Below are 57671 nucleotides of genomic sequence, written 5' to 3' on the forward strand. Positions count from 1 at the left end.
ATAAACTAATTACCCAAATCAAAAAAGGAATAATTGCGAGTTTTAAATATTTTTTATTTTGTTTAAAGTCAATGGCTTTTACAAACGATATTGGTGCTAATTCTTTCGATTTTTGGTTGATACTTCCCAAGATTAAATCCGACTCACCGGAATTTTCATTTAACTGTAAAACGTTTAACAACTTGTCTTGTACCTCAGGAAAATGATTTCCAATAATTTTAGATGATTCTTGCAACGAAATACCTTTTCTAAAACCAATTAATTTAGAAACTGGAAAAACTATAAATTTAATCAATAGAAAAACTTCAACACAAACAAATAACCAGAACAAAACAGTTCTTGCCCCAGGTTTTAACCACAAAAAATACTCTAAAAACAAAATGAAAAAAAGATATAAAAACCCTAACGAAAGAAAGAAAATAGTCCCTTTTATTAATTCATTGATGTAATATTTCCTGGTAAATTGATTTAATTTTAAGGCAATATTTTTGTATCCATTCATAATTAACTAATAAAAATAAGGTTTTTGCAGTAACTTGCAGTAAAATATTTGTTAAATCGAATTGTAAGTATTTTCAATTTAAAACAACTAAAAGTTTATAAGATCAATTTCATGAAAAATTTTATTAATATTTGGATAATCTTTATTAGTCTTACTGCTTTTTCTCAAAGTCCTTGGACCAAAGAAAAAGGAGAGTTTTATACACAACTTTCGTTTACAACAATACCTAATTATAATACTTTATTTGGAAATCCTGATAATACTCTAAATGGAGAAATATCTGATAATACTATTCAATTTTATGGTGAATATGGTTTATCTAACACTACTACTTTAATACTAAACTTACCTTATAAATATATTACTCTAAATAATTATTTAAACCCTGCTATAGATTGTATCGGAGATTGTTCTAAAGACGATAATACATTCGCTTTGGGTAATGTAGAAATTGGCATTAAACACAACTTTTCTAAAAAAAAGTGGATTATTTCTGGCCAATTTTCTGTGGAGGCAAATACAGGTGCTTTTGAGGTTGCTTCAGGAATAAGAACTGGTTATGATGCCTTTACTTTTACGCCGCTTTTCTTAGCCGGAAAAAGCTTCAGAAAATCTTATTTACAAACTTTCGTTGGAACTAGAATCCGAACAAATAACTATAGTTCTAACTTTAAAATTGGTGGCGAATATGGAGGTAAAGTGACTAAAAATATTTGGTTAATTGGTTTTTTAGATATTGAAAAATCTTTTAAAAATGGTAGTATTGTTTTACCTCCTTCAAATAGAGCTACAGGGTTGTATGTAAATAATCAAGAATATGGTGTATTTGGTGTTAAAGCAATTGGAGAATTTTCTAATAACTTTGGAATGACGGCAAGTTTACCTGCTGCATTTTTTGGAAATAATGTTGCACAACAAATCGCTTTTTCTTTTGGATTTTATCATAAATTCTGAAGAAACCTGATTGCAACTAATTACTCAAAAGCCTTTTATTAAAGCCTTTTTTTTATGCTTTTAGAAAAGTATCTTTGCAACTTTAAAATCAATAAAAAATGGAATCTAATGTTCGTGTTCGCTTTGCACCAAGTCCCACAGGGCCTTTACATATTGGTGGTGTAAGAACAGCTTTATACAATTATTTATTTGCTAAAAAACACAATGGAACTTTCGTCTTAAGAATAGAAGACACAGACCAAACACGTTATGTAGCAAATGCAGAACAATATATTATAGACTCCTTAGAATGGTGTAAAATCCCATTTGATGAAGGTCCAGGAAAAAATGAAAAATTTGGTCCTTACAGGCAATCTGAACGCAAAGAATTATATAAAAAATATGCCGATATTTTATTAAATTCTGGTTGGGCATATTATGCTTTTGATACTTCAGAAGAATTAGACGCGCACAGAAAAGGACATGAAACAAAAGGAAAAACCTTTATCTATAATTGGCATAACAGAGAAAAAGGACGTTTAGTTAATTCTTTAGTTTTAACAGATGCTGAGGTAAAAGCGAAGATAACTGCTGGAGAAAATTATGTAATCCGTTTTAAAACTCCCCAAGATGAAATTTTACGAATGGAAGATGAAATTCGTGGAAATATTACCATCGACACCAATACTTTAGATGATAAAATTTTATTTAAAAGTGATGGAATGCCAACCTATCATTTAGCTAATATTGTTGATGATCATTTAATGGAAATTAGTCATGTAATTCGTGGTGAAGAGTGGTTGCCGTCAATGCCTTTACATATTTTATTATACCGCGCTTTTGGTTGGAATTCTCCAAAATTTGCTCATTTACCATTGATTTTAAAACCCGTTGGAAAAGGGAAACTAAGCAAAAGAGATGGCGACAAATTAGGATTTCCGGTGTTTCCTTTAGCATACACAAATGAGGGTTCTAATGATGTCTCTCGTGGCTATAAAGAAGATGGTTATTTTGCAGACGGTTTTATAAATATGTTAGCTTTATTAGGATGGAATCCCGGAACAGAACAAGAAATATTCTCTTTAGAAGAATTAGTGCAATCATTTGATTTAAATAGAGTTAGCAAGTCTGGAGCAAAGTTTAATCCTGATAAAACAAATTGGTTTCAACAACAATATATGCAAGCTAAAGAAGATTCAGAAATAGCGGATACATATTGTGCAATTCTTGAAGAAAAAGGAATTTATAAGGACAAATATTTCGTTAAAAAAGTAGTCTCTTCAATTAAGGAAAGAGCAATTTTTGTGACTGATTTTTGGGATTTATCTTCATTCTTTTTTGAAGCTCCGAAAGAATATGACGCAAAAGCTTCAAAGAAAAATTGGAAGGAAGGAACACCTGAGTTAATGAATGAGTTAATCGAAGTTCTTAATAACATTCAAGATTTTTCATCAAAAAATACGGAGACAAAAATTAAAGAATGGATTACCCAAAAAGGTATTGGCTTTGGTAAAGTAATGCAACCTTTAAGATTATCTCTAGTAGGCGCTTTAAAAGGGCCTCACTTGTTTGACATCATAGAAATGATTGGTAAAGAAGCAACTATAAAAAGATTAGAAAACGCAATTTTAAAATTATAATTATGATAAAAAAAATAGTATTACTTTTAATTTTAAGTTTTGCATTTACAGCTAATGCTCAATTTGGAAACGGACAAAGAAATGGACAAAGACAGCAGCGTCAAGGACCAATGACACCATCTGCTCAAAAAGCTCCAAAACCCAATTTTAAAGTAGAAAAATATATTGGAATTGTAGTTTATGACGTCAAAAAAGCAGCAAAAAAATCAAGCATAAAATTATCCTCTAAAGAAGGAAAAGAATTTTCAAAAATATTAACGAAATACAATAAAGATATTAAGGATATTAAAAGAATTAATAGTTTTTTACTCCGAAACACAAAAGAGATGGTTGAAAATTATCAAAAAAAAGCTATGAAAAGCGGTGATTTTTCAAACCAAGTTAAGATTCAAAAACAAATGAACGAAAGTTTAAAACCAATTGGGAATGCAATCAAGGAAGAGGACAAAAAATTGGATAAAAAAATGACCGTTTTACTTTCTGAAAAACAATATAAAAAGTGGATTAAGTACAACAAAAAAAAATACAAGGTTTTTCCTAAAGAAAAAGAAGAATAGCCTTTAAAATAGCATCAAATAAAACCTTTAAAATTTAGATTTTAGAGGTTTTTTTTATAAAAAATGTAACATTTTTAGAAAAATACGTCTAATAAGTAACAGCTAAAGTTCAGTATCTTTACGTAAATCAATTATTAATTTCTAAATAATCAATTATGTTACCTATGACACCTATTATTATTGCACTCCTTGTACTTATTATTTTTGCATCTTTTTTTACGGTTAAACAACAAACAGCCGCTATTATAGAACGCTTTGGTAGATTTAACGCTATTAGACAATCTGGTTTACGTTTAAAAATTCCTTTTGTAGATCGAATTGCAGGAAAATTGAGTTTAAAAATTCAACAATTAGATGTAATCATTGAGACTAAAACTTTGGATGATGTTTTTGTAAAACTAAAAGTTTCTGTGCAATATAAAGTAATTTATGAAAAAGTATATGATGCCTTTTATAAGTTAGATTACCCACATGATCAAATAACTTCTTATGTTTTTGATGTTGTAAGAGCTGAAGTTCCAAAAATGAAATTAGATGATGTTTTTGTAAAGAAAGATGATATTGCAATTGCTGTAAAATCAGAGTTAAATGAAGCAATGATGACCTATGGTTACGATATTATTAAAACCTTAGTAACCGATATTGATCCAGATGGTCAGGTAAAAGAAGCAATGAACAGAATTAATGCTTCTGAAAGAGAAAAAGTTGCTGCCCAATATGAAGGAGATGCTCAACGTATCTTAATTGTGGAGCGTGCAAAAGCAGAAGCAGAAAGTAAGCGCCTACAAGGACAAGGTATTGCCGACCAAAGACGTGAAATTGCACGTGGTTTAGAAGAGTCTGTAGAGGTTTTAAATAAAGTAGGTATCAATAGTCAAGAAGCCTCTGCTTTAATTGTAGTTACGCAACATTATGACACTTTACAGTCTATTGGTCAACAAACAAATAGTAATTTAATCTTATTACCTAACTCACCTCAGGCGGGTAGTACAATGTTAAATGACATGGTTGCAAGTTTTACTGCAAGTAATCAAATTGGTGAAGCAATGAAAAACCAAAAACCTAAAGAGAAAAAATAGGTTTTACATTTGTAATTAAAAATAAGTTTAAACTAAAAAAGCTCAATTTACAATGTAAATTGAGCTTTTTATTTTATGAAAAAATTATTTTTTTTCTTCTAACTTTTCTTCAGACTCTTCTTTAGTAGCCTTCTTAAACTCTTTAATTCCGCCACCTAAACCTTTCATCAGTTCTGGTATTTTTTTACCTCCAAACATTAACAAAACCAACGCAACAATAATTGCTATTTGCCAAGGTCCAACCATCCCTAAATATATTGATAAACTAATCATAAGTTTTAAATTTTAATGATACAAAGATACAAAAAGGATTTTATTAATCTCTTTTTTGAATAATACCTCCAATAACTTTTTTATCCTTTACAACTTTTGGATTTCCTTTATAAAAAATCGAACCACCAAAACTAACTTTTGCATTTAATATTTCGCCAGCTAAAACCTCGGCTTTTGCACCTGTACCCGCTTTAACCATAGAATTTACTTTAGAGTTTAAAGCAAATCCATTGTAAACACCATATAAATCTACATCAACATTCTGATTTTTTGCAGTCCCTGTTAACTTAATAACACCTCCAGAAGAAGCTCTCACCTCCAAATATTCTACTTTTACAACTAAATTTATAAAAGCTCTTTCTTGAGAGTTTACCTCTAAATTATCCTGAGAAATTTCTTTTCCCGTAATGGTAGAACCCTCGTTTGCATCAATGACAGTAATATTATTATTGTGATATAACCTTATTAAAACCTTACCTCCTGCAGCATTATTTTCTGGTTTCAAAGAAAAGGGTAATGATAACTTTAAGGTGTTATTTACATTCTTAACTTTAACTATTTCAGACTTTTCACCTGCAATTTCTAATTTGTGTTCTTTAGACTTTATCAACTCTACTTCTATACCGTTATATACTTTTAACGTAGAATAGTCTCCTAATTTTTTAGTAATTACTTTTTGTGCTAAAGCATTAAAACTAAATAATAATACACATATATAAATTGTTTTCTTCATCATTTTAAAATTTGATTATACTACTTAAATTAATAAGCATATCACTATAAAGATTTTTTTAATCTTTTATTGTGGCAAAAATAATAAAGTTATTAATCTTCAATCAAATTAAAGTCTAAATGTTTCCGTTCTAAATCTGTATGTTTTACTTTTATTTTAACATCATCTCCCAATTGATAAAGGTGTTTGGTAGATTGACCAACAATTGCATATTGTTTTTCATCAAAAATATAATAATCGCTTTTTATATCTCTAATTCTAACCATTCCTTCACATTTATTAGATTTAATTTCTACATAAATTCCCCATTCTGTAACACCTGTAATTACACCTTCAAAAACTTCGTCTTTATGATCTTGCATGTATTTTACTTGCATATACTTAATAGATGATCTTTCTGCTTTCGAAGCTAATTCCTCTCTATTTGATGAATGTTTACACTTTTCTTCGTACGAATTCGCTTTTGGCGCATCTCCGCCGTTTAAATAGTGTTGTAATAATCGATGTGTCATAACATCTGGATAACGTCTTATTGGTGATGTAAAGTGGCTGTAATAATCAAAAGCTAAACCGTAGTGCCCAATATTTTGAGTGGTGTAGACAGCTTTAGACATTGTTCTAATAGTTAAGGTTTCAATCATGTTAGATTCTGCTTTACCGTGAACATCACTTAACAACTGATTTAAAGAGTCTGAAGTAGTTTCTTTTGTATCTGTATTAATTTTATAACCAAATTTACGAATCATATTTTGTAAAGAAGCTAATTTTTCAACGTCAGGCTCGTCATGAACTCTATAAATAAAAGTTTTGTTCGTTGCTTTTCCCTTAGAAAAACCAATAAACTCAGCAACTTTTCTATTTGCCAATAACATAAATTCTTCAATTAATTTATTAGCATCTTTAGACTCTTTAAAGAAGACGCCAACAGGATTAGCTTCTTCATCTAAATTAAACTTTACCTCTACCCTATCAAAAGAAATAGCCCCTTCTTTCATTCTTTTTTTACGAAGAATTTTAGCTAATTCATCCAACTTTAAAGTAGCTTCTACAATTTCTGGAGTAACTTCATATTCTTTATCAATAATAGAAATATCAGAAGGCATAGTATACGACTGAATAGTGTCAGATAATTTGCAGTTCTCTATAATAGATTGTGCTTCCTCATAAGCAAAACGTTGGTCTGAATAGGTTACTGTTCTTCCAAACCATTCGTTTATAATTTGTGCTTTTTCATTTACTTCAAACACAGCAGAAAAAGTTAATTTTTCTTCGTTTGGTCGTAAAGAACAAACCCCGTTACTTAACATTTCTGGTAACATAGGTACCACTCTATCCACTAAATAAACAGATGTTGCTCTTTTATAAGCCTCATCATCTAAAATAGTTTTAGGTTCTAAATAATGTGAAACATCTGCAATATGAATTCCTATTTCATAATTGCCATTTTCTAATTTTGTAAATGACAATGCATCATCAAAATCTTTTGCATCTTTAGGGTCTATTGTAAAGGTTAAATCTTTACGCATGTCTCTACGTTTAGAGATCTCTTGTTTTGTAATTTCTATCGATAAATTTTCTGCTTCCTTTTCTACTTCAGGTTCAAATTCAAAAGGTAAATCATATTCCAACAAAATAGAATGCATTTCTGTATTGTGATCACCAGGTTTTCCTAAGACTTTTGTTATTTTACCAAACGGATTTTTAGAATTCTTAGGCCAATCAGAAATTGTTGCTTGTACTTTATCACCGTCTTCTGCACCATTCATTTTATTTTCTGATATAAAAATATCTGCGTACATTTTATGATTGTCTGGAATTACAAAACCAAAATTTTTATTTTTATTCTTTTGTAAAACGCCTACAAATTCAGTTTTTGCACGTTCTAAAATTTCAACAACCTCTCCTTCTAATTTCTTTCCACTTCGTCTCTTATAGATAAATGCTTTCACTGTATCTTGGTGTAAACCCTTTCCAAGGTTAATATTTGGGATAAAAATATCATCTTCATAATCATCTGTTACAAAATACCCATTTCCATTTGAAGTTACATCTAGTGTGCCAATAGAATATTTTCTATCCACGTTTACTTGAAATTTACCTCTTTCTACTTCTTTTATTTGCTTTGTCGCAGCTAATTCTGCTAATTTCTTGATTATCTGATTTTTCCCATCAGTATCAGAAATTTTTAATTTTGCAGCAATTTGTTTATGGTTGTAAAACTTTTCGCTGTCTTCATTTAAAACTTTAAATATATTTCTAGTCAAATCTTTTACGACATTACCTTTCTTTTTAAATATTCTTTTATTCTTTTTTGTCATTAATTCTTACTTCTTATTATGTGTTACTAAAATACAATTATTTACTGTGATTATATATTAAAAAACAGTTATCAATCTATTATTGTATTTTGGCTTTTTATAAATTATTATTTATGTCTAATCCTTGGTTTATCATTGCGAACCCTATTGCAGGAAATCGGAAATTTTCTATACAGTGGAAGGAAATTCAGCAATTACTTAACAACAAGAATATAGACTATTCTTTTGCTTTTACACAGTTTTCTAAACACGAAATTGAATTGGCACAAAACGCTATTCAACAAGGTTTTAGAAATATTATTTCGGTTGGTGGAGATGGAACGCTACATCATGTAGTTAACGGAATAATGCTGCAAAGATACGTAAAAACTTCTGATATAACTATTGGAGTGATTCCTTTAGGAACTGGAAACGATTGGATTAAAACGTATAACATACCTAACGATGTAGAGAAAGCGATAGAAATCATACATCATAAGAAAACAATTCTACAAGATATTGGTGTTATAAAAACCAAAAATAAAAGTAAAACTTACTTTAATAATGTTGCGGGTTTAGGTTATGACGGATACATTGTTCATAAACTAAAAACACTAAAACATTTTGGCTCTATTGCTTATTTATTAAGCGGATTGGCGGGTTTATTTTTTTATAAAAAAACTGTATTTAAAATTACTTTTAATAATAAATCAATAGAAACTAATTGTTTAATGGCTTTGATTGGAATTTGTAAATTTTCTGGAGGCGGAATGCAATTTACAAAAGATGTAAATACTACTGATGGTTTGTTTGATATTACGATTGCTAAAAATTTAAATATTTTTGACTTAATCTGTAATATTAAAAAATTATATAACGGACATATTGTGTATCATAAAAAAATAGAAACTTATAAAACCAAACTAATAACTGTAATTCCGAAAACTTCAAAAGCTTATATTCAAGCAGATGGGGAATTAATTGGAACTGGTAAAGTTTCTTTTCAAATTATTTCAAGAGCAATAAATTTCGTGATTTATTCAAAATAACGCCTTTATTTATTTATTTTCATAGCAAGAAATTAAAAAAGTGTAATTAAATTGCAGAATATTTAATTTCTTTTTTTGGACACTCTTAAGATTTTATGACACATAAATGTTTAAAAAAAACCTTTTATACTTCCCACTCTTTTTTTCACTTGTATCTTACAGTCAAACAGAAAGAACTATTTCTGGAATTGTAAAAAATAAAGCAAATAATACAGAATTAATACGTCTTTATAATAAGAACACCTAATTATTAAGATGAAACATCTACGTAAAATTATAGCTTTGTTCGCTTTTATATTCCTTACAGGTATTTTAATTACTGTAATTACTAAAAACACTTCTTTAAATAAAAGCGAAATTACAAATGAAACTGTAGAGCTTTAAAAGGACACTATTTACCTTTAAAAAGTAGAAAAGAAAACAGTTTAGTTACTTCTTACTTTACTAAAGTATTTTTATTTCTTTTCTTAAATCTAACGATTACTTTAATTTAAAAAAAACTTAAAATTTTACTGTTACCAACAGTTATCAACATTCTATAGAATAATCATTTTTCTTTTATAAATTTTTAAAAAACAATGATGTTTATAATAGTCTGTGAATAGCTACTATAAAATTTTAGTTTTTTATTTTAATATATCACTTATTAAAAACCATCTACATTTTATAAGGTACTTAAAAGCTTAAAAATCAATTAAAATTTAGAGTTATTAACAATAGTTATAAACAGTAATTAACCTAAAATTCTTAATATTTAATAAACTAATCTATGTAAATAAATTGTAAAATTTATGTTGATAACCTTTTATGAAAAACTCATAAAAAAAGTTGTGTATATGCATCTACTCCTTGTATTGTAATTTATTTTCAATCTACCTAAAAAACTTATAAAACTTTGCATATACTTCTTAACATTTAGATAACATAGCTAAAGAGTTAAAAATTAAATAGTTATTAAAAAACCTATTTTTTTGATTGTTTATAACTGTTGATTAGTGTTAGTTTCTGTATTTTTGTAAAGACAACTAAATTAAAATCAATCTATTATGACAATTGCCATTGGTAACGACCACGCAGGAACTTTATATAAATTCGAAATTATAAAACATTTAGAAGAAAAAGGGTATAAAGTTTTAAATTTTGGAACGGATACAAATGATTCTATGGATTATCCAGATGCGATTCATCCAACTGCAGATGCTGTAGAAACTGGTAAAGCTAAATTAGGTATTATTCTTTGCGGAAGCGGAAACGGTGCGCAAATGACAGCAAACAAACACCAAGGAATAAGAGCTGCACTTTGTTGGAACAACGAATTAGTTGCATTAACAAGACAACATAATAATGCAAATGTTCTAACAATTCCTGCTCGTTTTGTTTCTTTACAACAAGCTATTGGTTTTGTGGATATTTTTCTTTCAACAGAATTTGAAGGTGGAAGACACGGAACAAGAGTTAATAAAATTTCTTGTGCTGGTTAAATTCACTATTCTTAAATAAGTATCTTTAATTGTAATATAAATATAAATCAAACCTGAATTCGGGTACTTTTAATAAATTTTAAAAATGAATTTCGTTACAAAATCCTTTTCAGAATTAACAACAACAGAACTCTATAAAATTCTTCAATTACGTTCTGAAGTTTTTGTAGTTGAGCAAGATTGTGTGTATCAGGATTTAGATTTTAAAGATCAAAAATCTTTACATGTTTTTGGTTTTAAAAATGATAACATTATTGCCTATACAAGAATTTTTAAACCGGGGGACTATTTTGATAATGCAAGTATCGGTAGAGTAGTCGTTGCTGATACTGAACGTAAATTTGGTTACGGTCATGATGTTATAAAAGCTTCTATAAATGCTATAAAAACTCATTTTAATGTTGATAAAATCACTATTTCTGCTCAAAAATATTTAAATTTTTTTTATGAATCTCATAACTTTATTCAAATAGGAGAGGAGTATTTAGAGGACGGCATTCCGCATATAAGAATGGATAGAAATTAATTTTTATTCCTTATGAAGGTTAGATAAAATAGTCAACCTCAAGAACTCCGCCTACTGCTAGGTCATCTAATTTTATTTTATCAATTCTAACACGAATTAAACGTAATGTTGGAAAACCAACAGCAGCAGTCATTTTTCGAACTTGTCTAAATTTTCCTTCTCTAATGATAATAGCAACCCAGCTAGTAGGTCCATGTCTTGCATCTCTAATTTTTTGACTTCTTAACGGAAATTTTGGATTCTTAATTATAGAAGCCTTACCCGGTTTTGTCATATATTTTTTTCCATCAAAACCAATTTCTACACCAGTTTTTAGTTTCTCTATAGCTTCTTGATTTATAAGCCCATCAACTTGTACGTAATATTCTTTTTCATATTTACTACTTCTAATTTCTTCGGAAACTTTACCATCCGTAGTTAAAAAAAGTAGTCCTTCTGATGCAACATCTAAACGACCAATAGCCATAGTTTTTATAGGAAAATCATATAATTCTCCTAATAATTTTTTCTTCCGCTTTGCGGGATTTACAAATTGAGAAATCATTCCCCAAGGTTTGTGAATTATAAAATGGCGGTGTTTTTTTATCAACTTATAAGACTTTAATTTCTATAGAAAATTTATTTTTTCCTTCGGATAAACTCATATTTTCTTCCGAGAATTTTTGATCTGTATAAGAAGTATATTGTGTAATTGGTTCAATACAAAGCATGTTGTTAACCTCTGTCCAAAGCATAAAATTATCAAAACCTTGGGTAGAAATTTCTAAATCCTTTTTATTTTTATTTTTTAATACAATTTTATCAGAATTTATTACTGGAAAAGCATTTGAACCCGCCTTAAAAATATCCTTTAATGTAATTTCTAAATCTTTAGATTCTAAAGTTTCTTTTCCAGAGTTAGAGAGTAAAAAAGCGGGATGGTACCCTAACATAAAAGGCATTCCTTTTTCAGAATTGATTATAAAATCAATTTTTAAAATATTATTTTCCAACCTAAAATTCTTTTCAAAAGAAAAGTCAAAAGGCCAATGTAAATTTTCTTCAGAAGATTTTATTGGAAATTTACTATTTTTAATAGGTGTATTTTTTTTATACTTTTTAATGAAATTAGCACTGTTTTTATTACTAGCTATTAAAGTATAATCGAGTTCACGTAATAAACCATGTTGATCTTGAATTGCATCACCTTTTTTGGTATGAACCCTAAAATTATTTTTAGAAGTTGGCCCAATAATAGGAAACATTTCATCGTCAGAATTTCGCCAACCCTTATTTCCTTTTTGATGAATGTATTCTTGATTTTCTTTTTGAAAACTTACTAGCTCACCCGAATCAATTATAACTTCACTGTTTTTGTTTTTTAAGAAAACTTTAGAAATCATTATTTTATAAATTTCCAGTAAAAATAGGATAAAAATGTAATTTATTTTTTAGGAAAAAGGATTTATATTTTCGTAACTTGTGACACTTATTTAAAAACAAAATTAGGAAGATTTATGGCAGCAGATAAAGAAAAACTAGCAAAACTAAAAGCATTACAACTTACCTTAGATAAGTTAGATAAAACTTACGGAAAAGGTGCTGTAATGAAGCTTGGTGACGTAGTTACTGAAGATATAGATGCAATTTCATCTGGCTCTTTAGGTTTAGATTTAGCATTAGGAGTTGGTGGTTATCCAAGAGGAAGGGTTATCGAAATTTACGGTCCAGAATCTTCTGGTAAAACTACATTAACATTACATGCAATTGCAGAAGCTCAAAAAGCAGGCGGAATTGCTGCTTTTATTGATGCAGAACATGCATTTGATAAATTTTACGCACAAAATTTAGGTGTAGATATAGATAATTTAATTATTTCTCAACCAGATCACGGTGAGCAAGCTTTAGAAATTGCAGAAAACTTAATTCGTTCTGGTGCAATAGATATCGTTGTAATAGATTCTGTGGCAGCTTTAACGCCAAAAGCCGAAATTGAAGGTGAAATGGGAGATTCTAAAATGGGTCTTCACGCACGTTTAATGTCGCAAGCATTGCGTAAATTAACAGGTACTATCTCCAAAACAAAGTGTACTGTTATTTTTATCAATCAATTAAGAGAAAAAATAGGAGTAATGTTTGGGAACCCAGAGACTACAACCGGTGGAAATGCATTAAAATTTTATGCTTCTGTGCGTTTAGATATAAGAAGGAGAACACAAATTAAAGATGGAGACAGAGTTATTGGAAACAGTACGAAAGTTAAAATTGTTAAAAATAAAGTTGCACCACCTTTCCAAATTACAGAATTTGATATTATGTATGGACAAGGAATTTCTAAAGTTGGAGAGATTTTAGATATTGGTGTAGAATTAGGTATCGTAAAGAAAAGTGGCTCTTGGTTTAGTTATGGTGAAACGAAATTAGGCCAAGGTAGAGATGCTGTAAAGGGATTGATTAAAGACAATCCAGAACTAGCAGAAGAATTAGAAGGAAAAATAAAAGAAGCTATTGATAATCAAGATTAAGTTTTAAAAGTTCTAATTATCATTTAAAGCTGCTATAGAAATAATCAATCTATAGCAGCTTTTTAAATTTAAATTATGATTAAAGTAACAGAAAACATACAATTAAAGAAAGTTTTGAATTCAGATGCTGAGACTCTTTTTAAATTGATGAAGGAAATTTACCCTCCAGCTTACAGTCATTTTTGGATTGATAAAGGAGATTGGTACATAAACACTCACTACGCTAAAGAAAATATTTTAAGAGAGTTATTAGAAGAAAACTCAGATAATTATTTTATTATTTTTAAGGACAGTATTATTGGAAATTTTAGAATAATATGGGATGAGAAACTAACTGGTTTAACCCATGAAAAACAAGTAAAATTGCACAGAGTATATCTACACCAAAAAACACAAGGAAAAGGAATTGGTAAAAAACTTATGGCTTGGTTAGAAAATAAAGCAAAACAAAAAAGTTATGAAATTATTTGGTTAGACGCAATGAATGAGCAACAACAATCTTTTCAGTTTTATAAAAAACTAGGTTATAAATATCATTCTCATATTTTTTTACCTTTTGATTTATTACATGAAGCAGTTAGAAAAATGAATCAATTGTATAAAGTAATTTAAACACCGGTACTTCCAAAACCTCCAGAACCACGTTCAGTTTCATTTAAAACCTCAACTTCTTTCCAAGTTACACGTTCATGTTTTGCAATCACTAATTGTGCAACTCTTTCGCCATCATTAACTTCAAATTCTTCATTTGATAAATTAACTAGAATTACCCCAATTTCACCTCTGTAATCAGCATCTACAGTTCCTGGAGAATTTAAAACAGTAATTCCTTTTTTAGCGGCCAAACCACTTCTAGGTCTTACTTGTGCTTCAAAACCAGCAGGTAAAGCTATAAATAAACCTGTTTTTACAATGGTTCTTTCTAAAGGTTTAAGAAGAATAGACTCACTAATATTCGCTCTTAAATCCATTCCAGCGGCCCCATCAGTTTCATAAATAGGAGTTGCGTGTTTAGATTTATTTATAATTTGTACGTTCATGTATGAATAAATTGCTAGATATTTTTTAAAAAATACTTAAAATAGGATTGTATTTGATACAAATATAATAAATCAGTTAAGGTTTCTTTATAAGTTAATTGTTTTCTTACATTTGAAATTTAAATTTTAAGAAATGAGTGAACATCATAAGATTGCAGTATTAGGTGGAGGAAGTTGGGCAACAGCAATTGTTAAAATGTTGATAGAAAATACAGAAACTGTTGGGTGGTATATGAGAAGCGCCCCGGCAATAGCTTATATTAAAGAAAATCATCACAATCCAAAATATTTACGTTCTGCCGAGTTAGATCCAAAACACTTAGATTTATCTAACGACATTAATTATATGATTACTAATTATAGTGTTTTAATTTTTGCAATTCCTTCCGCTTTTTTAATAAGTGAATTAGATAAATTAAACGAATCTTTAGAAAACAAAACTATTTTTTCTGCAATTAAAGGCATCGTTCCGGAAACAGGTTTAATTGTTGGTGAGCACTTTCATAAAAAACACAATATTCCTCTAGAAAATATTGGTGTAATTACAGGTCCTTGTCATGCAGAAGAGGTTGCAATGGAGCGTTTATCATACTTAACAATTGCGTGTCAAGATGAAAATAAAGCCAAAATAATGGCAGACTCTTTAAATAGTTGGTATATAAACACCAAGATTTCTGATGATATTATTGGTACAGAATACGCTGCAGTGTTAAAAAATATTTATGCAATTGCTGCTGGTATTGCTCATGGCTTAGGTTATGGAGATAATTTCCAAGCCGTCTTAATTAGCAATGCAATTCGTGAAATGAAACGCTTTATAAAAAAAGTACATAAAATGAAACGTAACATTAATGATTCTGCTTATTTAGGTGATTTATTAGTAACTGGGTATTCAACATTTAGCAGAAATAGACAGTTTGGAAATATGATTGGTAAAGGATACACGGTTAAATCTGCTCAATTAGAAATGAGTATGATTGCTGAGGGCTATTATGCAACTAAAAGCGCTTTTAATATTAAAGAAGAGAAAGGAACAAAAACACCAATTATAGATGCGGTTTATAATGTTTTATATGCCGAAAGAGATCCTAAAAAAGAATTTAAAAAGTTGACAAATAAGTTGGATTAATTGTTTAATTTTGAACAATTAATTATGTTTTTAAACTTTTACTATGAAAACAATACAAGAGGTTGTAGAAAGTACCATTAGAAAAACACCATTTATTGAAGAAGCTCTAAATGAAAAGTTGATTAATGTCTCTTCTTTAGCAAGAATTATTTTACCAGAAGTTTCACAAACTTTAAAAAAAGACGTTAAAGTTGGAGCGGTAATGATGGCTATCAATAGGCTTTCACCGGCAAGTGAATTACGTATTAGAAAAAATATTAAAAAGTTAGCTTTAGATCTAGGCGATGTAATTGTCCGTTCTGATTTGTGTGATTTCACTTTTAAGAATACTCCTTCGTTATTGCGTGAAATTGCTAAAATATTAACAAAATGTGCAGAAAATTCTGATTATTTTTTAACTGTCTCTCAGGGAATTTTTGAAACAAATATTGTTACTAGTAAAAACTTAAGACCTTTTGTTGAAGAAATATTTGAGCAAGAATATTTAATAAACAGTGTTTTAGAACTAGCATCAATTACGATAAAGTTGCCAAAAGAAAATTTAGAACAATCAGGTATTTACTACTTTATTTTAAAGCAATTAGCTTGGGCAGATATTCCGTTACAAGAAATTATTTCTACTACAAATGAAATGACAATTGTTGTAAAAGAAAAAGATATCAATCAAACCTTTGCTATTTTAATGGATATGAAATTAAATTAAAAAATGGCTAAAAACGATCCGTATGCAGCCTTAAGAATAAAGGAATTTAATATTTTTTTATTGGTGAGATTTCTATTAGTATTTGGTTGGTCTATGCAATTTATTGTAATCGAATGGCAAGTTTATAGCCTCACAAAAGACCCATTATCACTAGGTATCATAGGTTTAATGGAAATTATTCCTGCTTTTTCTATGGCGTTATTTGCAGGTCACATTGTAGATCAAAAAGAAAAAAGAAATTTGTTAGCAATTTGTACTGGTGCTTTTTCATTAATTAGTCTAGGGTTATTTTTATTAACCTCTAAGAACATTGTTGGTAGTTGGTCTACAAATTCAATTCTTTATTCAATTTATGGTTTTGTTTTCTTTGGTGGCTTTTTACGTTCATTTTTTGGGCCTACAATTTTCTCTTTAGTGGCTTTAATTGTGCCTAAAAAAATATACCATAATGCAGCAACATGGAGTACAAGTACATGGAAAACAGCCTCAGTTTCAGGAGCGCTTTTTGGTGGTTTTTTAATTAGTTGGATAGGTGTTGACAAGACCCTATGTTTAGTTTTTATTCTTGTAATTTTATCACTTATTATTCTTTTTCAAATTAAAAAGCAGCCTATTTTAAACACAAAAATTGGTGAGCCAATTATGCAAAGCTTAAAAGTTGGCGTGCAATTTGTATTTCAAAATAAAGCAATTTTAGGAACTTTATCGTTAGATATGATTGCTGTTTTATTTGGAGGAACTGTTGCAATTTTATCAGTATTTGCTCAAGATATTTTAAAAGTTGGCCCTGAAGGTTTCGGTGTTTTAAATGCATCCATTTCTATGGGAAGTATCCTTACTATGTTTTTAACAACTTACATTCCAATTAATAGAAATACAGGGAAAAAGATGCTGATTTCTGTTTTCATTTTTGGAGTAAGTATTATTGCCTTTGGATTGTCATCTATTTTTTGGGTAAGTATTTTAGCGCTATTTATAAGTGGTGCAGCAGACGGAATTTCTATGGTAATTCGTCAAACGATTCTACAATTAAAAACGCCTGATGAAATGAGGGGTAGAGTTTCTTCTGTAAATTCAATGTTTGTTGGTTCTTCTAATGAATTAGGTGCCTTTGAAAGTGGTTTAGCTGCTAAAATATTAGGCCCTGTTTTAGCAGTAGTTTTTGGCGGATCCATGACTTTAATTACGGTAATTGCTACTGGAGCCCTAAGTCCAACGATAAGAAACTTAGATTTAACGGAAGATATTAAAAAACATGAAAAAGAAGAGTAATCTTCAAATTTTGATGCATAGAGAATAAAATATTTCATGAAAAAAATTTGCACCCTTTTTTTTTTAATTTGTTCATCAGTCAGTTTTTCACAAAAAATTAAATTAAAAGTTTTAGATGTTGACACAAATACAGCTATTGAGAGAGCTCATGTTTTTTTTGCAAATAAAACGACATATACAAACGAAAAAGGGGAGTTCTCTATACAACTAAATAAAAAAAAGAGCATTACCTTTTCTGTTTCTCATCTCAAATATGAAACAAAAGAAATTGTTTATAACAAAAACAGTCCGACTTTAATAATTTTTCTAAGGGAAAAACAAGAAACCTTGGCGGGTATAAAAATTAATGTAAACAGGAAACTTAAAAACACAATCCATTTTAGCAAATTACAAGATTTACCGAGGGCCGTTTATTCTTTTGGATCTATTATAATCGATTTTAAAATTTATATTTTTGGAGGAGATGCTTCAAGTCTTTACGAAAAAAACAAAGAGGGATTGAGTCAGATTCAGTTCAGTGATGAAGCAGAAATAATGAAATTCTTAACAAAGCCAAAGCCTATTAGTTTTCATAATTATTCAGGAGACATCCAGTTGTATGATATTAATACAAAAGAATGGCAAATTAAAAAAGCCAAAACGATAAAAAGAGCTTACCATAACGTAATTTGTTACAAGGATACTGTTCTTATAATTGGAGGCAAAAAAATGTCTAAAAATAAGACAAGAGAATTACTTGCAAATCAAATAGAACACCTTTCTTTAAAAGATTTATCGATAAAGAAAGATGAAGTAAACCCTCATCAAGCGGTAGATTTTGGTTCAGTACTTTATGATGATAAAGTATTAGTTTTTGGAGGCTCTATTAAGCAATATGAAAACGGAAAAGTTAAGCTTTCAGATGATATACATTTTTACGATTTAAAAACTGGTTATTGGTATTTACTATCTAAAATGTCTAAAGGAAAAGAAGTTACAGGTATTGTTTTCGATCATAAATTATACCTGTTTGGTGGTTACAATAGAAAAAATTTAACAGAAATTGAATCATTTAATTTAAAAACCGGAAAGTGGAAAAAAGAAGGAGACCTTTTTAGAGGGATGAAAAAACCTGCGATTACAAAAGATGAAGAATTTATTTATCTATATGAAGATGGAAAATTTATAACCTTTAATCCTAAAAAAAGAGTCCTTAAAGAATACAAAATAGATTTAAATTTAGAAGATTTGGGCATGCATTTTCTAAATGAACAAATCTATCTTATTGGAGGTTTTCAAGTAGAAGAATTTAGAAAATTTCCTTCAAATGGTTTTTATAGTTTAAATGTTTTAGAGTTTTTTAATACGAGACCTATTAATGTTAAGAAAATTTAAGTTTGTTAGTCTAATACTTTAAACGTTGAGATAAAAATTTAATTAAAAAAAACCGTTTTTCTATTATGGAAAAACGGTTTTTTAAATGTTATTATTTAGCTAAAGTAAGTTCAATTATATATTTTCCTTTCTTTTTTTCTCCAGTTAAATCTCCATTTTCATCAGTTAACTCTATTTCTATTTCAGACCAAGTAAGTGTAAATTTTTTATCAATTAACTCATCATCGTATAAATTGATATCTATATCTTCTTTAATATCATAAAAAAGAAATATCTTATTGTTATCATCTTCAAATTTAAAATAATCATCAATTGTAAGACCTTTAAAGGTTGCTGTTAAAGTGTTCTCTTTTACATTAATTTTTGAAGTAAAAGATAGGGATGCAGAAATAAATAGCACGAATGCTGTTAAAGAATATAATGTTTTCATAATTTTTAATTTTAAAGTTATTTTTTTACTAAATATAGTAGCATTTCTTTTTCCAAAAAAGAAGATGCTTTTTTGTTGAGGTAATAACGAACTATATTTTCATAAGCCTTAAAATTAATAATTGTTATATCAAATGTAATTTATTTTTTTAATTAAATGATGAAGCTAAACTAATTTTTTCATCCAATTCATTTAAGTGTTTTGCTGCAGTTTTTTCACCCCATTTAAAATGACTTATAAAAGCTGTCATCACCAAGTTTTTATATAAATCTACAGAAGGTTTATCAAAAAATAATCTACCTGTTCTTCGCATAAAAAAATCAGTTGGTGTGCAAGCCATCTCGTAATTTACAGTGAACCAAACCTCAGCTTTTATCATTTTTTCTTGCTGATTTTCATCAGTTAATTCATCGAATTTCTTTAAGATTAAATCTGTTTGTTTTCCATAATGGTAAACTAGATATTCAGCATCTTTTTCAGAGAAATCTACTTCTGCAATTCTATTATAAATTGCATCTGTATAGCTTTTTACTTCGCTAGAATCTTTAAAAGCTCCTCCAGAAAGTACAATTTCTTCTGTTTTAATATCATCAAATTCTTTCTCAAAACGGCGTTTGTGTTTTTTTGTAACCAAATCCACAATACGTTCCGCCATTTTTCTGTAGCCTGTTAATTTTCCGCCAGCAATAGAAATTAATTCAGTATCAGAAACAAAAATTTCATCTTTTCTAGATAATTCTGAAGCTGATTTTCCTTCTTCATGAATTAAAGGTCGCAAACCCGCCCAAGAAGATTGTACATCTTCAAGACTTAAATTAATTTCAGGAAACATATTATTAACTGCTGAAATTAAATACATTGCATCTACTAAAGTTGTGTTTACATGGTTTTTATCTTTCTGATAATTAGTATCTGTAGTGCCAAAATAAGTGACTTTTCCTCGCGGAATTGCAAACATCATTCTTCCATCAGGAACATCAAAATAAACAGATTGTTTTACAGGCAATTTATCATGAGCAACAACCAAATGAACTCCTTTTGTAAGGTGCAAACGTTTCCCAATTTTAGAGTGATTTATCTGACGTAATTCGTCAACCCAAGGACCACAGGCATTTACTACATATTTGGCTTTTATATTAAATTCGTTACCAGAAAGAGTGTCTTTTACTTTTGCGCCAACAACTCTATTATCTTCATAGATAAATTCTTTAGCTACTGTATAGTTGATGATTTTTGCGTTATAATCTAAGGCTGTTTTTAAGACTTCTATGGTTAAACGAGCATCATCAGTTCTGTATTCTGCGTAATAACCTGCACCATTTAAAATATTTTTTGGTAACAAAGGTTCTTTTTCTAAGGCCTCTTTTTTAGTGAGCATTTTTCGTTTGTCTTCTCCTTCTACAGAAGCTAGAATGTCATATACTTTTAAACCTACTGAGGTAAGCCAAGACCCATAAGTTCCGCCATCAATTAAAGGTAAAATCATTTTTTCTGGGATCACTAAATGTGGTGCTAATTTGTGCACAATTGCACGTTCTGTGCCAACTTCTTTTACCAACCAAAAGTCAAATTGTTTTAAATAGCGTAAACCACCATGAATTAGTTTTGTTGATTTACTCGAAGTTCCAGAAGCAAAATCGTTTTTTTCAATCAAAGCGACCTTCATCCCTCTGGAAGCAGCGTCTAAAGCAATTCCACTACCTGTAATTCCACCACCAATTATTAGTAAATCAAATTCTGCAGCTTGTAAATCGTTGGTGATACGTTCTCTATTAAAAAATGAAAATTTTTTCATGTTTTTTATTCTAAAATGTTTGTTGGTAAACCATCAATGCTTGTTTGGTTTTTGTCTTCCCAATATTGTTTTATATTTTCTTCTCCTTGGTTTTCTGCCCAATTATTTAAATCGTTTCGCTCTCCTTTAAATTCATAAAACGGAATCGACATGCCACAAGAAGTTTGTGCAGATTCTATAGTGATATCAAATATTTGACGTGTTCCTGGAGTTTCTGAAAACAAAGAAATTACTTTATTCCAAGTTGCATCATTTGGTTTAATCTCTTTTCCTTTCCCATACAAACGTAAAATATTTGGCACTTTTTCAAAAGAACAAAACATAATAGTAATTCTTTTATTTTCATTTAAATGTGCTGCTGTTTCATTACCACTTCCAGTAACATTTAACCACAAAACTCGATTTTCATTAATCACCCTAAAAGAGTCCATCCCTTTTGGAGATAAATTTATTCTACCAGAATTAGGCGCTGTGGCTATAAAGAAAATCTTTTGTGCTTCAATAAATTTTTGAAGACGTGATGTAATTTTAGTATAAAATTTAGACATAATTATGAAGTAAAATTATCTAAAAAATCTTTTTTAAATTTCTGACCTAAAGGTATTTTATTTGAATTTATTATTACAGTATTTCCTTCAATATAATCCAACTTTTTTTTGTTGATAACAAATGATTTATGCACTTGTTTAAAATTAGATTTCGGAAGTTTTTCAAACATACCTTTTAAGGTTTTATAGGTTATTAAATAACTATTATTTATATGAACTTTTATATAATCTCCAATACTTTCTAAGTACAGTATATCTTCAATTTTAACCTGATGTAATTTTTTATTTGATTTTATAACAATACTTTCTTTAAAATTAGCTTTTAGGTCTTTGGTTTTTGACACAGCTTTAACAAACCTGTCAAAAGAAAAAGGTTTTAATAAATAATCTAAAGCATCTAAGTCAAAACCTTCTATTGCATATTCAGAATAGGCAGTTGTAAAAATTACGTTAGGCGGCTTTTGCAATGACTTATAAAAAGAGATGCCTGAAAGTTGAGGCATATTAATATCTAAAAAAATCAAATCAATCGCATGGTTTTTTAAATATTCTAAGGCTTCTAACGCATCATTACAAACTTGTTTTAACTCTAGGTAATCAATTTTATTGATAAAAGATATTAAGACGTTTTGAGAAGATGGTTCATCATCAATTATGATACAACTTATTTTCATTTTTTTAATTCTAGAGTTAGTTTTACACTAAAAACACCATCATTAATCTCAGTTTTAAATGTATGATTATTAGGATATATTAAAGTTAAATTTTCCTGAATATTTTTTAAGCCAATACCATTGTAGTTTCCGTTTTCTAAAGTGTTCTTTTGCTTAAAATTATTTGATAATTTAAATGTTAGTCGATTATTGTTTTCATGTAAATCAATATTAATAAAAGGGTTTTTTACCCCGCTTTTTAAACCATGCTTAAAACTGTTTTCAATTATTGGTAACAATAACATTGGGTAAACTTCTAATTGTTCATTTACGTTGTATGTAAAACTGATTTTAGAGTTTTTTATATGTCTGTTTTTTTCAAAAGCAATGTAGTTTTTAATCAAATCAATTTCCTTGTTTAGAGGAATTTTGTCGGTTTCAACATCATATATAACATATCTTAAAATATCTGATAATTGTAAAATAGCATTGGTGATTTCTTCTTTTTTATCGATGGCTAAAGAGTACAATACATTTAAGGAATTGAATAAAAAATGCGGGTTTATTTGTCCTTTTAAATAATACAATTGATTTTCAATTTCTTGCTTTTGGGCTTTCAAAGCCTTGTTTTCAACCTGATTTAGATAAACCCATTCTTCTGCTAATTTTGATAAGCTAGAAAGTGTGAAAAAGATAAAAAAGATGAAATAGATTTCAACTGTATTATGATAACTGATAAAATAATAATCTTTAAAAAAAGTATTTACTATTAATTCGAAAAATAACGGATTTAATTCTGAAAAAACGATTAGATTAAGTATAAAAAATACAGAGAAAGTAATGTTTTTTTCTTTTTTGAGATAGGTTGGAATTAAAAAATAGAGGTTGATAGAAACAGGGATTATTAGAGTAATTACAAAGCAAATGGTATAGATATAATCAATTTTCTCTGGAGTTATTCTTCCAGAAAATAAGAATAATAGTATGATAAAGGAACAAACCCATAATATAGTATTAAAAACTACTTTATTATGAGAGTGTGTTCTTTCTAAGCTTGATTTATTCAGCATCACTTGTTTTCGTTAAAGTGTATTTTGTTGAGGTATCCCATTTATTATCATCTTTAGATTTTGTGTATTTTTCTATAAATTTATTTAATTCTTTAGAAGACGCAGTTAGTAAAAAATTTTCTTTTAAAACACCAATCTTTTTGTGTTCAATTTTTATTTTCTTATTTTTAAAAAGAGATTCAACTTTTTTCTCGTCTAACCATTTTATCTCTATTTCTCCGCTTTGAGAAACATCATATTTCACTAGACTATGCGTATATATTAAATGTTTTTGTAGAAGATTGTTAATATCGTCTTGATATTCTAATGGGTAAAAGTCTAAAAATGTTTGATTGTTTACATTAAAAGGAGTTGCTATAAATAAAGCTTCTTCACCTTTGAACTCTCGTTGAATATAATAACTGTTTTTATATTCTTTGTACAATTGTAAATCTTCCATTTTCATCTTTTCAATTGGGTTGTCTTTCGTGATTTCATCTTTAAATGGAATTACAGTCCAAACACCTTTTTTCGAATCTGTCCATTTACCAATAAAACGCTTATCAAAAGAAATCGATTTTTTAGTGTAAAAAGGATTTAAAGACTTTACGACACAAGAACTTAATAAAAGAATACCTGCAATGACTAAAATTGTGTTTCTAATTTTCATGATTATCAAATTTAAAATTATTTGATACAAATGAAGTATAGATTCAAATCTTTTAAAAAGAATTTAGATAAATACTATTTTTTTCTCGATGAAAGTTAGTTTTGATGTTAATCTATCCAATTTTTAGAGCGCTCAATTGCTTTTAGCCATTTTTTATATAAACGCTCTCTTTTTTCAGGAGACATATTTGGAGTAAATTTTTTATCTACTTTCTTGTCTGTTTCAATATCTTGCTGGCTCCATAAACCCACACAAATTCCTGCTAAATAAACGGCTCCCATTATTGTGGTTTCAGTATTTTTTGGACGCTCTACAACAGTATTTAAAATATCAGCTTGAAATTGCATTAATAAATTATTTGCGCAAGCGCCACCATCTACCTTTAAAGAAGTTAACGGAGTTTCTGCATCATTTTGCATGGCAATTAGCAAATCTTTAGTTTGATACGCTAGAGACTGTAAAGTTGCTTTTATTAAGTGATTTTTTCCTGTATCACGTGTTAAACCAAAAATAGCTCCTCGTGCATACATATCCCAATAAGGAGCTCCTAAACCAGCAAAAGCAGGAACAACAATAACGGGGTTTTCTTCTTCAACTTCTTGCGCAAATAACTCACTTTCTTCTGCGGAATTTATAATTTCTAATCCGTCTCTTAACCATTGAATTGCGGCACCCGCAACAAAAACACTTCCCTCTAAAGCATAATATACTTTACCATCAATTCCCCAAGCAATTGTGGTGAGCAAACCATTTTTAGAAAATTGTAGTTCAGTTCCTGTGTTCATTAATAAAAAGCAACCAGTTCCGTATGTGTTTTTTGCTTCACCTTTATTGAAACACGCTTGTCCAAAAAGAGCAGCTTGTTGATCTCCAGCAATTCCTGCAATAGGAATTGTATGACCATCTAAAATAAAATCTCCAAAATGAAAAGAAGATGGTTTTACTTCCGGTAACATCGATTTTGGAATATTTAGTGCTGATAATAATTTTTCATCCCAACATAAATTCTTGATATCAAAAATTAAGGTTCTTGATGCATTGCTATAATCTGTTGCGTGGACTTTTTTATCCGTTAAATTCCACAACAACCAAGAATCTATAGTTCCAAAAAGGAGGTTTCCTTTCTCTGCTTCTTCTCTAGCATTTTCTACATTTTCTAATATCCAATGAATTTTTGTTCCAGAAAAATAAGCATCAACAACCAAACCTGTTGTTTGTTTTATATGATTTTCTAATCCTTTTTTCTTTAAATCCTCACAAATACCTGCGGTTCTTTTATCTTGCCAAACAATGGCATTATAAATAGGTTTTCCTGTATTTTTATCCCAGACAAGGGTAGTTTCTCTTTGGTTTGTAATCCCTAATCCAACAATATCTATAGGATTAATATTCGCTTTTTGTATTACCTTTTTTAAGGTGGATAACTGCGTTTCTAGAATGACTAAAGCATCGTGTTCTACCCAACCCGATTTTGGAAATATTTGAGGAAACTCTTGTTGGCTCATAGCGATAATAGTTCCTTTTTCATCAACAATTACTGAGCGTGAACTTGTAGTTCCTTGATCTAACGCTAAAATATATTTTTTGGACATCGATAATTAAAAATAGGATTTACAATTTACGAAATAACATGTATATAAATTATTACCTTTAACAAAATAAAAACTCTTTTTATGGAATATGGATTTTTGTCGGTAATACCACCAATTCTGGCTATTATTTTAGCACTAAGAACCAAACAAGTTTATATTGCTTTGTTATTTGGAATTTGGTTTTCTTGGTTGATTATTGAAAACTGGAACCCATTAACAGGAAGTTTAGCAATGATTGAAGGCATGGTAAATGTCTTTCAATCTGAAGGAAACACAAGAACAATTATGTTTAGTGCCTTAGTAGGTGCTTTGTTAATTTTTATTCAATACTCTAGAGGAGTAGAAGGGTTTATCAATATTTTAAACAGGCAACTAGTAAAGTTAGAAGGTAAAAAAACAGGTTATAGTAGAGTAATGGTTCAAGTATTAGCAACCGTAACAGGGTTGTTATTGTTTGTTGAAACAAGTATTAGCTCTTTAACGGTAGGAACTTTATACAGACCAATTTTTGACAAGCTTAAAATACCAAGAGAAAAGTTGGCATATATAGCAGATTCAAGCTCTGCGCCTTCGTCTATTTTAATTCCTTTTAATGCTTGGGGAGCTTTTATTATGGGACTTCTATTAACACAAGGAATAGAAAAACCATTTTCAGTGATGATGGCTTCTATTAAATATAACTTTTATCCTCTTTTAGCAATTACAACTGTTTTTATTGTAATCCTTACAAAGAAAGATTGGGGGCCAATGAAAAAAGCCGAGAAAAGAACTAAAGAAACAGGTGAATTGATGAATGCAAACTCTAAGCCAATGGTTTCTGATACCGTTACTTCATTTCCGCCAAAAGAAGGAATAGAGGCAAAAGCGTATAACATGATTGTTCCGCTCTTAGTAATGGTCTTGATGATGCCAATCAACTTAATATATACAGGTTGGGATGCTGTAAAAACAGCTACTTCATTTTTAGATCATGCGTCACTTGCAATTGGAGAAGGCTCTGGTTCCTCATCTGTTTTATACGCAGTAATCACATCCCTTTTGGTAGCTATGATTATGTATTTTATACAGGGAATTATGAGACCAAAAGAAGCTGTAAATTTAACTTTAAAAGGAATTAGCGAGTTAATGCCATTAGCTTTATTAATGTTGTTGGCATTTGCAATTGGTGATGCTTGTAAAGAATTAGAGACAGGTATTTATGTTGCCAACGCTACAAAAGAATGGTTGTCGCCAGAATTATTACCAGCAGTTGTTTTTATAATTAGTTCGTTTATTGCATTTTCTACAGGAACATCTTGGGGAACATTTGCAATTATGTTAGCAATCTCAATTCCGATGGCAAATATTCACGGAGCAGATGCAACAATTGTGGTTGCAGCCACTTTAGGAGGAGGAATTTTTGGAGACCATTGTTCACCAATTTCGGATACTTCTATAATCTCTTCTATGGCTTCTGCAAGTGATCATATAGACCATGTAAAAACACAATTACCTTATGCCTTAATCGGTGGAATAATTACTACAATTTTGTATTTGATTATTGGTTTTTTTGGGTGATAGATATACTGTCATTCCAAAGAAGAATTAGGAGTTAATATTAAACCGCTAAAATACCCCGTTTTTTAATTTCAGGAATCATACGTAGCGTGCCTTCTTTAATTGTATTTTCTTTAAAAAGGAAGGTCTTTTCATACAAGGTATTTCCTTCGAAGAATGTAACCTGAAAACGATTGTTGAGTTTAAATAAGTCAGGCTGTATTAATTCAATTTTAGCAAAAGAATTTGCAGGAAGTTTGTCTAGTTTTTTACGTAATAAAGAAGTGGTTTTTGTCTCAGAAAAACCTTGAGAAACAATCACCATCATTTCTACAGCAATATTTTTATTATTGATGATATATACATTCCAATCATCTGTTTTATAAATATCATTGTATTCATAAACGACTGCAACTTCTATATCTGAAACAACAGGAATATGTATATCTTTTTTCATGTGTTTTGAATTGATTTCGGGGTCTATATAATTACCAAACTTTATAGAAACCTTCTTTAGAGATGACTTCACCATCACAGTCGTCAATAGTGAGTTTCTGATCACTTAAACTACCAAATTTGTCGCTAAGTTTTTCGGTGCTATATTTTAAAATTTTTTCGTTACTGTAAACAGTGATTTGTTTAAGAATTACGTCAGACTCATTCGTTTCAAAAAGCCAAGTGGAAGTTCCCCAGCTTGCATATTCATCCTCCCTATTTTCATCCCAAAACTGTGAAAAATAGTTCATTATATCACAGATTTAAATTGCTCTAAGAAACGCTTATCGTTTTCATAAAACATTCTAATATCCGGAATTTGGTATAGCAACATGGCAATACGTTCTATGCCCATTCCAAAAGCATAACCAGAATACTTTGCAGGATCTATATTTGCATTTTTTAGGACATTAGGATCGACCATACCACAACCCATAATTTCTAACCAGCCAGTACCTTTTGTAATTCTATAATCTGTTTCAGTTTCTAACCCCCAATAAATATCTACTTCTGCACTTGGTTCTGTAAATGGAAAATAGGAGGGGCGTAAACGTATTTTAGACTTTCCAAACATCTCTTTTGTAAAGTATAAAAGTGTTTGTTTTAAATCAGCAAAAGAAACATCAGTATCTATATATAATCCTTCCACTTGGTGAAAAATACAATGGGCTCTTGCGGAAATGTCTTCGTTTCTAAAAACTCTACCTGGAGAAATTGTTCGAATAGGCGGTTGATTTTCTTCCATGTAACGGACTTGTACAGAAGAAGTGTGTGTTCTTAATAAAGTATCAGGATTTTTATCAATAAAAAAAGTGTCTTGCATGTCTCTTGCAGGATGATATTCTGGAAGGTTTAAGGCTGTAAAGTTGTGCCAGTCATCTTCAATTTCTGGACCTTCAGAAACGGTAAAGCCAATTCTATTAAAAACCTCAATAATTTGATTCTTTACCAAAGAAATAGGATGACGTGAGCCTAACTCAATAGGTTCTGAAGGACGCGTTAAATCTCCATAAACACCTTTTTGTTCCCCAGCAGTTTCTAACGCATCATTTAATTCAGCAACTTTTACTTCTGCCGACTTTTTCAAGCTATTTAATGCTTGCCCAAAATCTTTACGCAATTCAGCATCCACATTTTTAAATTCAGAAAATAAATCTTTTAGCAAACCTTTGCTTCCTAGGTATTTAATTCTGAAGGCTTCAACTTCTTCTTTAGTCGTTGCATTAAATGATTTTACATCACCAATAAGTTCTTTTACTTTATCTAACATTTTAAACTTAATTAGAATGCAAATTTAATCTTTTTTAAATAGTTTTAGATTGTATTTATTGAGAAAACAGTAACTGTAAACGAAATCGATTGAAATAAGGGTATTCACAAAAATTATTTTAATTAATTTAATTATGAGATATTGAAAATTACCTATATTTGCGCAGTTAAATTTTTATTAATATTACAAAAAAACATGGATAAAAATATCAAATCTAAAATTGATGGATTCATGGAGTTGGTTATGAAGAGAAATAACCATGAGCCAGAATTTTTACAAGCTGTACAGGAAGTTGCAGAAACGGTAATTCCTTATATCATTAATCATGATATTTATCTTGGTAAGAACATTCTTTTAAGAATGGTGGAACCAGAAAGATTAATCTCGTTTCGAGTTTCTTGGGTAGATGATAGTGGAGAGATTCAAGTGAATAGAGGGTATAGGGTTCAAATGAATTCTGCAATAGGGCCATATAAAGGAGGTTTGCGTTTTCACCCAACGGTAAATGCAAGTATTTTAAAGTTTTTAGCTTTTGAACAAGTGTTTAAAAATTCTTTAACAACTTTACCTATGGGTGGAGGAAAAGGAGGTTCTGATTTTGATCCAAAAGGAAAATCTGATAATGAAATTATGCGTTTTTGTCATTCTTTTATGACAGAACTGTATAGGCATATTGGTCATAATACAGATGTTCCTGCAGGAGATATTGGCGTTGGAGCAAGAGAAATTGGCTATATGTTTGGAATGTATAAAAAATTAAATAATACATTTACTGGAGTTCTTACTGGTAAAGGTGCTTCTTGGGGAGGGTCCTTAATCAGACCAGAAGCAACTGGGTACGGTACTGTATATTTTGCACAAAATATGTTATTGCGACGATCTGATTCGTTTGAGGGGAAAAAAGTAGTTATTTCTGGTTCTGGAAATGTAGCACAGTATGCTGCTGAAAAGGCAATAGAATTAGGTGCAAAAGTAGTTACTCTTTCGGATTCTGCGGGATATATTCATGATGAAGACGGAATAAATATAGAAAAATTAAAACACGTAATGTTTCTTAAAAACGAAAAACGTGGAAGAATAAGTGAGTATTTAGAAAAATATCCAAACGCCAAATTTATTGCAGGAAAAAGACCTTGGTCTGTTGCTTGTGATATTGCTTTGCCTTGTGCCACTCAGAATGAGTTAGATGGAGAAGAAGCAAAAGAACTGGTTAAAAATGGATGTATGTGTGTTTCTGAAGGTGCAAATATGCCTTCAACTCCAGAAGCAATTCATGAGTTTCAAAAAGCTAAAATATTATTTGCTCCCGGAAAAGCAAGTAATGCAGGAGGTGTAGCTACTTCTGGTTTAGAAATGAGCCAGAATTCATTGCGTTTAAGCTGGACCCGTAAAGAGGTTGACGATAAATTACAAGTTATTATGGAAGATATTCATGATTCATGTGTGCAATATGGAGAAAATGAAGATGGTTCCATAGACTATATAAAAGGAGCAAATATTGCTGGTTTTGTTAAAGTTGCAGATGCAATGTTAGCACAAGGGGTCGTATAAAAATATTGTAGTAAATTTAAATCCAAAAGACGCATCAATTTATTTGATGCGTTTTTTTGTACAACTTAGTTTAAAAACTAATCTTTACGATTAGAAATTTTGCATATATGATCATGTTCTCTAATTTTCTTTTTGGATTTTTTTTCTCTTTTGTAGGCTCTATAACACCAAGTATGTTAAATATAACCGCCTTAAAAATCAGGCTAGAGAAAGGTAAGACAGCAACGAATAAATATGCAATAGGGGTTTCAATAGTTGTTATTTTACAGGTTTATATTGCGGTTCTTTTAACCGAATATATTGCAGAAAACCCAGCGGTTATAGAAACCTTAGAAAAAGCAGGAATTATTATTTTTCTCTTGTTATCGTATTATTTTTATAAAGAATCTAAAAAAAGTAAAATTCATATTGAAACAAATAAAGCAAAAAGTGAGAATCCATTATTAACAGGTCTTACTCTTTCTATTTTAAACATGTTTGCAATTCCTTTTTTTAGTGGAACAATAATAACTTTAGAAACTTTTAATCTTTTTAGTTTTAATTTCATTCCTGTTTTATTTTTTACTTTAGGGTCTGTAATAGGCACTTTTTTCATCCTCTTTTTATATGGCGCTTTTGCGAAATTTATTCAGAAAAAAACAGGAAAATTAACAAAAGACATTAATATAATTTTATCTATTTTAACCGGATTAGTTGCTGTTTTTGCAGTAATAAAACTCTTTTTTTAAAGAAGAAATGAAAAATATAAAGAACCTAAAAATTCAAGGAAACCATAATAAGCCAATTTTAATAGATGTTTTTTTTAAGGAAACCAAGCAACCAAAACCAATCATTATTTTTTGTCATGGTTACAAGGGTTTTAAAGATTGGGGAGCCTGGCACTTAATGGCAGAAGTTTTTGCGAAAGCAGGATTCTTTTTTGTGAAGTTTAATTTTTCACATAATGGAGGAACTGCTGAACAACCGATAGATTTTCCGGATTTAGAAGCTTTTGGTAATAATAATTACACAAAAGAACTAGACGATTTAGAATCTGTAATTAATTGGATTTCCAATAATACTGATTTTAGAAATGAAGCAAAAAAAGAAGATATTTCTTTAATTGGTCATAGTAGAGGTGGCGGAATTGTGATTTTAAAATCGAAAGAAGATGCTCGCGTAAAACAGGTAATCACATTGGCTAGTGTTTGTGATTTTGAGAAAAGAACAGCAACAATTGGAGATTTAAAGGAGTGGAAAAAGGAAGGTGTTAAATATGTTGTAAACGGAAGAACAAAGCAAAATATGCCTCACTTTTATCAGTTTTACGAAAATTTCATCCAAAATAAAGAACGATTAGATATTAAAAAAGCGACTGAAAACTTAGAGATTCCGTATTTAATAATTCATGGAAATAAAGATACTTCTGTTTTGATTGAAGAAGCAAAAAATCTAAAAAAATGGAATCCAGATAGTGAATTTCGAATTATTGATAATGCAAACCATGTCTTTAATGTTTTTCACCCTTGGAAAGAAAATTCACTTTCTGAAGAATTAAAAAGCACCACTCAGATTTGTATTGATTTTTTGAAATAAAAGCACGTTGAAATTCCGTATTTTCGAAAGATGGATTTAGAACCTCCTTTTCGAAAAATTATTCATGTAGATATGGATGCATATTATGCATCTGTAGCACAATTGGATAACCCTGAATTAAAGGGGAAAGCAATTGCGGTTGGGGGAGGAGGAATCAGAGGTGTCATTTCTGCTGCGAGTTACGAAGCAAGAAAATACGGTGTAAAATCGGCCATGAGTGGTGTTTTAGCAAAACAAAAATGTCCAAATTTAATTTTTGTAAAAACAGATTTTGAACGTTATAAAGAAATCTCCGCCAAAATCCGACAAATTTTTTACGAATATACAGACTTGGTTGAGCCGCTTTCTTTAGACGAAGCGTATCTAGATGTTACCGAAAACAAGAAAGGAAATCCGTCTGCGAATGCAATTGCACGAGAAATTAGACAGCGTATTTTTGAAGAAACAGGTTTGCGAGCTTCTGCCGGAATTTCAATTAATAAATTTATTGCTAAAGTAGCTTCAGATATCAATAAACCAAATGGACAGAAAACGGTTCATCCCGAGGAGGTTATTCCTTTTTTAGAAGCGTTAGCGGTCAATAAATTTTATGGAGTTGGTAAAGTGACAGCTGCAAAAATGTATAATTTAGGAATTTTTGTTGGAAATGATTTAAAGAAAAAATCATTAGAAGAGTTGGTGAAACTTTTTGGTAAAGCGGGAACTCATTATTATAATATTGTTCGCGGAATTCATAACAGCCGAGTAAAACCAAATAGAATTCGTAAATCCATAGCAGCTGAAAGGACTTTTAATGAGAATATTTCTTCAGAAATATTTATGTTAGAAAGACTGCAGATTATTGCAGAGGAACTCGAAAGACGAATGAAAAAATCAGACACAAAAGGGAAAACGATTACTCTAAAGATTAAGTATTCTGATTTTACACAACAAACAAGAAGTAAAACGAAAGCATCTTTTATGCAGACTAAAAAGGAATTTTTGCCAGTTGTAAAAGAATTATTATATCAAGAAAAATTAAAGAATTCAGTTCGTTTATTAGGAATTTCTTTCGGAAATTTAAACACCATAAAAAAAGATCCGGTTTGGGTGCAATTACAGTTTGAATTTTAACACACAATCTTATTACGATAAAGAACGAAGAAGCCTTTGGTTAATTAACCTTACTGTAGATTTTACCATGACAAAAAAGAGTAAATGAAAATAAAAAAAGTAAGAACAAATTCTAAAAATGAAGATTTCATTAAATTAGTAAAAAAATTAGATGCATATCTAAAAACTACTGATGGAGATGAACATGATTTTTACAATCAGTTTAATCATATTGATGTTTTAAAAGATATTGTGGTAATTTATTTTAATGACATCGCAGTAGGTTGCGGAGCCATTAAAAAATTTGATGATACTTCTGTTGAATTAAAAAGAATGTTTGTTTCATCAGAAAATAGAGGTTCGGGTATTGCACAAAAAATACTTCAAGAATTAGAAACGTGGGCAAAAGAATTAGGATATCAAGAATGTATTTTAGAAACAGGAGTAAGACAGGTAGGTGCTGTGAAGTTTTATAAAAAGTGTAATTATAAAATCATTCCAAATTATGGGCAATATAAAAATATGGAAAATAGCATTTGTTTTAAAAAACGACTATAAATGAATTACAGTTACTGGGAATTAAAAGAGTGGTTTACAAACATTGATTTTACTATTGTTGGTAGTGGAATTGTAGGTTTAAATTGCGCTTTAGGACTGAAAAAAAAGCATCCTAAAGCGAAAATTCTAATTCTAGAAAAAGGGATGTTGCCACAAGGCGCAAGTACTAAAAATGCTGGCTTTGCTTGTTTTGGGAGTTTATCGGAATTAATAGACGATTTAAACTCTCATACGGAAGAAGATGTTTTTAACTTAGTGGATAAGCGCTGGAAAGGGTTACAGTTATTGCGTAAAAACTTAGGGGATAGCAATATCGATTTTCAGCAAAATAAAGGATTTGAACTGTGTGAAGATCAAGCTTTTTTTACGGAATGTATTTCTCGTAAAAATCAAATTAATGCGTTATTAAAACCGATTTTTAAGACCGATGTTTTTTCAGTTTCTGAAAACACTTTTGGTTTTAAAAAAGTGCATCAGCAATATATTGTAAATAATTTTGAAGGTCAAATTGATACAGGTAAAATGGCGTTTGAATTGCTGCATAAGGTTCAAAATTTAGGTGTTAAAATTTTAAATAATATTAGTGTTGAGCAGTTTATAGAAAATCAAAGTAAAATACACGTAAAAACCAACAGGTTAGATTTTTACACTAAAAAAATATTTATTGCAACGAATGGTTTTACTTCGAAAATTTTGAAAGAAAACGTACAGCCAGCAAGAGCACAAGTTCTAATTACAAAGCCAATTAAAAACTTACATATAAAAGGAACTTTTCATTTAGAAAAAGGGTATTATTACTTTAGGAATATAGATAATAGAGTGCTCTTTGGAGGAGGTAGAAATCTCGATTTTAAAACGGAAGAAACGACTGCATTCGGTCAGACAGAGATCATTCAAAACCAATTAGAAAAGATATTAAAAGAAACAATTTTACCAAATACAGACTTTGAAATTGAACACAAATGGAGTGGAATTATGGGTGTTGGAAATCAGAAAAAAGCAATTGTTAAACAGCTTTCTGAGAACGTTTTTTGTGGAGTTCGTCTAGGGGGAATGGGCATCGCAATTGGTAGTTTAGTTGGCAAAGAGTTGGCGGATTTACTGAATTAGAGATATGAAAGAAAACCTCAAAAATTTTGATATTATTATAATTGGAGGCGGTTTGGCGGGTTTGTGCAACGCAATTCACTTATCTAAATTTGATAAAAAAGTGCTATTAATTGAGAAAAACAACTATCCAAAACATAAAGTATGTGGTGAATACATTTCTAATGAAGTCTTGCCATATTTAGAGTTTCTTGATATTAATCCTTTTAATTTCGGTGCGGTAAAGATTGATAGGTTCGAGCTTTCGACAACTAAAGGTAATTTGATTTCAGCAAAATTACCTCTGGGAGGCTTCGGAATTTCTCGTTACAAGCTCGATTTCGAGTTGTCAAAAAAAGCAATAAAAAATGGCGTAACCATATTAAAAGACATTGTTCTTAATGTTGATTTCTCCAATGATTCTTTTCTAGTACAAACGAAAGAAAATAAAAAATATACATCAAAAATTACAATTGGAGCATTCGGTAAAAGAAGTGTCTTAGATGTAAAAATGAACCGTAATTTTATTCAAAAAAAATCACCTTATTTAGGGGTGAAAATTCATGTAAAAGGAAATTTTCCAGAAGATTTAGTAGCGCTTCATAATTTTAAAGGAGGATATTGTGGTGTTTCTAAAGTAGAAAATAACGCGATTAATTTGTGTTATATCACCAACTTTTTATCGTTTAAAAAATATAAAAACATTGATGATTTCCAACAAAAAGTTGTTTTTCAAAATCATTTTTTAAAAGAGATATTCAATGGCTCTGAAGCTATTTTTGAAAAACCATTAACGATAAGTCAGATTTCTTTTGTAACTAAAAATCCAGTAGAAAATCATATTTTAATGTGTGGTGATTCTGCAGGAATGATTCACCCTTTGTGTGGAAACGGAATGAGCATGGCAATTCAATCTGCGCAAATGGCGTCTAAATTGATTCTAAATTACTTTAATGGGGAGTTGAATTCGAGAAATGAACTTGAAAAGCAATATATTAGAGATTGGAACAGAAAATTTAGTTTTCGTTTAAAAACAGGTCATTTTATTGCAATGTTGTTTAGAAAAGATAAGATTGCAGCTGTTTTGCTACAAGTTTTAAAGAAATTACCTTTTTTGTTGCCAATAATTATAAAACAGACACACGGAAAATTAATGAAAATTTAATGGATTTCTTTATAAATACAAAATACAGAACAGATAAAGAGGAGTTAATGGATGATTTTTCTATCGGTGGAGATTTGTTAAGAGATACATTAGATAAATTAGAAAATATAAACCGTTGGTTAGGCGGTAATCTAGTAACCTTAAATTCATTGAAGAAAATTTTAAAAAACCATCCAAAAGAACAGGAGTTAAAAATTGTAGATATTGGTTGTGGTCATGGAGATATTTTGCGAGACGTAGCTAAGTTTGGCAGAAAAAATGGTTACAATATGAAGTTGTTAGGAATCGATGCAAACCCAACTGCGATAGAATATGCAGATGAATTATCGACCGAATTTCATGAATTAAGCTTTACAACCGAAGATATTTTTTCTATGGAATTTAAAAAAAGGAAATTTGATGTTGTTTTAGCAACACTATTTCTGCATCATTTTAAAGAAGAGGAGCTGTTTTCTTTTTTGGGAAACACATTAAAACAAACGAAAATAGGAATTGTAGTTAACGATTTACACAGACATAAATTAGCGTATTATCTATTTATGATATTATCCCTTTTTATTAAAAATAAAATGATTATTGAAGACGGTTTAACCTCTGTTTTAAGAGGATTTAAGCGAAAAGATTTGGTTAAAATTTCTGAACAATTAAGTATAAAACCACAAATTTCATGGAAATGGGCTTTCCGTTATCAGTGGACACTAATAAGAACAAAGTTTTGATTTAGACATTTAAAAAAGATTAAAACTTTTGAATTTCAAAGGAGAAAATAATTGTGACAAAAAAATAATATGAAAGTAAAAATAACATCAGTTGCATTACAGCTGCCAAAATATTTTAGAGAAACAAAAGATATCATTCCGTTTGTAAAACACTGGATGCAAAATCAAGAGACTCGTTTTCAGCGAAAAGTAATTAAACTTTTTGAAGGAGCTGGCGTTGATAAGCGCTATTCAATTATGGATCCTGAAGAAGTTTTTATAGCAACTTCTTTTGAGGAAAAAAACAATATTTATGCACGAGAGGTTGTAAAATTAGGAGAACAATCGTTAAAAAAAGCATTGGAAAAAGCAAACTTAAAAGCTATTGATTTGGATTTTATTATTACAGTAAGTTGCACGGGGATTATGATTCCTTCGATGGATGCATATTTAATAAATTCCTTAGAAATGAAGCAAGATATTGTGCGTTTACCAGTCACAGAAATGGGTTGTGCAGCAGGGGTCTCTGGCATTATTTATGCAAAGAATTTTTTAAAATCAAACCCAAATAAAAGAGCCGTTGTTGTTGCGGTTGAAGCACCAACGGCAACGTTTCAATTAGACGATTATTCAATGACAAATATTGTAAGTGCTGCCATTTTTGGTGATGGCGCTTCTAGTGTGATTTTGTCTTCATATGAAGAGGATAAAGGGCCAGAAATAATAGACGAAGCTATGTATCATTTTTACGATGCTACAGAAATGATGGGTTTTAATCTTGTAAATACCGGTTTGCAGATGATTTTAGATAAGGAGGTTCCACAGAAAATATCAGATCACTTCCCGGCCATTGTGCACCCTTTTTTAGAAAGAAATAACCTAACAATTGAGAATATCAATCATTTGATTTTTCACCCTGGAGGGAAAAAAATAGTGCAAACCGTAGAAGACTTATTTGGAGTTCTAGGTAAAAATATAGATGACACAAAAGAAGTGCTTCGTTTGTATGGAAACATGTCTAGCGCAACTGTTTTGTATGTTTTAGAGCGGTTTATGGATAGAGATCCAGCAAAAGGAGAAAGAGGTTTAATGTTGAGCTTTGGTCCAGGTTTTTCTGCACAAAGAATTTTGTTAGAATGGTAAGAGAATTTCAAAATAAAAATTATTGGGCACTAATTTTAGGTGGATCAAGTGGCTTGGGTCTGGCAACTGCAAAAAAGTTAGCCAAACACGGTATGAATATTTGTGTTATCCATAGAAACTCAAGAGCTCAAAAACAAGAGATTGAAAAACATTTTAATGAAATTCGAAGTGAAAATATTGAATTTATTTCTCACAATTTTGACGCTTTAAATGTTGAAAAAAGAGAGGGATTTATACTAGAATTTATAGAAAAATTAAGAGGAAAGGGCACAATAAAAACCCTGGTTCACTCTATTGCAAAAGGCAACTTAAAACCTATGTTTTCTGAAGAAAAACAGGTTTTAAAAAATGACGATTTCCAAATTACTATTAATGCAATGGCTATTAGTTTGTATGATTGGTTTCAGGCAATATTTGATAAAAAATTATTTGCAGATGACGCAAGGATTATCAGCTTTACGAGCGAAGGAAATTCGAAACCTTGGAAAAATTATGCAGCAGTTTCTGCGGCAAAAGTTACGTTAGAAGCTATATCTAGAAATATTGCTATAGAATTTGCTCAATTCGGAGTTAGAGCAAATTGTATTCAAGCTGGCGTAACAGATACAGCTTCTTTAAATATGATACCTAATAGCGAAACGATAAAACAGCACACATTGAAAAGAAATCCTTTTCGGAAACGAACAACCCCGGAAGATGTTGCAAATGTGGTATATTTATTAAGTAAAGACGAAGCTTCGTGGATTAATGGAACGATTATAAAAGTTGATGGAGGGGAAAGTTTAAATTAGAAATGGACAAAAAAAAGATTATACAGTATTTACCTTATACGAAGCCTTTTTTGTTTGTCGATGAAATTATGCATGTTTCAGAAAATGGAGTTTCCGGAAATTACACATTTAAAGAAAAAGAGTTTTTTTACGAAGGTCATTTTAAACACAACCCAGTAACACCAGGTGTAATTTTAACAGAGACGATGGCGCAAATTGGTTTAGTGTGTTTAGGTGTTTTTTTATTAAAAGAGGAGATTTCATTAGAGGTAAAACCTCAAATAGCATTAACTTCAAATCAAATTGATTTCTTTTTACCTGTATACCCCAATGAAAAAGTAAAGGTTGTTTCAGAAAAAGAATATTTTAGATTTAATAAATTAAAATGTGTAGTTAAAATGTACAATGAAAAGGACGAATTGGTTTGTAGAGGAACTATTTCAGGAATGGTTGTAGCAAAAGAAATACTCAAGTAAATTCATAAAAAGATACTGAAATGAATTCAGCGCAAAAGAAAAATAGAGTTGTTATTTCGGGTTTAGGAGTTGTCGCTCCGAATGGAGTTGGTATAGAAGCGTTTACAAAAGCCATAAAATCTGGAACCTCTGGAATTTCGTTTCATCAAGAATTAAAAGACAAAGGTTTTTCCTGCTGTATTGGTGGAATTCCGGAAGTGTCAGAAGAAAAAAAGTTAGAATATTTAACACCTTTGCAGTTAAGAGGTTTTAATAGTACCAGTATTTTATATGGCTGTATGGCTGGGATTGATGCCTGGAAAGATGCTGGTTTTTCAATAGATGAAAACTCAATTTTAGATTACGATTCAGGATTAATTTTTGGTACAGGAACCTCAGGAATCGAGAAGTTTAGAGAATCGATCTATAAAATTGATGAGCAAAAAGTGAGGCGCTTAGGAAGTACATCTGTCGTGCAAACCATGGCTAGTGGGATTTCAGCCTATTTAGGCGGAATTTTAGGTTTTGGCAATCAGGTGACTACAAATTCATCAGCCTGTACAACCGGAACAGAAGCGTTATTATTGGGTTTTGAACGCATAAAAAATGGGAAAGCGAAACGAATGTTAGTGGGTAGCTCTAGTGACAGTAGTTTATACACTTGGGGTGGTTTTGATGCGATGCGGGTAACGACGTATAAGCACAATGAAACTCCTGAGAAAGGTTCTAGGCCTATGAGCGAAACAGCATCAGGATTTGTACCCGGAAGTGGGGCAGGAGCTCTAGTCTTAGAGTCTTTAGAAAGTGCTTTAGAAAGAAAAGCCACTATTTATGCAGAAGTTTTAGGAGGAAATATCAATTCTGGGGGACAAAGAAAAGGCGGAACGTTAACGGCCCCAAATTCAGAAGCTGTTCAGAAATGCATTACAGATGCATTGCTCGACTCAGGAATATCTTCAACAGAAATAGATGTGATAAACGGTCATTTAACCGCTACATCAAAAGATGCCTTAGAAATAGAAAACTGGAGTAATGCGCTACAAAGAAAAGGATCGGATTTTCCTTATATAAATTCCTTAAAGTCAATGGTTGGTCATTGTTTGGCAGGTGCAGGAGCTATTGAATCTGTCGCTTCTGTTTTGCAGATTAAAGAACAGTTTATATTTCCAAATATTAATTGTGAAGACATTCATTCTGAAATATCTGAATTGATCGACGCTCAAAAGATTCCGATGAAAATGATAGAAAAAGATATTCATATTGTTGCAAAAGCAAGTTTTGGTTTTGGTGATGTAAATGCTTGTGTTATCTTTAAAAAATATATTTAGAAAAAATGATAAAGGAAGAATTAATTATAAAATTAAAAGCGATTGTAAAACCCTATATTCAAGAAGAAGAAGCTTTTAAAAACTTAACAGAGGAAACAGATTTTATTAGTGATTTAAAAATAAATTCAGCTAATTTGGTAGATGTTGTTTTAGATGTAGAAGATGAATTTAATATAGAAATAGATAATGATTCTATGGAGAAAATGCTTTCTGTAAAAGCGGCTATAGAAATTATAGAACAAAAGTTGTCAGCGTAATGATTGGTAATGATATTGTTGATCTAAAATTAGCAAAAAATCAAAGTAATTGGCAACGTAAAGGATTTTTAGAAAAACAGTTTACTGAAGAAGAGCAAAAAACTATCTTGAACTCTAATGATCCATTTTCTCAAGTTTGGTTGTTTTGGAGCATGAAGGAGGCTGCTTATAAATGTTATACTCAACGGTATAAAAAACGATTTTTTGCGCCTAAAAAATTCATTTGTAAAATGATTTCAAAAACTTTAGGATATATTTCAATTGATCGAGAAGTTTACTTTTCAACGACAATAATTACAGAAAACTATATACATACAATTGCGTCGGAAAGGAAAGAAGTTAGTTTTGATTTTAGCTTCATCACCTTTGATCATAAAACCGATCAAACAACATTTTTAAACAATAGTATACTAGCCTTTTTTTCTGGAGCAGATACTGTTCAAAAAGATAAATTTGGAATTCCGTTCTTATATAATCAACAAAGAAAAATCCCTGTTTCTCTTTCAACATCTCATCACGGAAATTTTGGAGGGTTTGTAATTTTAAAAAACCAATGGACATAAAACATGAACTTTTTAAACATTGTAAATCGTTTGTGAATAAGCGTGCACAAACAGTTGAAGAAATCATTTCATCTAACCAAAAAGCATTGCATTCAGAAACGAAGAGTTCGGCAGGAGATAAGCACGAAACGGGAAGAGCAATGTTGCAGTTAGAAATGGAAAAAGCCAGTCAACAGTTAGAAGGTATTTCTCAAATGAATGAAATTTTATCTAAAATTGACTTCTCAGAAGAATCAAAAAAGGCACATTTAGGGAGTCTTATTTTTACAGAGAAAGCCAATTATTTTTTGAGTATTTCTGCTGGACAAATAATAGTTGATCGTCAAAAATATTTTGCAGTTTCCGTTTCTTCACCAATAGGAAAACTACTGTTAGGAAAAAGTGAAAATGAACTGATTTCTTTTAACGGTGTGGACCAGAATATTTTAAAAATTTTTTAAGACAACTTTTCTTATTGCGAAATTATATTACCAGTTTTACTCAATGAGCAAACAAATTTTTTTACCAGTTTTTATCTTTGAGAAATAATTTAGAAACACTTTTTGATTTTCAAATTCAGCTTCAATCAACCAGTAAGAACCTTTAAAATATGAATTTATAACGGTTGCTTTTTTTTCAGATTTTTCAACTATTTTTATTTGATGTGGATATCGTAAAACACTTTGACGACCAACAGTAACTTCATTAACGTCATCAAATAGAGCGGCAACATATTTTTCTTTTGGATCTTTATAGATCTCTAAAGGATGGTTATTCACAAGTATTTTATTGTTTCTGATAATGATTAATTTATCAGCAAAGGAAAGTGCATCATTTTTATCATGAGTAGCAACAATACAGGTAATGTTTTTATTTTTTAAATAGGAAAATAAATTTCTTCGTAAAGAGTTTTTTTTAAAGTTGTCTATTTGTCCAAAAGGTTCATCTAATAATAATAATTCAGGCTCTTTTGCTAAGGCCCTAGCAATCGCGACTCTTTGTTTTTGACCACCACTTAAGTTTTTTACTTTGGTATTTTCAAAAGCTTTCATTTCTATTACTTCTAGCAATTCTTGCGTACGTTTTTCACTTTCTTCAGGATAAAAACGAGATAAGAATTTTTTTATATTTTCAGAGACAGAAATGTAAGGCATCAAATCAAAATCTTGTGCAACATATTTAAAGAAATTCATTCCTGGAACCAAATGAAATTTAGGGCCTAAAACTTCATTTTCTTTCCAAAAGATATTCCCACTGTTTAAATTTAATAAACCATAAATTGCTTTTAAAAGAGTAGATTTTCCGCAACCACTTTCACCCATTACACAAAGATGTTCTCCTTCTTTTAAGGTGAAGCTAAACTTTTTTAAAACAATTTTATTTTTTGAGTACCCAAAAGAGATGTTGTTTACGACAAGCATAGATGTTTATAAGTAACGGTTATACCAACTATCTTCAATGGCAATTTCCCAGTAATTTTCTAAGTCTTCTTTGTTGTTTATCAAATTGTCAAAAATGATGGTTTTTGCAGTAACAGCTTTGTTTTTAACTAGCTTCTTAAAGTCTTTTAATTCTTTGTATTGTACATATTCACCCTGTTTAAAGCAAACGTTCATTTTGTCTAAAAGATTAACTTTGTACGTTTCTTGAAGTTGTAAAATAAAAGAAACAGAAGTATCAATATCTGCATTTGTTAAAGTTGTTTCCGAATCATCTGCAACTAAAATGATGAATCTATTGTATAAAAAGCGGTAAGAAACTTTGAAGTTTTCATCCTCTAATTTCCAGTTTTCTGCAAATTTTTTTATTTTCTTTTCTATTTCATCAATTTCTGTGGAGTAAAATTTTCTATCAGAAGGATAAACCCAAACTTTAGCATCATTAGAAATTGATGTATAATCTACAAACATATTACAACTTTTAGTTGTGCAAATATACAGAAAGAAAAACCGCAAACTTGAAATCAAATTTGCAGTTTTAAAAAGTATTTTTAAAATTTCACAACTCTTTTGCCAACGTGTTTTTAAGTAAATTCACAAAATCTTCCTGGGTGCTTTTCCCTTTATTTTTATTATACCAAACTTGTAAATCTTGCTTAAAATCAGCATCTAAACTTCCGTGTTCAGCTTTATAGGCTGCTACCATATTTGTTGCCACAGTTGGTCTTGGCCCCCAAGTATTTATGACATTACTCTCTTTATCTAAAACAATTAATTTAGGGATTGCGCTACCACCATTTGTTAAAAATAAATTCATTAACGCTAAGTTTTCATCACGTAAAACCAATTTTAAATCAATCTGATCATTTAACTCAGCCATTTTATTGATTACGGGTAAATTCTGAGCCGCATCTCCGCACCAACCTTCAGTAATAACTAACCAAGTTTGGGGCTCTTTTACTTTTTGAATTTCTTCAATAATTTCCTCAGCAATTTTAATCGTTTTATCTAAACGTTTCATCCTTCTATCGTTTAACAAACTATAGTTTGTTAAATCTTCCGATTGATTTGGTCCTGTAGATTTATTTTCTGCTAATAAATTTTTTACTAAATCTTTATATTCTTTGTAAGAAATAGCATTTTCTAAACTTTTTTCAACGATTTTCTTCATAACTTTTAAACTAAAATCTCTAAATTAGACGGGAAAAAAAATAAAACTTACACGGTATTATTTTTAACTAATTCTAAAATTTATTCTACCCATTAAATTACGTATTTTTACAAGATTAATTTTTTACAATTTGAAATATTTTTTATTTTTTTTAATGTTTGTTGTCTTTTTTTCTTGTAATGGAAAGAAAAAACAGAATCTGCAGAAACAAGATGTAAAACCCCTTTTAAGTGTTGTTAAAGAATATGGTGTTGCCGAAAAAGTAGATACACTATTTCTAAAAGAGGTGGAAGATTGGGCAGAATTAAAAGCAGTTGATAATTTTTTATTAAGGTTTAAAAAAGTTTCACCAAATGAGGTTTTAAGCAATGCTCTTGAATTAGAAGGTTTGGTAAAGTCTTTAAAAGATAGCGTAAAACCAGTATTATTTGATGTGCCTTCTTTTATTGTAAGGGTTCATATTTTACATAATGAAACTTTAAGACTGTCAGATATGACATTTATTCCTGCAATTAATGCCGCAGAAGTGAATTTACAAACAGAGAAAATTATTAGCGCTTTTTCTGGAGTAAATTCTAAAGTGAATACAATTTTGTCAAAAAAACGTTTTGAAGACGCAATTGATGTCGATGTAAATTTTATTGGTTTAGATTCCACAAAAATTGATAGTATTTCTAAAAAAGCCATTAATTTAAAATTAAAAGAGAACTTACAAAATCAATTAGTAAAAAGACTAAAATGAAAAATATAATAGTATTATTATTGATAGTTTTAATTTCTGTTTCATGTCAAAATGAATCAAAACAAATTTCTAATTTAGAACTCGATTCAATAAAAAAAGAAACAAATAAAATAGTAAATAGTTGGCATAAAGCTGCCGCAGAAGCTAATTTTGAAGGTTATTTTGGTTTAATGGATAGTGTTTCTGTATTTATAGGGACGGATGCTTCAGAAAACTGGAATAAAAACAAATTTCAAGCTTTTAGTAAACCTTATTTTGATAAAGGAAAAGCATGGGATTTTGAAACTTTAGAACGCAATATCTATGTAAATTCTTCTGGGGAATTTGTTTGGTTTGATGAACTTTTAAGGACTTGGATGGGAACTTGCAGAGGTTCAGGTGTTTTAGAAAAAATAGAAAATAGCTGGAAAATTAAACATTATGTTTTATCAGTTTCAATACCAAATGAGGATATTAATAGGGTGATTACGATTAAGAAAAAAAATGATTCTATATTTTTAAAGAAGTTTAATTAAGAAAGAATCTCATTTACAGTTTTGAAAATTAAATCATTTTCAAAACCTTTTCTCATTAAAAAATCTATTAATTTTTTCTTTCTCTTGTAAACATTTGGCTCAGAAATCACTTCATTTCTGTTTTCGGTAATGCTGTATAATGTTTTTAAGTATTCTGTTTCATCAATTTCTTTAAGAGCTGTTTTGATATTGTAAGCAGAAATATCTCTAAATTTTAATTCTCTAACAATCCGTTGTTTTCCCCAGTTTTTTATTCTGAATTTTCCGCGAGCATAACTTTTAGAAAAGCGTTCTTCATTTAAAAAATCATCTTTCATTAAACTTAATAAGATGAGTTCTTTAGCTTCTGGAATTAAATTAAATTCCCACATTTTTTGCTCCACTTCTTTGTGACATCGATCTTGATAAGCGCAGTAATGTTCTAGCTTTCGCTTTATTTCATCAACTGTAAAGTATTTTTTCTCTTTTTTAAACATTATTTCGAAAATACAAAAAGGGTTGAAATTATTAAGATTTCAACCCTTTTTATTATAGACTTAATTTGTTTTGCTTACTGAATTTGTTCATCCAATTTCAAAGAAAGTCGATCATTAGTTTTTAATTGTCCTTTAACTCTCATTTTTAACTTCGTAATTAAAAAGAATAAAATTGGAACTACAATTAGCGTTAGGAACGTGGCAATGAACAAACCATAAATAACTGTCTTTGCTAACGGGCCCCAAAACACAACGTTATCTCCTCCCATGTAAATATTGGCATCAAAATCACTAAACAGGGTAAAGAAGTTAACATTTAAACCAATTGCTAATGGAATTAATCCTAAAATAGTGGTAATTGCTGTCAATAAAACCGGCCGTAAACGAGCTTTTCCCGCCTTTACAACCGTTTCAAATAAGCTTTCTAGCGGTAAATAGTCAGCATCAGAAATACCGTCTTGTATTTTTCTTCTGTCAATTAATAGCTGTGCATAATCTAGCAATACTACTCCGTTATTTACTACAATTCCGGCTAGAGAAATAATACCAACCATGGTCATCATAATTACAAATGGTGCACCTGTAATTACTAACCCACCAAAAACCCCAATGAAACTTAAAAATATGGCCAACATAATAATCCCTGGTTTTGAAACGGAATTAAATTGGAAAATCAGGATAAAGAAAATCAATAGTAAACCAGTAAAGAAAGCACCCATTAAGAAAGTCATTTGTTTATTTTGCTCTTCAATTTGACCTGTATAATCAATTTTAATTCCTTTCGGTAAATCTTTAAAACTTTTCATTGAATTTTGAATTCTAGCGACAACTGCACCAGCATCTGTTTCTCCTGGTGAAAGGGCAGAATAAACAGTCACAACTCTTTTCACGTTTTTGTGTTTTATAGCACTAAAACTAGAGCTGTTAGTTTGAGAAGCAACTGCAGAAACGGGAATTTCTTTAATTTTACCAGAAGCTTGATCTCTAAACGTTATTTTTTGATTGAAAACAGCACTCTTATTGTATCGATCCTCTTTATTAAATCGGACATAAATATCATAATCTTCACCGTTTTCTTTATATACTCCAGCTTTATTTCCAAAAATAGAGGCTCTTAATTGTTGTCCAACTTGCCCCGTGCTAACACCTAATTCTCCCGCTTTTTTTCTATCAACTAAAACTTGCATTCCAGGTTTCGATTTATTTACATCGATCTTTAATTCATCAACTCCGGAAATACTTTGCGTATTCAAATAATCACGCATTCTCTCTGCTGTAAAAATTAATTCTTCATAATTTTCACCATTTAATTCGATGTTGATTGGCGATCCTGCTGGTGGCCCATTTGCATCTTTTTCAACTGAAATTAAAACTCCTGGATAAATACCAACCAAAGCCGCTTGAACTTTTTGGCGTAAAACTTCACTGTCTTCTCCTCGTCTATATTTATACTCGCGCATGGAAGCAGTAATTTTTCCTTTGTGAGGCATTTCTGCAGAAGAACCGCCATCTGTTTGTGGATTCCCAGCGCCTTCACCAACTTGAGAAACAGTACTTTCTACCATGAAATTATACCCATTATCTGTGTACATTTTTTGATTTAAAACACCATCTACTTTTTGTTCTATCTCTTTGGTTATTTGATTTGTTTTCTCAATATCTGTTCCCTGAGGATACTCGATATATACAATAATCTGATTAGGTTTGTTGTCCGGAAAAAACTCAATTTTAGTTCTTTGCTCTCCGATAGACCATCCAAAACCAGCAAAAGCAAAAAATAATAAAATAAAGGTTCCCGTAACTAAAACGTAAGGTGTTCGGCCAGATAGAGCTTTTTTTAGTTGTTTTCCATACCAGTTTTCTAATGACACTAAAGTATTTTTTTGGAAATAATTTGCTGCTTTTCTCAAAATTAATCTGTACACCCAAAACATAATTGCGGTGAATATAATTAAGCTTCCTAGAGCATTATATTCGCCACCAAAGAAGAAAATTAACAAACCAATAACTAACATAATACTAGTTAACTTGATAATGTTTTTAAGTGGCATATCGTTATCCTCAATACTCATAAACTGAGAAACCAATACCGAGTTAAAGAAGATAGCAACGAATAAAGAAGAGCCTAAAACAATAGACAACGTAATTGGTAAAATTACCATAAACTGGCCCATAATTCCTGGCCAAAGACCTAATGGAATAAATGCTGCTACCGTTGTTGCTGTTGAAATAATAATAGGGAATGCAATTTCTCCAATTCCTTTTTTAGCAGCTTCAATTCTAGTCATTCCTTCTTCATCCATTAAACGATATACGTTTTCAACTACTACAATTCCATTATCAACGAGCATCCCAAGTCCCATAATTAAACCAAAAAGAACCATGGTATTTAAAGTGTAACCTAATGCACCCAAAATCATTAAAGACATAAACATTGACATTGGAATGGCGAAACCAACAAAAATTGCATTTTTAAATCCGAGGAAAAACATTAAAACAATCACTACTAAAATGACTCCGAAAATAATATTGTTTACCAGATCATCTACTTGACCAATTGTTTTAGGAGATTGATCATTTGCAATCGTTACTTTTAAATCTGAAGGGAAAGTATTCTTTTTAGTTTCTTTTACAATCTTGCCAATTTTATCTGCGGCAGCAACCATATTTTCACCAGATCTCTTCTTTACATCTAACATAACAACAGCATCACCATTTTCTCTGGCGTATGTTGTTTTATCTTTATCTTTAAAGAAAATTTCTGCAACATCTTTTAAATAAATTGGGTTTCCCTTTTCTGCTTTAATAACAAAATCCCCTAAATCTGATGGTGTCTCTATTTCACCAATAATTCGGATTGTTCTTCTTTGCTGACTTGTAATAAAGTTACCAGCAGACATGGTTACATTTCCACGATTGATAGCATTTGTAATATCATCGAAACTAACTTTTGCTGCCATCATTTTGAAAATATCTACAGCAACTTCTACTTCTTTATCTTGTGCTCCACGAATATCTACTTTCTTAATTTCTGCTAAATCTTCAATTTCATTTTGTAAGATTTCTCCAAATTCTTTCAATTTTGCAACCGGATAGTTACCAGAAATATTAATGTTTAGAATTGGCACTTCTTCAGAAATGCTCAGTTCGAAAACATTTGGGGTTACCTTTGCACCGTTAAATGTTGGCCAATCTTCGCCGGCAGTCTCTTCGTCTATTTCATCTTTTACTTTCTGTTTTGCTTTGTCTCCAGCAATTTTTTCATCAAATTCTACGGTAATTATAGAGTAATCTTCTTGAGAGGTTGAGGTAATCTTTACAACATTACTAATAGATTTTAGCTTGTCCTCTAAAGGGTTGGTAATTAGTTTTTCAATATCTTCTGCAGTATTTCCCGGGTATACAGAACTGATGTAAATCTTAGTTTCATTTATTTCAGGAAAATTTTCTCTAGGCATTGTAAAATACGCGGAAATTCCTAAATAAAGAATCAGAAACATCAGAACATAAATAGTAGTTTTATTATTTATTGCCCAAGAAGAAAGTTTAAATTCTTTATCTACTTGTTTGTTTTTTTTAGCCATTTTTTTACTATTTATTAATCACTTTTACAACTTGACCATTATTTACGCTTCTTGCACCTTCCATGATAACCTCTGCATTTTCGGAAAGATTTTTAGTAACTTCAATCATGTCTCCTTGTGTTTTTCCTGTTTCAATAATTAGTCTTGCTGCAACAGCTTCATTGTTCGGTTTTTTATCCTTTAGAACATAAATAAATTGCTCTCCTTTTGCGTTTTCTGAAATTATGCTTTGCGGAATTAATATAGCTTTCATTTTTGTATAGTCATTAATTTGAAGTTTTGCCGTCAAGTTTGGTTTTACATTTCCACTTTTATTTGCAACGCTAACTTCAATTTTAAATGACCTATTATTAGGATTGATAAAACTACCTACTTGTTTTATTTGACTAATGAGTGTTTCTCCTAAAACAGGAAATGCTACTTTAACCTCTTTATTTTTAGTGATGCTAGCAATGTATTTTTCAGGCACTTCAGCTTCAACATACATGTTTTTGAGATTCACAATTCTAAAAACTTCAGAGCCTTGACCTGGAGCGATAACGGTTCCTGGTTCTTTTAAAACATCATCAATCACTCCAGAAAAAGGTGCCCTTATCGATGCTTTCGATTGCTGACTTTTTAGTTGTTGTAGAGAGTTTCTTTGAGCCTCGTAATTTGTTTTTGTTTGTAAAAACTGAATTTCAGAACCAATTTTTTCTTCCCACAAACGCTTTTGACGCTCGAAAGTTGTTTTTGCTAATTGCGTCGTTGCCTCTAATTGTGCAACCTGATTGCTTAATCCACCATCATCAATCACTGCTAGCAATTGTCCTTTAGAAACCCTTTGACCTTCTTTTACTAATATTTTTCGTAAAATTCCAGGTATTTCTGGATACACCAAAATATTCTGTTTTGTTTTAACGTTTCCTTGTATTTCTAAATAGTGGTTAAAAACTTCGGTTTTTGTAGTAAAAGTTGTTATTAAAGGAAGTTTTTTAACCGTATCTTTTTTAGAAATTGCTCTATTTATAGCTTCTAAATCTTTATTTATAGTCTCTAAATTAGATGCTATTTCTTTCTTTTTTTCTTTTAGCTCGGTTAAAGTTCCTGAAGAAACTAAACTCTCTATAGAGATTATTTTTTTCTCCCCACAAGAGATTAAAAAAACTGTTATTATTAATAATGAATATACTTTTCTCATTGCCTGATAATTATTTAATTGGTAAGTTTAATGCGTTTTCTAATGTTGCTTTTTTAGCAATTACATCCAACATAGATTGTATGTAGGTTTGTTGTTGATTGTATAATTGGTTTTGTGCTTGTAACAAATCGAAACTAGACGATATTCCTTCAAAGAATTTAATACGTTGTTTCTTCTCTATTCTTTCTGCTAAACCAACATTTCTCTTTGAAGTGTTATAATTTTCTATACTTAGTTGATATTCACTTTTTGCTTTTTCTGCCATTAAACTTAAACGTTGCTTTGTCTCTTTTAATCGAATATCAGAATTTTCTAATGCAATTTTTGCTTGTGCTGTTTTAGATTTTCGTGAGAAACTGCTAAAAACAGGAATATTTAAACTTACACCTAAAAGAGAGGAGCCGAACCATTGCTGATTATTATTGAAAAATGAAAAAGAATCTGAAAATGCTTGTCTACCGTAATTAACAAAGGCACTTAAACTTGGTAAAGCTTTGCTTTGTTCTAACTTCATCATTAATCTTTTTGTTTCTCTGTCATTCTCAGAAATTTTAAAATCTATGTGATTAGAGAAGTTAAATTCTGAATTAATTAAATCTAAATTGATATTATTTTCTGCTAAACCATCTAAAGAATCAGTTAAAATTAGTTTTGTGTTTATAGGACTTCCTAAAGAAAGGTTTAACATTTGATAAGCGATGTCTTTCATCCTTTTGACACTATTCAGCTGACTTTTTATATTCCCTAAAGTAATTTCTAATTGCTCTACGTCTTCTTCTTCATTAAATCCGTTTTCATATATTTTTTTAGCATCTTCATAATTTTTTTGAAGAATTTTAATGTTACTTTCTAAAATAGAAATACTGTTTTCGGTCACTAATACATTTCCGTATGCATTAACAACAGCCTCTCTTGTAAGAAGAGCTGTTTTTTCATTGGCTTGTTTAGAAACTTTTAAAAATGTTCTTGAAGCTTGCAAGCCTACTAAGTAAGACCCATCAAAGATTAATTGCGTTAAAGTAACGGAGGCATTCAAGTTTTGTTTTGTGCCAAAAACGACAGGTATAAACCCATCAGGGGCTTCTGGACTGGTTTGTCTCGTAATATCAAAGAAATCTTCTACAGTTTCTACTACGGACTCTCTGTTATCAAATGCAGCAGCGGGTAATAAAGAAACGGGTTGTTTTAAAAAGTTTTGGTAATCTACTTTTGCATTGATCTGCGGTAAACCAATAGCCGTTGTTTCCCAAACAATTTCTTTAGCAGATTTAATGTCGTTTTTTGCTGCTTTTGCATTGTAACTATTTTTAAGAGCAAAATTAATAGCTTCTTGTAGAGATAGTTGCATCGTTTTTTCTTGTGCGCTGGTTGCTAAGAAAAAACAAGTACTTAAGCATATTAAAATTAATTTTTTCATTCTGTTTTATTTCAGTTTTAATTGATTTTCTAGTATTTTAACTCCTTTGTCTGTAATAATTCCTCTTAAATGGTATTCTAAATAAAGACTGGTTAACGTATTCATAGAATATTTTTTTAATGGAAATATCTGTTGATCTTTAATACCAAGTATTCCACTAAAATAAATTCTACTAATAAAATCAACATCAATAGAGCTTCTAAATAAGCCCAATTGTACCCCTCTTTCTAAATTATCCTGAATAGTGGTTCGCATTATTAGAAGTTGTTTTTGTTTTAAAGAGGTATATATTTCTGGATAATATTTTTGAAGTTGATATAAAGGTGATGATTTTTCGTCCTTTAAATGTTCTGTTACCACACGTTTAATATGAAACAATTCGTCAATCGGGTTTAATTCTTGAGCACATATAGTATCTATACTACAACAAATAGTGTTAAACATATATTCGGTAACTGCATCAATTAAAGCCGTTTTATTGCTAAAATACTTGTAAAGCGTCTTTTTAGAAACACCAAGAGAACTTGCAATTTCATCCATTGTAACACTCTTAAAGCCAAGGTTTAAGAATAGTTCATTTGATTTTTCTAATATTTTGTTTCTCATAAATTAGATGCAAATATAGCCATGGAAACTGTGAGTACAAAAATAGTTTCCATAGTTTTAATGATTTTTTAACATTTAGATTAAAAAGAAATTTCTTTACAGTATTTTTACAAAAAACTTTAGACTTGGACATTTTACATTATCAACAAGAATTTTTAAACTACTTACAATCTAAAAAATGGATTAAAGATCCTAAAAATTTATACGAGCCAATAGATTATATTTTGCATTTAGGCGGTAAAAGAATGCGCCCTATTTTAACCTTAATGGCTGCAGATATTTTTTCTTCTAATTATAAAAAAGCACTACCCGCAGCTTTGGCAGTCGAGGTATTTCATAATTTTACTTTGGTACATGACGATATTATGGATGATGCGCCTCTTAGAAGAGGAAAAGCAACCGTTCATGAAAAATGGGATATTAGCACAGGAATACTCTCTGGTGATGCAATGCTTATTTTAGCATATCAATATTTTGAAAATTATGAGCCTATAATTTTTCAGAAATTAGCAAAGTTATTTAGTAAAACTGCATTAGAGGTTTGTGATGGACAGCAATTAGATGTTGATTTTGAAACAAGAAAAGATGTTACTATTGATGAATATATAAATATGATTCGTTTAAAAACATCAGTTTTGGTTGCTGCTGCATTAAAAATGGGTGCAATTGTAGCAGAAACAAATGAACTAGATGCTAATTTAATTTATGATTTTGGATTGAATTTAGGCTTGGCTTTTCAGTTACAAGATGATTATTTAGATACTTTTGGAGATGCAGCAACTTTTGGAAAGCAAATAGGAGGTGATATTATTGAGAATAAAAAAACATATCTATACCTCAAAGCATTAGAAGTGGCTAATAAAGAAGATAAACAAAAACTGTTGTTTTTTTATCAGCAGAAATTAGAAGATAATTCTATTAAAATTGCAGAAGTAACTCGAATTTTCGAGTTAAATGATATGCCCGTTTTAATCAAAGATAAAATAGAAAATTATACAGAAAAGGCATTTAATACCTTATCAAAAATGTCTATTAGCCAAGAAAACAAAGAAAACCTTAAGAACTTTGGTTTGTGGCTAATGAATAGAACCGTGTAATTATTATTTAATTTTATTTGCAAATAATTTAAAATTAATGTTACATTTGCACCCTAAATTATAGGTCCTATAGCTCAGTTGGTTAGAGCACCTGACTCATAATCAGGTGGTCCGAGGTTCGAGTCCTCGTGGGACCACATTAAAACAAAGGGTTTGCAGCATTTCAGCTTCAGGTCCTTTTTTTATTTACATAAAATTTGCATTTTATCTCTTATAAATGTAATTCCCTTTCTGTTTTTTTTGAAAAAGTATAATTCTCTCTTATAGGCTATTCACAAGGCTTTTAATGTCTAGTGATTTAAGCCAATACCCCAACTTTTTTTCTTAAAGCTGGTAGAAGATTTGAGAAACATTTGATTTATTTGTTCTATAAAAATAAATTTTTTGTAGACTGTAATTCTGCGGAATCCCGCAATTTAAACTGCGGGATTCCGCTCATTTAGAATTGTAAATTTATTTAGGTTAGCGCCTATGAAAGACGATTTATTAAAAATTCTAGAAGAAACAAATCAAAATAGAATAGATGTTAAAGCAGCACTAAAGCAAGTAATTGATTTATTAATTCATAGCGGCATTAATTGTTGTAAAAAATGTAAAAACCCAATAGCGATAGGACATAGGTTTTGTAATGGAGAATGCAGACAATCTTATTACCGCTATCTCGGAAATAAATCCGAACCTAAATAATTGTTAGTTACAACTTTGTCAGTCCAGGTTTTAAATTGAAAGTTTCTTTTCAAGATATTCTTGAAACAAACAATCTTAGTAATTATACTCAATTGGGTCTTCCCATTTATTAAGGTTAATAATTATTCTATTGGTGCTTGAAATCTGTATTTGCGTTAAATTAAATGATAGTTTAAGTTCTATTCCAGCTTCACAATTATCTTTATCATCAAATGCCAACCTAATATTTTTCTGAGTAGGATTGGTTTCCAAATAATCAGTCCCAGTTACTAAATCATAATATATAGTGCCGCATCCGCCTCCATATCCAATGGTTATATTTAGATTGTTATCAGCTATTGAGGCCATAATTATTTCGAAGTCATCATTAGGTGCATTTGAAAATAAATCGTCCTCTACTCGAATTCTATCAGAATTCTCCAAAGAATTTCTTAAGTTGTTGTTATCATTGTCGCAGTTTATCACAATGAAAGTAATAAATATTAGAAATGGGATTTTAAATTTCATTTGTGTATTATATTTTCCTTTATTGATTTTTAGTTAAGGTTGTTGTGAATTTTTTTAAAGATGATACTTTCGTCCCATTAAATAAATATAATAAGTAAAGGTATTAACTTTTAATTTTATTTTTTGGTGGATTTGTTAATTGGTCAAATCCCATATTAAACAAAGTAAATCCGAAAATATCGGCATATTGTTCGATAGTTTTTGTAACAGGTGTGCCTGCTCCATGACCAGCATTGGTTTCTATTCTAATTAAAACAGGACTTTCTCCAGCTTGTTTTTCTTGTAATTCTGCAGCAAATTTAAAACTGTGTGCTGGTACAACTCGATCATCATGATCTCCGGTGGTAACTAATGTGGCAGGATAAGATGTTCCCTCTTTTACATTATGTACAGGAGAATATCCCTTTAAATAGTTAAACATTTCTTTGCTTTGTTCTGCTGTTCCGTAATCATAAGCCCATCCTGCACCCGCAGTAAATGTGTGATAACGCAACATGTCTAAAACGCCAACCGCGGGTAGCGCAACTTTCATTAATTCTGGTCTTTGTGTCATGGTTGCCCCTACTAATAATCCTCCATTTGAACCTCCACGAATTGCTAAATATTCTGATGAAGTATATTTTTCGGCAATTAAATATTCTGCAGCAGCAATAAAATCATCAAATACATTTTGTTTTTTTAGTTGCGTTCCGGCATCGTGCCATTTTTTACCATATTCGCCACCGCCTCTTAAATTAGGAACAGCATAAATACCTCCTTGCTCCATCCAAACGGCATTTGCAATACTAAAACTTGGCGTTAAGCTGATGTTAAAACCTCCGTAACCGTATAAAACCGTTGGGTTTTTACCATTCAATTCTAGGCCTTTTTTATGAGTGATAATCATAGGAACTTTGGTTCCGTCTTTTGAGATGTAAAACACTTGATGACTTTCATAATGGTCAGCATTAAAATCGATGGACGGTTTCCAGTAAGACGTATATGTACCTTCTTTTGGATTAAATTTATAAGAGGAGTTTGGCGTGTTGTAATTGGTAAAAGAAAAATATAATTCGGCTGCCTCTTTTTTGCCGCTAAAACCACCCGCAGAACCCACTCCAGGTAGTTTTATTTCTCGAATTAAATTTCCGTCAAAGTCATATTGTATCACTTTAGAAACGGCATCTACCATATATTCTGCGAAGAAATAACCTGCACCAGAAGTTAAGTTTAAAACATTTTCTGTTTCTGGAATAAAATCTTTCCAATGCTCTTGCGATGGGTTTTTTGCATCTACGGTGACAACTTTTTTATTGGCGGCATTTAAATTAGTGACCAAGTATAACTTACTTTGGTTATTTTCTATCACAGAAGTATCACTATCAAAATTATCGATAACCGTTATTAACTCAGAATTTTCTGCAGATAAATCTTTTATAAATAATTTGTTCCCAGAGGTTGATGTGGAAGCCGAAATAATTAAATAGGTATGATCTTCAGTTAAGTAACCACTCACATACCGGTATTTTTCAGAAGCTTTTTCTCCAAATATAACGACATCATTTTTTTGTGAGGTTCCTAATTTATGATAATATAATTTGTGCTGATCTGTTTTTGCAGAAAGCTCACTTCCTTTCGGTTTATCATAACTAGAATAATAGAAACCTTCGTTTTTATACCAAGAAATTCCAGAGAATTTTACATCAACAATCGTGTCTTCTTTAATTATTTTAGAGTCAGTATCCATAATAATTATTTTACGCCAATCAGAACCACCTTCAGAAATAGAATATGCAACCGTTTTTCCATCTTTAGAAAAACTTAAAGCACCTAAAGAAGTTGTAGCGTCTTCTGAAAAAGTATTGGGATCTAAAAAAACCTCTTCTTTGTCGTCTTTTTTTCTATACACTACGTATTGATTTTGTAAACCATTATTTTTATAAAAATAGACGTAATCACCTTCTTTAAAAGGGGTTCCTACTTTTTCGTAATTCCATAATGCTGTTAACCGAGATTTAAGTTGTTCTCGATACGGAATTTTATTTAAATAATTAAAAGTAACCGCATTTTCTGCTTTTACCCAAGCTTCTGTTTCCTTGCTTCGATCATCTTCTAACCATCTGTAATTATCAACTACTTTTGTATCAAAAATAGTGTCTATAATGGCCTTTTTAATTGTTTCTGGGTAGTTCACCTCTATATTTCTTTGTTTAACTTCTTCTTTGCAAGAAACAAAAATTGCACTTGCAAACAATATGGGAATGATTAATTTATTCTTCATAAGTTCTAAAATTTGACATCTTATCAAAATTAGAAGTTATTGAACAGATTGTTAGTTATTTAACATTTTTTAACGTTTGAGGTTTCAGAGACTGACTACTTTGTAATGAGAGCAGTATAAAAACGACTACTTTTGTATAAAAAAAGAATTTAGAATGACAGAAAACTTAACGAAAGAAACCTTTTTAAAAAAGGTCTTTAATTTTGAAGAAAACAAAGAGTGGAAATTTGAAGGAAATAAACCTGTTTTAATCGATTTTTACGCAGATTGGTGTGGCCCTTGTAAAACGTTAGCGCCAATTTTAGAGCAATTATCGGATGAGTACGAGGGTAAGGTTGATATTTATAAAATAGATACAGAAGCAGAGCAAGAGTTAGCGGCGGCTTTCGGCATTAGAAGTATTCCTTCGATGTTATTTTGTCCGATGGAAGGGCAACCAGAAATGGCAAATGGAGCGTTACCAAAAGCAGAGTTAGAACGTATTATGGCGGATGTTTTAAAAATAACAAAATAAAAAGACATCATTGCGAGGAAGGAAGGAATTTGCTTCATAATTAAGCAAGAACATATTTAAAAAATCCTGATAATTAATTTTTTCAGGATTTTTTATATCAAAAAAACAATACATAAGATTTAGATG

61 protein-coding genes and 1 tRNA gene (1 of these 62 only partly in view) are annotated in these 57671 nt (G+C 30.2%); 35 read left to right on the forward strand and 27 right to left on the reverse strand.

The genetic code is table 11. The features are described 5' to 3' along the window. Nucleotides 1-502, reverse strand: partial view of a DUF4175 family protein gene (locus tag ATE90_RS12690; protein ID WP_036784548.1) — the 5' portion only. It extends 2879 nt beyond the left edge of the window; 502 of the gene's 3381 nt are visible here — the first part of the coding sequence; its start codon is at nt 500-502; the stop codon falls past the left edge of the window. A gap of 111 nt (nt 503-613) precedes the next feature. Between ATE90_RS12690 and ATE90_RS12695 the strand changes: the two genes are divergently transcribed. From ATE90_RS12695 to ATE90_RS12710, 4 genes are all read left to right on the forward strand, one after another. Next, nucleotides 614-1456: a hypothetical protein gene (locus tag ATE90_RS12695; RefSeq protein ID WP_036784550.1), complete on the forward strand. Its 843-nt coding sequence runs from the start codon at nt 614-616 to the stop codon at nt 1454-1456. A 98-nt stretch (nt 1457-1554) separates the two neighbouring features. Continuing rightward, nucleotides 1555-3075 (forward strand): glutamate--tRNA ligase, encoded by a 1521-nt coding sequence (gene gltX / locus ATE90_RS12700; RefSeq protein ID WP_101451473.1) that lies wholly within the window; start codon nt 1555-1557, stop codon nt 3073-3075. 2 nt (nt 3076-3077) lie between these two features. Continuing rightward, on the forward strand, nt 3078-3632 hold the full coding sequence (locus ATE90_RS12705; RefSeq protein ID WP_231960028.1) for a hypothetical protein: 555 nt from the start codon (nt 3078-3080) through the stop codon (nt 3630-3632). Between the two features lie 155 nt (nt 3633-3787). Beyond that, nucleotides 3788-4711, forward strand: a complete 924-nt coding sequence (locus ATE90_RS12710; protein ID WP_036784556.1) for an SPFH domain-containing protein — start codon at nt 3788-3790, stop codon at nt 4709-4711. Nucleotides 4712-4795: 84 nt separating this feature from the next. On the opposite strand, the gene ATE90_RS12715 is transcribed toward ATE90_RS12710, so the two are convergent. The 3 genes from ATE90_RS12715 to rnr all read right to left on the reverse strand — a co-directional run bounded on the left by ATE90_RS12715 (nt 4796) and on the right by rnr (nt 8035). Next, nucleotides 4796-4984, reverse strand: coding sequence for a Sec-independent protein translocase subunit TatA/TatB (locus tag ATE90_RS12715; protein WP_091952333.1), 189 nt, complete (start codon nt 4982-4984; stop codon nt 4796-4798). Between the two features lie 43 nt (nt 4985-5027). Then, nucleotides 5028-5717, reverse strand: a complete 690-nt coding sequence (locus ATE90_RS12720) for a head GIN domain-containing protein (protein WP_036784560.1) — start codon at nt 5715-5717, stop codon at nt 5028-5030. 92 nt (nt 5718-5809) lie between these two features. Then, complete coding sequence (gene rnr / locus ATE90_RS12725; protein ID WP_036784563.1) at nt 5810-8035, reverse strand: ribonuclease R; 2226 nt, start codon at nt 8033-8035, stop codon at nt 5810-5812. 113 nt (nt 8036-8148) lie between these two features. Between rnr and ATE90_RS12730 the strand changes: the two genes are divergently transcribed. From ATE90_RS12730 to ATE90_RS12740, 3 genes are all read left to right on the forward strand, one after another. Beyond that, on the forward strand, nt 8149-9063 hold the full coding sequence (locus ATE90_RS12730) for a diacylglycerol/lipid kinase family protein (RefSeq protein WP_036784566.1): 915 nt from the start codon (nt 8149-8151) through the stop codon (nt 9061-9063). A 1046-nt stretch (nt 9064-10109) separates the two neighbouring features. Next, nucleotides 10110-10544, forward strand: a complete 435-nt coding sequence (gene rpiB / locus ATE90_RS12735) for a ribose 5-phosphate isomerase B (protein ID WP_036784569.1) — start codon at nt 10110-10112, stop codon at nt 10542-10544. A gap of 85 nt (nt 10545-10629) precedes the next feature. Then, a complete protein-coding gene (locus tag ATE90_RS12740) occupies nt 10630-11070 on the forward strand; it encodes a GNAT family N-acetyltransferase (protein ID WP_036784572.1) in 441 nt (146 codons plus the stop codon). Nucleotides 11071-11089: 19 nt separating this feature from the next. On the opposite strand, the gene ATE90_RS12745 is transcribed toward ATE90_RS12740, so the two are convergent. After that, nucleotides 11090-11656, reverse strand: coding sequence for a pseudouridine synthase (locus tag ATE90_RS12745; RefSeq protein WP_297798695.1), 567 nt, complete (start codon nt 11654-11656; stop codon nt 11090-11092). A 4-nt stretch (nt 11657-11660) separates the two neighbouring features. After that, complete coding sequence (locus ATE90_RS12750; RefSeq protein ID WP_036784575.1) at nt 11661-12452, reverse strand: aldose 1-epimerase; 792 nt, start codon at nt 12450-12452, stop codon at nt 11661-11663. 114 nt (nt 12453-12566) lie between these two features. Here ATE90_RS12750 and recA point away from each other — a divergent pair, with 114 nt between their 5' ends. Together recA and ATE90_RS12760 are read left to right on the forward strand one after the other, a co-directional pair. Next, the gene (gene recA / locus ATE90_RS12755) at nt 12567-13574 is read left to right on the forward strand and encodes a recombinase RecA (RefSeq protein ID WP_036784578.1); all 1008 of its coding nucleotides are present in this window, start codon (nt 12567-12569) and stop codon (nt 13572-13574) included. A gap of 75 nt (nt 13575-13649) precedes the next feature. Beyond that, nucleotides 13650-14186: a GNAT family N-acetyltransferase gene (locus tag ATE90_RS12760; RefSeq protein ID WP_036784582.1), complete on the forward strand. Its 537-nt coding sequence runs from the start codon at nt 13650-13652 to the stop codon at nt 14184-14186. Here the strand turns inward: ATE90_RS12760 and dut are convergent. Further along, nucleotides 14183-14614: a dUTP diphosphatase gene (gene dut, locus ATE90_RS12765; RefSeq protein WP_036784584.1), complete on the reverse strand. Its 432-nt coding sequence runs from the start codon at nt 14612-14614 to the stop codon at nt 14183-14185. The genes ATE90_RS12760 and dut overlap by 4 nt on opposite strands. A gap of 133 nt (nt 14615-14747) precedes the next feature. Here dut and ATE90_RS12770 point away from each other — a divergent pair, with 133 nt between their 5' ends. Genes ATE90_RS12770 through ATE90_RS12785 form a run of 4 tightly spaced genes read left to right on the forward strand, consistent with a single transcriptional unit; the run spans nt 14748 to nt 19092 of the window. Further along, nucleotides 14748-15743, forward strand: a complete 996-nt coding sequence (locus tag ATE90_RS12770) for an NAD(P)H-dependent glycerol-3-phosphate dehydrogenase (RefSeq protein WP_036784587.1) — start codon at nt 14748-14750, stop codon at nt 15741-15743. Between the two features lie 43 nt (nt 15744-15786). Next, a complete protein-coding gene (locus ATE90_RS12775) occupies nt 15787-16446 on the forward strand; it encodes a hypothetical protein (RefSeq protein WP_036784590.1) in 660 nt (219 codons plus the stop codon). 3 nt (nt 16447-16449) lie between these two features. Then, on the forward strand, nt 16450-17718 hold the full coding sequence (locus ATE90_RS12780) for an MFS transporter (protein WP_036784593.1): 1269 nt from the start codon (nt 16450-16452) through the stop codon (nt 17716-17718). 36 nt (nt 17719-17754) lie between these two features. After that, the gene (locus tag ATE90_RS12785) at nt 17755-19092 is read left to right on the forward strand and encodes a Kelch repeat-containing protein (protein WP_101451474.1); all 1338 of its coding nucleotides are present in this window, start codon (nt 17755-17757) and stop codon (nt 19090-19092) included. Nucleotides 19093-19183: 91 nt separating this feature from the next. On the opposite strand, the gene ATE90_RS12790 is transcribed toward ATE90_RS12785, so the two are convergent. The 7 genes from ATE90_RS12790 to glpK all read right to left on the reverse strand — a co-directional run bounded on the left by ATE90_RS12790 (nt 19184) and on the right by glpK (nt 25829). After that, nucleotides 19184-19522, reverse strand: a complete 339-nt coding sequence (locus ATE90_RS12790; RefSeq protein ID WP_036784598.1) for a hypothetical protein — start codon at nt 19520-19522, stop codon at nt 19184-19186. 148 nt (nt 19523-19670) lie between these two features. Next, nucleotides 19671-21317, reverse strand: coding sequence for a glycerol-3-phosphate dehydrogenase/oxidase (locus ATE90_RS12795; protein WP_036784600.1), 1647 nt, complete (start codon nt 21315-21317; stop codon nt 19671-19673). A 5-nt stretch (nt 21318-21322) separates the two neighbouring features. After that, a complete protein-coding gene (locus tag ATE90_RS12800) occupies nt 21323-21865 on the reverse strand; it encodes a pyridoxamine 5'-phosphate oxidase family protein (RefSeq protein ID WP_036784602.1) in 543 nt (180 codons plus the stop codon). Nucleotides 21866-21867: 2 nt separating this feature from the next. Further along, a complete protein-coding gene (locus ATE90_RS12805; RefSeq protein ID WP_036784605.1) occupies nt 21868-22539 on the reverse strand; it encodes a LytR/AlgR family response regulator transcription factor in 672 nt (223 codons plus the stop codon). After that, entirely contained in the window at nt 22536-23588 is a 1053-nt protein-coding gene (locus tag ATE90_RS12810) for a sensor histidine kinase (RefSeq protein ID WP_052107506.1), read from the reverse strand. Before ATE90_RS12810 ends, ATE90_RS12805 begins: the two co-directional genes overlap by 4 nt. Continuing rightward, nucleotides 23578-24237 (reverse strand): hypothetical protein, encoded by a 660-nt coding sequence (locus ATE90_RS12815; RefSeq protein ID WP_036784608.1) that lies wholly within the window; start codon nt 24235-24237, stop codon nt 23578-23580. Before ATE90_RS12815 ends, ATE90_RS12810 begins: the two co-directional genes overlap by 11 nt. A gap of 107 nt (nt 24238-24344) precedes the next feature. Continuing rightward, nucleotides 24345-25829, reverse strand: coding sequence for a glycerol kinase GlpK (gene glpK / locus ATE90_RS12820; protein ID WP_036784610.1), 1485 nt, complete (start codon nt 25827-25829; stop codon nt 24345-24347). Between the two features lie 81 nt (nt 25830-25910). On the opposite strand from glpK, the gene ATE90_RS12825 reads away from it, so the two are divergent. After that, nucleotides 25911-27386 (forward strand): Na+/H+ antiporter NhaC family protein, encoded by a 1476-nt coding sequence (locus tag ATE90_RS12825; RefSeq protein WP_036784613.1) that lies wholly within the window; start codon nt 25911-25913, stop codon nt 27384-27386. 40 nt (nt 27387-27426) lie between these two features. Here ATE90_RS12825 and ATE90_RS12830 read toward each other — a convergent pair whose 3' ends face one another. From ATE90_RS12830 to pheS, 3 genes are read right to left on the reverse strand one after another with little or no spacing between them, the layout of a single operon-like run. Continuing rightward, nucleotides 27427-27822: a hypothetical protein gene (locus ATE90_RS12830; protein WP_036784616.1), complete on the reverse strand. Its 396-nt coding sequence runs from the start codon at nt 27820-27822 to the stop codon at nt 27427-27429. Between the two features lie 31 nt (nt 27823-27853). Further along, the gene (locus ATE90_RS12835) at nt 27854-28111 is read right to left on the reverse strand and encodes a hypothetical protein (RefSeq protein ID WP_036784618.1); all 258 of its coding nucleotides are present in this window, start codon (nt 28109-28111) and stop codon (nt 27854-27856) included. Next, nucleotides 28111-29130, reverse strand: coding sequence for a phenylalanine--tRNA ligase subunit alpha (pheS, locus tag ATE90_RS12840; protein WP_036784620.1), 1020 nt, complete (start codon nt 29128-29130; stop codon nt 28111-28113). The genes ATE90_RS12835 and pheS overlap by 1 nt, the downstream gene beginning before the upstream one ends. 195 nt (nt 29131-29325) lie before the next feature. On the opposite strand from pheS, the gene gdhA reads away from it, so the two are divergent. The 15 genes from gdhA to ATE90_RS12915 all read left to right on the forward strand — a co-directional run bounded on the left by gdhA (nt 29326) and on the right by ATE90_RS12915 (nt 41811). Continuing rightward, nucleotides 29326-30681, forward strand: a complete 1356-nt coding sequence (gene gdhA, locus ATE90_RS12845; RefSeq protein WP_254712325.1) for an NADP-specific glutamate dehydrogenase — start codon at nt 29326-29328, stop codon at nt 30679-30681. Nucleotides 30682-30854: 173 nt separating this feature from the next. Next, the gene (locus tag ATE90_RS12850; protein WP_254712326.1) at nt 30855-31409 is read left to right on the forward strand and encodes a LysE family transporter; all 555 of its coding nucleotides are present in this window, start codon (nt 30855-30857) and stop codon (nt 31407-31409) included. A gap of 7 nt (nt 31410-31416) precedes the next feature. Beyond that, a complete protein-coding gene (locus ATE90_RS12855; RefSeq protein ID WP_101451476.1) occupies nt 31417-32256 on the forward strand; it encodes an alpha/beta hydrolase family protein in 840 nt (279 codons plus the stop codon). A 30-nt stretch (nt 32257-32286) separates the two neighbouring features. Continuing rightward, the gene (gene dinB, locus ATE90_RS12860; RefSeq protein ID WP_101451477.1) at nt 32287-33369 is read left to right on the forward strand and encodes a DNA polymerase IV; all 1083 of its coding nucleotides are present in this window, start codon (nt 32287-32289) and stop codon (nt 33367-33369) included. Nucleotides 33370-33453: 84 nt separating this feature from the next. Continuing rightward, on the forward strand, nt 33454-33906 hold the full coding sequence (locus ATE90_RS12865; protein WP_036784633.1) for a GNAT family N-acetyltransferase: 453 nt from the start codon (nt 33454-33456) through the stop codon (nt 33904-33906). Further along, on the forward strand, nt 33907-35016 hold the full coding sequence (locus tag ATE90_RS12870; RefSeq protein ID WP_036784636.1) for an NAD(P)/FAD-dependent oxidoreductase: 1110 nt from the start codon (nt 33907-33909) through the stop codon (nt 35014-35016). Between the two features lie 4 nt (nt 35017-35020). After that, nucleotides 35021-36157 carry an NAD(P)/FAD-dependent oxidoreductase gene (locus ATE90_RS12875; protein ID WP_091952290.1) on the forward strand — a complete coding sequence of 379 codons (1137 nt, stop codon included), beginning with the start codon at nt 35021-35023 and terminating at the stop codon, nt 36155-36157. Then, a complete protein-coding gene (locus ATE90_RS12880) occupies nt 36157-36876 on the forward strand; it encodes a methyltransferase domain-containing protein (RefSeq protein ID WP_101451478.1) in 720 nt (239 codons plus the stop codon). The genes ATE90_RS12875 and ATE90_RS12880 overlap by 1 nt, the downstream gene beginning before the upstream one ends. A gap of 69 nt (nt 36877-36945) precedes the next feature. Then, complete coding sequence (locus ATE90_RS12885) at nt 36946-37998, forward strand: type III polyketide synthase (protein WP_101451479.1); 1053 nt, start codon at nt 36946-36948, stop codon at nt 37996-37998. Then, entirely contained in the window at nt 37992-38789 is a 798-nt protein-coding gene (locus ATE90_RS12890; protein ID WP_036784645.1) for an SDR family oxidoreductase, read from the forward strand. The genes ATE90_RS12885 and ATE90_RS12890 overlap by 7 nt, the downstream gene beginning before the upstream one ends. A gap of 2 nt (nt 38790-38791) precedes the next feature. Next, on the forward strand, nt 38792-39244 hold the full coding sequence (locus ATE90_RS12895) for a 3-hydroxyacyl-ACP dehydratase FabZ family protein (RefSeq protein ID WP_036784648.1): 453 nt from the start codon (nt 38792-38794) through the stop codon (nt 39242-39244). Between the two features lie 20 nt (nt 39245-39264). Continuing rightward, on the forward strand, nt 39265-40551 hold the full coding sequence (locus tag ATE90_RS12900; RefSeq protein WP_036784650.1) for a beta-ketoacyl-[acyl-carrier-protein] synthase family protein: 1287 nt from the start codon (nt 39265-39267) through the stop codon (nt 40549-40551). 5 nt (nt 40552-40556) lie between these two features. Continuing rightward, nucleotides 40557-40808: a phosphopantetheine-binding protein gene (locus ATE90_RS12905; protein WP_036784653.1), complete on the forward strand. Its 252-nt coding sequence runs from the start codon at nt 40557-40559 to the stop codon at nt 40806-40808. Further along, a complete protein-coding gene (locus tag ATE90_RS12910; RefSeq protein WP_036784655.1) occupies nt 40808-41371 on the forward strand; it encodes a 4'-phosphopantetheinyl transferase family protein in 564 nt (187 codons plus the stop codon). The genes ATE90_RS12905 and ATE90_RS12910 overlap by 1 nt, the downstream gene beginning before the upstream one ends. Further along, complete coding sequence (locus ATE90_RS12915; protein ID WP_036784657.1) at nt 41362-41811, forward strand: 3-oxoacyl-ACP synthase; 450 nt, start codon at nt 41362-41364, stop codon at nt 41809-41811. The genes ATE90_RS12910 and ATE90_RS12915 overlap by 10 nt, the downstream gene beginning before the upstream one ends. 36 nt (nt 41812-41847) lie before the next feature. On the opposite strand, the gene ATE90_RS12920 is transcribed toward ATE90_RS12915, so the two are convergent. From ATE90_RS12920 to ATE90_RS12930, 3 genes are all read right to left on the reverse strand, one after another. Further along, nucleotides 41848-42771: an ABC transporter ATP-binding protein gene (locus ATE90_RS12920; protein ID WP_036784659.1), complete on the reverse strand. Its 924-nt coding sequence runs from the start codon at nt 42769-42771 to the stop codon at nt 41848-41850. A 6-nt stretch (nt 42772-42777) separates the two neighbouring features. After that, nucleotides 42778-43260, reverse strand: coding sequence for a hypothetical protein (locus ATE90_RS12925; protein WP_036784661.1), 483 nt, complete (start codon nt 43258-43260; stop codon nt 42778-42780). Nucleotides 43261-43348: 88 nt separating this feature from the next. Beyond that, nucleotides 43349-43960, reverse strand: a complete 612-nt coding sequence (locus tag ATE90_RS12930; RefSeq protein WP_036784664.1) for a thioredoxin family protein — start codon at nt 43958-43960, stop codon at nt 43349-43351. Nucleotides 43961-44090: 130 nt separating this feature from the next. On the opposite strand from ATE90_RS12930, the gene ATE90_RS12935 reads away from it, so the two are divergent. Both ATE90_RS12935 and ATE90_RS12940 read left to right on the forward strand, forming a co-directional pair. Next, on the forward strand, nt 44091-44702 hold the full coding sequence (locus tag ATE90_RS12935; protein ID WP_143741124.1) for a hypothetical protein: 612 nt from the start codon (nt 44091-44093) through the stop codon (nt 44700-44702). Further along, nucleotides 44699-45217 carry a nuclear transport factor 2 family protein gene (locus ATE90_RS12940; RefSeq protein WP_036784666.1) on the forward strand — a complete coding sequence of 173 codons (519 nt, stop codon included), beginning with the start codon at nt 44699-44701 and terminating at the stop codon, nt 45215-45217. Before ATE90_RS12935 ends, ATE90_RS12940 begins: the two co-directional genes overlap by 4 nt. On the opposite strand, the gene ATE90_RS12945 is transcribed toward ATE90_RS12940, so the two are convergent. From ATE90_RS12945 to ATE90_RS12965, 5 genes are all read right to left on the reverse strand, one after another. Continuing rightward, nucleotides 45214-45693, reverse strand: coding sequence for a regulatory protein RecX (locus ATE90_RS12945; RefSeq protein WP_036784668.1), 480 nt, complete (start codon nt 45691-45693; stop codon nt 45214-45216). The genes ATE90_RS12940 and ATE90_RS12945 overlap by 4 nt on opposite strands. A 74-nt stretch (nt 45694-45767) precedes the next feature. After that, nucleotides 45768-49277, reverse strand: a complete 3510-nt coding sequence (locus ATE90_RS12950) for an efflux RND transporter permease subunit (protein ID WP_036784670.1) — start codon at nt 49275-49277, stop codon at nt 45768-45770. Nucleotides 49278-49284: 7 nt separating this feature from the next. Continuing rightward, a complete protein-coding gene (locus ATE90_RS12955; RefSeq protein WP_036784672.1) occupies nt 49285-50457 on the reverse strand; it encodes an efflux RND transporter periplasmic adaptor subunit in 1173 nt (390 codons plus the stop codon). Nucleotides 50458-50467: 10 nt separating this feature from the next. Further along, nucleotides 50468-51874, reverse strand: a complete 1407-nt coding sequence (locus ATE90_RS12960) for a TolC family protein (protein WP_101451480.1) — start codon at nt 51872-51874, stop codon at nt 50468-50470. 6 nt (nt 51875-51880) lie between these two features. Further along, nucleotides 51881-52480 carry a TetR/AcrR family transcriptional regulator gene (locus tag ATE90_RS12965; protein ID WP_036784676.1) on the reverse strand — a complete coding sequence of 200 codons (600 nt, stop codon included), beginning with the start codon at nt 52478-52480 and terminating at the stop codon, nt 51881-51883. A gap of 125 nt (nt 52481-52605) precedes the next feature. Between ATE90_RS12965 and ATE90_RS12970 the strand changes: the two genes are divergently transcribed. The 3 genes from ATE90_RS12970 (at nt 52606) to ATE90_RS12980 (ending at nt 54264) form a co-directional block, all read left to right on the forward strand. Beyond that, nucleotides 52606-53577: a polyprenyl synthetase family protein gene (locus ATE90_RS12970; RefSeq protein WP_036784678.1), complete on the forward strand. Its 972-nt coding sequence runs from the start codon at nt 52606-52608 to the stop codon at nt 53575-53577. Nucleotides 53578-53640: 63 nt separating this feature from the next. Further along, a tRNA-Ile gene (locus tag ATE90_RS12975) sits at nt 53641-53714 on the forward strand. 334 nt (nt 53715-54048) lie between these two features. Further along, a complete protein-coding gene (locus ATE90_RS12980; RefSeq protein ID WP_036784680.1) occupies nt 54049-54264 on the forward strand; it encodes a hypothetical protein in 216 nt (71 codons plus the stop codon). Nucleotides 54265-54339: 75 nt separating this feature from the next. Here the strand turns inward: ATE90_RS12980 and ATE90_RS12985 are convergent, their stop codons facing one another. Both ATE90_RS12985 and ATE90_RS12990 read right to left on the reverse strand, forming a co-directional pair. Beyond that, nucleotides 54340-54771: a hypothetical protein gene (locus tag ATE90_RS12985; RefSeq protein ID WP_036784682.1), complete on the reverse strand. Its 432-nt coding sequence runs from the start codon at nt 54769-54771 to the stop codon at nt 54340-54342. A gap of 103 nt (nt 54772-54874) precedes the next feature. Then, the gene (locus ATE90_RS12990; RefSeq protein ID WP_036784684.1) at nt 54875-57031 is read right to left on the reverse strand and encodes a prolyl oligopeptidase family serine peptidase; all 2157 of its coding nucleotides are present in this window, start codon (nt 57029-57031) and stop codon (nt 54875-54877) included. A gap of 154 nt (nt 57032-57185) precedes the next feature. Here ATE90_RS12990 and trxA point away from each other — a divergent pair, with 154 nt between their 5' ends. Beyond that, a complete protein-coding gene (trxA, locus tag ATE90_RS12995; RefSeq protein ID WP_101451481.1) occupies nt 57186-57545 on the forward strand; it encodes a thioredoxin in 360 nt (119 codons plus the stop codon). The last annotated feature ends 126 nt before the right edge of the window (nt 57546-57671 follow it).

It is taken from the genome of Polaribacter sp. Hel1_33_96, from assembly GCF_002846595.1.
Lineage (GTDB): Bacteria > Bacteroidota > Bacteroidia > Flavobacteriales > Flavobacteriaceae > Polaribacter.

What these genes read in the sequence shown, in the direction of transcription:
- ATE90_RS12850 (WP_254712326.1), top strand. Translation starts at nt 30,855, where the DNA reads ATGTTAAATATAACCGCCTTAAAAATCAGGCTAGAGAAAGGTAAGACA.
- ATE90_RS12900 (WP_036784650.1), top strand. Translation starts at nt 39,265, where the DNA reads ATGAATTCAGCGCAAAAGAAAAATAGAGTTGTTATTTCGGGTTTAGGA.
- ATE90_RS12780 (WP_036784593.1), top strand. Translation starts at nt 16,450, where the DNA reads ATGGCTAAAAACGATCCGTATGCAGCCTTAAGAATAAAGGAATTTAAT.
- glpK (WP_036784610.1), bottom strand. Translation starts at nt 25,829, where the DNA reads ATGTCCAAAAAATATATTTTAGCGTTAGATCAAGGAACTACAAGTTCA.
- ATE90_RS12920 (WP_036784659.1), bottom strand. Translation starts at nt 42,771, where the DNA reads ATGCTTGTCGTAAACAACATCTCTTTTGGGTACTCAAAAAATAAAATT.
- dinB (WP_101451477.1), top strand. Translation starts at nt 32,287, where the DNA reads ATGGATTTAGAACCTCCTTTTCGAAAAATTATTCATGTAGATATGGAT.
- ATE90_RS12895 (WP_036784648.1), top strand. Translation starts at nt 38,792, where the DNA reads ATGGACAAAAAAAAGATTATACAGTATTTACCTTATACGAAGCCTTTT.
- ATE90_RS12835 (WP_036784618.1), bottom strand. Translation starts at nt 28,111, where the DNA reads ATGAACTATTTTTCACAGTTTTGGGATGAAAATAGGGAGGATGAATAT.
- ATE90_RS12740 (WP_036784572.1), top strand. Translation starts at nt 10,630, where the DNA reads ATGAATTTCGTTACAAAATCCTTTTCAGAATTAACAACAACAGAACTC.
- ATE90_RS12795 (WP_036784600.1), bottom strand. Translation starts at nt 21,317, where the DNA reads ATGAAAAAATTTTCATTTTTTAATAGAGAACGTATCACCAACGATTTA.
- ATE90_RS12955 (WP_036784672.1), bottom strand. Translation starts at nt 50,457, where the DNA reads ATGAGAAAAGTATATTCATTATTAATAATAACAGTTTTTTTAATCTCT.
- ATE90_RS12915 (WP_036784657.1), top strand. Translation starts at nt 41,362, where the DNA reads ATGGACATAAAACATGAACTTTTTAAACATTGTAAATCGTTTGTGAAT.
- ATE90_RS12830 (WP_036784616.1), bottom strand. Translation starts at nt 27,822, where the DNA reads ATGAAAAAAGATATACATATTCCTGTTGTTTCAGATATAGAAGTTGCA.
- ATE90_RS12910 (WP_036784655.1), top strand. Translation starts at nt 40,808, where the DNA reads ATGATTGGTAATGATATTGTTGATCTAAAATTAGCAAAAAATCAAAGT.
- gdhA (WP_254712325.1), top strand. Translation starts at nt 29,326, where the DNA reads ATGGATAAAAATATCAAATCTAAAATTGATGGATTCATGGAGTTGGTT.
- ATE90_RS12805 (WP_036784605.1), bottom strand. Translation starts at nt 22,539, where the DNA reads ATGAAAATAAGTTGTATCATAATTGATGATGAACCATCTTCTCAAAAC.
- ATE90_RS12990 (WP_036784684.1), bottom strand. Translation starts at nt 57,031, where the DNA reads ATGAAGAATAAATTAATCATTCCCATATTGTTTGCAAGTGCAATTTTT.
- ATE90_RS12945 (WP_036784668.1), bottom strand. Translation starts at nt 45,693, where the DNA reads ATGTTTAAAAAAGAGAAAAAATACTTTACAGTTGATGAAATAAAGCGA.
- recA (WP_036784578.1), top strand. Translation starts at nt 12,567, where the DNA reads ATGGCAGCAGATAAAGAAAAACTAGCAAAACTAAAAGCATTACAACTT.
- ATE90_RS12815 (WP_036784608.1), bottom strand. Translation starts at nt 24,237, where the DNA reads ATGAAAATTAGAAACACAATTTTAGTCATTGCAGGTATTCTTTTATTA.
- ATE90_RS12865 (WP_036784633.1), top strand. Translation starts at nt 33,454, where the DNA reads ATGAAAATAAAAAAAGTAAGAACAAATTCTAAAAATGAAGATTTCATT.
- ATE90_RS12760 (WP_036784582.1), top strand. Translation starts at nt 13,650, where the DNA reads ATGATTAAAGTAACAGAAAACATACAATTAAAGAAAGTTTTGAATTCA.
- rnr (WP_036784563.1), bottom strand. Translation starts at nt 8,035, where the DNA reads ATGACAAAAAAGAATAAAAGAATATTTAAAAAGAAAGGTAATGTCGTA.
- ATE90_RS12790 (WP_036784598.1), bottom strand. Translation starts at nt 19,522, where the DNA reads ATGAAAACATTATATTCTTTAACAGCATTCGTGCTATTTATTTCTGCA.
- ATE90_RS12855 (WP_101451476.1), top strand. Translation starts at nt 31,417, where the DNA reads ATGAAAAATATAAAGAACCTAAAAATTCAAGGAAACCATAATAAGCCA.
- ATE90_RS12980 (WP_036784680.1), top strand. Translation starts at nt 54,049, where the DNA reads ATGAAAGACGATTTATTAAAAATTCTAGAAGAAACAAATCAAAATAGA.
- ATE90_RS12890 (WP_036784645.1), top strand. Translation starts at nt 37,992, where the DNA reads ATGGTAAGAGAATTTCAAAATAAAAATTATTGGGCACTAATTTTAGGT.
- ATE90_RS12720 (WP_036784560.1), bottom strand. Translation starts at nt 5,717, where the DNA reads ATGAAGAAAACAATTTATATATGTGTATTATTATTTAGTTTTAATGCT.
- dut (WP_036784584.1), bottom strand. Translation starts at nt 14,614, where the DNA reads ATGAACGTACAAATTATAAATAAATCTAAACACGCAACTCCTATTTAT.
- rpiB (WP_036784569.1), top strand. Translation starts at nt 10,110, where the DNA reads ATGACAATTGCCATTGGTAACGACCACGCAGGAACTTTATATAAATTC.
- ATE90_RS12885 (WP_101451479.1), top strand. Translation starts at nt 36,946, where the DNA reads ATGAAAGTAAAAATAACATCAGTTGCATTACAGCTGCCAAAATATTTT.
- ATE90_RS12965 (WP_036784676.1), bottom strand. Translation starts at nt 52,480, where the DNA reads ATGAGAAACAAAATATTAGAAAAATCAAATGAACTATTCTTAAACCTT.
- ATE90_RS12985 (WP_036784682.1), bottom strand. Translation starts at nt 54,771, where the DNA reads ATGAAATTTAAAATCCCATTTCTAATATTTATTACTTTCATTGTGATA.
- ATE90_RS12930 (WP_036784664.1), bottom strand. Translation starts at nt 43,960, where the DNA reads ATGAAGAAAATCGTTGAAAAAAGTTTAGAAAATGCTATTTCTTACAAA.
- pheS (WP_036784620.1), bottom strand. Translation starts at nt 29,130, where the DNA reads ATGTTAGATAAAGTAAAAGAACTTATTGGTGATGTAAAATCATTTAAT.
- ATE90_RS12940 (WP_036784666.1), top strand. Translation starts at nt 44,699, where the DNA reads ATGAAAAATATAATAGTATTATTATTGATAGTTTTAATTTCTGTTTCA.
- ATE90_RS12775 (WP_036784590.1), top strand. Translation starts at nt 15,787, where the DNA reads ATGAAAACAATACAAGAGGTTGTAGAAAGTACCATTAGAAAAACACCA.
- ATE90_RS12710 (WP_036784556.1), top strand. Translation starts at nt 3,788, where the DNA reads ATGTTACCTATGACACCTATTATTATTGCACTCCTTGTACTTATTATT.
- ATE90_RS12750 (WP_036784575.1), bottom strand. Translation starts at nt 12,452, where the DNA reads ATGATTTCTAAAGTTTTCTTAAAAAACAAAAACAGTGAAGTTATAATT.
- ATE90_RS12950 (WP_036784670.1), bottom strand. Translation starts at nt 49,277, where the DNA reads ATGGCTAAAAAAAACAAACAAGTAGATAAAGAATTTAAACTTTCTTCT.
- ATE90_RS12770 (WP_036784587.1), top strand. Translation starts at nt 14,748, where the DNA reads ATGAGTGAACATCATAAGATTGCAGTATTAGGTGGAGGAAGTTGGGCA.
- ATE90_RS12705 (WP_231960028.1), top strand. Translation starts at nt 3,078, where the DNA reads ATGATAAAAAAAATAGTATTACTTTTAATTTTAAGTTTTGCATTTACA.
- ATE90_RS12810 (WP_052107506.1), bottom strand. Translation starts at nt 23,588, where the DNA reads ATGCTGAATAAATCAAGCTTAGAAAGAACACACTCTCATAATAAAGTA.
- gltX (WP_101451473.1), top strand. Translation starts at nt 1,555, where the DNA reads ATGGAATCTAATGTTCGTGTTCGCTTTGCACCAAGTCCCACAGGGCCT.
- ATE90_RS12880 (WP_101451478.1), top strand. Translation starts at nt 36,157, where the DNA reads ATGGATTTCTTTATAAATACAAAATACAGAACAGATAAAGAGGAGTTA.
- ATE90_RS12925 (WP_036784661.1), bottom strand. Translation starts at nt 43,260, where the DNA reads ATGTTTGTAGATTATACATCAATTTCTAATGATGCTAAAGTTTGGGTT.
- ATE90_RS12695 (WP_036784550.1), top strand. Translation starts at nt 614, where the DNA reads ATGAAAAATTTTATTAATATTTGGATAATCTTTATTAGTCTTACTGCT.
- trxA (WP_101451481.1), top strand. Translation starts at nt 57,186, where the DNA reads ATGACAGAAAACTTAACGAAAGAAACCTTTTTAAAAAAGGTCTTTAAT.
- ATE90_RS12715 (WP_091952333.1), bottom strand. Translation starts at nt 4,984, where the DNA reads ATGATTAGTTTATCAATATATTTAGGGATGGTTGGACCTTGGCAAATA.
- ATE90_RS12800 (WP_036784602.1), bottom strand. Translation starts at nt 21,865, where the DNA reads ATGTCTAAATTTTATACTAAAATTACATCACGTCTTCAAAAATTTATT.
- ATE90_RS12785 (WP_101451474.1), top strand. Translation starts at nt 17,755, where the DNA reads ATGAAAAAAATTTGCACCCTTTTTTTTTTAATTTGTTCATCAGTCAGT.
- ATE90_RS12730 (WP_036784566.1), top strand. Translation starts at nt 8,149, where the DNA reads ATGTCTAATCCTTGGTTTATCATTGCGAACCCTATTGCAGGAAATCGG.
- ATE90_RS12905 (WP_036784653.1), top strand. Translation starts at nt 40,557, where the DNA reads ATGATAAAGGAAGAATTAATTATAAAATTAAAAGCGATTGTAAAACCC.
- ATE90_RS12875 (WP_091952290.1), top strand. Translation starts at nt 35,021, where the DNA reads ATGAAAGAAAACCTCAAAAATTTTGATATTATTATAATTGGAGGCGGT.
- ATE90_RS12870 (WP_036784636.1), top strand. Translation starts at nt 33,907, where the DNA reads ATGAATTACAGTTACTGGGAATTAAAAGAGTGGTTTACAAACATTGAT.
- ATE90_RS12825 (WP_036784613.1), top strand. Translation starts at nt 25,911, where the DNA reads ATGGAATATGGATTTTTGTCGGTAATACCACCAATTCTGGCTATTATT.
- ATE90_RS12960 (WP_101451480.1), bottom strand. Translation starts at nt 51,874, where the DNA reads ATGAAAAAATTAATTTTAATATGCTTAAGTACTTGTTTTTTCTTAGCA.